At 64.1% G+C, this 55,387-nt stretch carries 57 protein-coding genes (2 of these 57 running past the window's edge); 32 read left to right on the plus strand and 25 right to left on the minus strand.

Translation table 11 applies throughout. The features are described from left to right. The 8 genes from HYH07_RS04635 to HYH07_RS04670 all read left to right on the plus strand — a co-directional run. Positions 1-667: the 3' portion of an ABC transporter ATP-binding protein gene (locus tag HYH07_RS04635; protein ID WP_220001360.1), read on the plus strand. It extends 149 nt beyond the left edge of the window; 667 of the gene's 816 nt are visible here — the last part of the coding sequence; its start codon lies off the left edge, out of view; its stop codon occupies positions 665-667. Continuing rightward, a complete protein-coding gene (locus HYH07_RS04640) occupies positions 664-1,482 on the plus strand; it encodes an ABC transporter permease (RefSeq protein ID WP_220001361.1) in 819 nt (272 codons plus the stop codon). Before HYH07_RS04635 ends, HYH07_RS04640 begins: the two co-directional genes overlap by 4 nt. Then, on the plus strand, positions 1,482-2,471 hold the full coding sequence (locus HYH07_RS04645) for a 2-hydroxyacid dehydrogenase (protein ID WP_220001362.1): 990 nt from the start codon (positions 1,482-1,484) through the stop codon (positions 2,469-2,471). Before HYH07_RS04640 ends, HYH07_RS04645 begins: the two co-directional genes overlap by 1 nt. Further along, positions 2,471-3,163: an AprI/Inh family metalloprotease inhibitor gene (locus HYH07_RS04650; RefSeq protein ID WP_220001363.1), complete on the plus strand. Its 693-nt coding sequence runs from the start codon at positions 2,471-2,473 to the stop codon at positions 3,161-3,163. Before HYH07_RS04645 ends, HYH07_RS04650 begins: the two co-directional genes overlap by 1 nt. Positions 3,164-3,299: 136 nt before the next feature. Beyond that, positions 3,300-3,701: a YciI family protein gene (locus HYH07_RS04655; RefSeq protein WP_057744429.1), complete on the plus strand. Its 402-nt coding sequence runs from the start codon at positions 3,300-3,302 to the stop codon at positions 3,699-3,701. Positions 3,702-3,732: 31 nt separating this feature from the next. Next, entirely contained in the window at positions 3,733-5,022 is a 1,290-nt protein-coding gene (locus HYH07_RS04660; RefSeq protein WP_220001364.1) for an RNA polymerase sigma factor, read from the plus strand. Between the two features lie 93 nt (positions 5,023-5,115). Further along, positions 5,116-5,490 (plus strand): hypothetical protein, encoded by a 375-nt coding sequence (locus HYH07_RS04665; RefSeq protein WP_220001365.1) that lies wholly within the window; start codon positions 5,116-5,118, stop codon positions 5,488-5,490. Positions 5,491-5,640: 150 nt separating this feature from the next. Continuing rightward, positions 5,641-5,946: a hypothetical protein gene (locus tag HYH07_RS04670; protein ID WP_220001366.1), complete on the plus strand. Its 306-nt coding sequence runs from the start codon at positions 5,641-5,643 to the stop codon at positions 5,944-5,946. A 24-nt stretch (positions 5,947-5,970) separates the two neighbouring features. On the opposite strand, the gene HYH07_RS04675 is transcribed toward HYH07_RS04670, so the two are convergent. Beyond that, on the minus strand, positions 5,971-6,759 hold the full coding sequence (locus HYH07_RS04675; protein ID WP_220001367.1) for a DUF4239 domain-containing protein: 789 nt from the start codon (positions 6,757-6,759) through the stop codon (positions 5,971-5,973). 168 nt (positions 6,760-6,927) lie between these two features. Between HYH07_RS04675 and HYH07_RS04680 the strand changes: the two genes are divergently transcribed. Then, on the plus strand, positions 6,928-8,439 hold the full coding sequence (locus HYH07_RS04680; RefSeq protein ID WP_228749234.1) for a serine hydrolase: 1,512 nt from the start codon (positions 6,928-6,930) through the stop codon (positions 8,437-8,439). Positions 8,440-8,462: 23 nt separating this feature from the next. Here HYH07_RS04680 and radC read toward each other — a convergent pair whose 3' ends face one another. Next, on the minus strand, positions 8,463-9,176 hold the full coding sequence (radC, locus tag HYH07_RS04685) for a RadC family protein (RefSeq protein WP_220001369.1): 714 nt from the start codon (positions 9,174-9,176) through the stop codon (positions 8,463-8,465). 289 nt (positions 9,177-9,465) lie between these two features. Here radC and HYH07_RS04690 point away from each other — a divergent pair, with 289 nt between their 5' ends. Both HYH07_RS04690 and HYH07_RS04695 read left to right on the plus strand, forming a co-directional pair. Next, positions 9,466-9,906 carry an antibiotic biosynthesis monooxygenase gene (locus HYH07_RS04690; RefSeq protein WP_220001370.1) on the plus strand — a complete coding sequence of 147 codons (441 nt, stop codon included), beginning with the start codon at positions 9,466-9,468 and terminating at the stop codon, positions 9,904-9,906. 143 nt (positions 9,907-10,049) lie between these two features. After that, positions 10,050-10,886, plus strand: coding sequence for a sigma-70 family RNA polymerase sigma factor (locus tag HYH07_RS04695; protein ID WP_220001507.1), 837 nt, complete (start codon positions 10,050-10,052; stop codon positions 10,884-10,886). Positions 10,887-10,906: 20 nt separating this feature from the next. Here the strand turns inward: HYH07_RS04695 and map are convergent, their stop codons facing one another. Together map and HYH07_RS04705 are read right to left on the minus strand one after the other, a co-directional pair. Further along, positions 10,907-11,725: a type I methionyl aminopeptidase gene (map, locus tag HYH07_RS04700; RefSeq protein ID WP_220001371.1), complete on the minus strand. Its 819-nt coding sequence runs from the start codon at positions 11,723-11,725 to the stop codon at positions 10,907-10,909. Between the two features lie 174 nt (positions 11,726-11,899). After that, the gene (locus tag HYH07_RS04705; RefSeq protein ID WP_220001372.1) at positions 11,900-13,216 is read right to left on the minus strand and encodes a mechanosensitive ion channel family protein; all 1,317 of its coding nucleotides are present in this window, start codon (positions 13,214-13,216) and stop codon (positions 11,900-11,902) included. A 198-nt stretch (positions 13,217-13,414) separates the two neighbouring features. Here HYH07_RS04705 and HYH07_RS04710 point away from each other — a divergent pair, with 198 nt between their 5' ends. Then, the gene (locus HYH07_RS04710; RefSeq protein ID WP_220001373.1) at positions 13,415-15,208 is read left to right on the plus strand and encodes a potassium/proton antiporter; all 1,794 of its coding nucleotides are present in this window, start codon (positions 13,415-13,417) and stop codon (positions 15,206-15,208) included. A gap of 347 nt (positions 15,209-15,555) precedes the next feature. Continuing rightward, complete coding sequence (locus HYH07_RS04715; protein WP_220001374.1) at positions 15,556-15,816, plus strand: PepSY domain-containing protein; 261 nt, start codon at positions 15,556-15,558, stop codon at positions 15,814-15,816. A gap of 143 nt (positions 15,817-15,959) precedes the next feature. Here HYH07_RS04715 and modC read toward each other — a convergent pair whose 3' ends face one another. The 4 genes from modC to mepA all read right to left on the minus strand — a co-directional run bounded on the left by modC (position 15,960) and on the right by mepA (position 19,322). Continuing rightward, a complete protein-coding gene (gene modC, locus HYH07_RS04720; RefSeq protein WP_220001375.1) occupies positions 15,960-16,622 on the minus strand; it encodes a molybdenum ABC transporter ATP-binding protein in 663 nt (220 codons plus the stop codon). A 2-nt stretch (positions 16,623-16,624) separates the two neighbouring features. Continuing rightward, on the minus strand, positions 16,625-17,320 hold the full coding sequence (gene modB / locus HYH07_RS04725; protein ID WP_220001376.1) for a molybdate ABC transporter permease subunit: 696 nt from the start codon (positions 17,318-17,320) through the stop codon (positions 16,625-16,627). A gap of 13 nt (positions 17,321-17,333) precedes the next feature. Next, on the minus strand, positions 17,334-18,113 hold the full coding sequence (gene modA / locus HYH07_RS04730; protein WP_220001377.1) for a molybdate ABC transporter substrate-binding protein: 780 nt from the start codon (positions 18,111-18,113) through the stop codon (positions 17,334-17,336). A 249-nt stretch (positions 18,114-18,362) separates the two neighbouring features. Next, the gene (gene mepA, locus HYH07_RS04735; RefSeq protein WP_220001378.1) at positions 18,363-19,322 is read right to left on the minus strand and encodes a penicillin-insensitive murein endopeptidase; all 960 of its coding nucleotides are present in this window, start codon (positions 19,320-19,322) and stop codon (positions 18,363-18,365) included. 529 nt (positions 19,323-19,851) lie between these two features. Here mepA and HYH07_RS04740 point away from each other — a divergent pair. Continuing rightward, complete coding sequence (locus HYH07_RS04740; RefSeq protein WP_312016641.1) at positions 19,852-21,933, plus strand: EAL domain-containing protein; 2,082 nt, start codon at positions 19,852-19,854, stop codon at positions 21,931-21,933. Positions 21,934-22,352: 419 nt separating this feature from the next. Here HYH07_RS04740 and HYH07_RS04745 read toward each other — a convergent pair whose 3' ends face one another. After that, a complete protein-coding gene (locus tag HYH07_RS04745) occupies positions 22,353-23,504 on the minus strand; it encodes an acyl-CoA dehydrogenase family protein (RefSeq protein WP_220001379.1) in 1,152 nt (383 codons plus the stop codon). A gap of 148 nt (positions 23,505-23,652) precedes the next feature. Here HYH07_RS04745 and plsY point away from each other — a divergent pair, with 148 nt between their 5' ends. The 5 genes from plsY (at position 23,653) to HYH07_RS04770 (ending at position 27,725) form a co-directional block, all read left to right on the plus strand. Further along, complete coding sequence (plsY, locus tag HYH07_RS04750) at positions 23,653-24,321, plus strand: glycerol-3-phosphate 1-O-acyltransferase PlsY (protein ID WP_220001380.1); 669 nt, start codon at positions 23,653-23,655, stop codon at positions 24,319-24,321. A gap of 198 nt (positions 24,322-24,519) precedes the next feature. Further along, positions 24,520-25,551 (plus strand): alpha/beta hydrolase, encoded by a 1,032-nt coding sequence (locus HYH07_RS04755; protein ID WP_312016637.1) that lies wholly within the window; start codon positions 24,520-24,522, stop codon positions 25,549-25,551. Positions 25,552-25,632: 81 nt separating this feature from the next. Next, positions 25,633-26,397, plus strand: a complete 765-nt coding sequence (locus HYH07_RS04760) for a tetratricopeptide repeat protein (RefSeq protein WP_228749237.1) — start codon at positions 25,633-25,635, stop codon at positions 26,395-26,397. A gap of 185 nt (positions 26,398-26,582) precedes the next feature. After that, a complete protein-coding gene (locus tag HYH07_RS04765) occupies positions 26,583-27,107 on the plus strand; it encodes a hypothetical protein (RefSeq protein ID WP_228749238.1) in 525 nt (174 codons plus the stop codon). 201 nt (positions 27,108-27,308) lie between these two features. After that, entirely contained in the window at positions 27,309-27,725 is a 417-nt protein-coding gene (locus tag HYH07_RS04770) for an SRPBCC family protein (protein ID WP_220001381.1), read from the plus strand. A gap of 442 nt (positions 27,726-28,167) precedes the next feature. Here the strand turns inward: HYH07_RS04770 and HYH07_RS04775 are convergent, their stop codons facing one another. Then, the gene (locus HYH07_RS04775; protein ID WP_220001382.1) at positions 28,168-28,362 is read right to left on the minus strand and encodes a hypothetical protein; all 195 of its coding nucleotides are present in this window, start codon (positions 28,360-28,362) and stop codon (positions 28,168-28,170) included. 25 nt (positions 28,363-28,387) lie between these two features. Between HYH07_RS04775 and HYH07_RS04780 the strand changes: the two genes are divergently transcribed. Continuing rightward, on the plus strand, positions 28,388-28,612 hold the full coding sequence (locus HYH07_RS04780) for a DUF3551 domain-containing protein (RefSeq protein ID WP_249781108.1): 225 nt from the start codon (positions 28,388-28,390) through the stop codon (positions 28,610-28,612). A 63-nt stretch (positions 28,613-28,675) separates the two neighbouring features. Further along, positions 28,676-28,933, plus strand: a complete 258-nt coding sequence (locus HYH07_RS04785; protein ID WP_220001511.1) for a DUF3551 domain-containing protein — start codon at positions 28,676-28,678, stop codon at positions 28,931-28,933. Positions 28,934-29,090: 157 nt separating this feature from the next. On the opposite strand, the gene HYH07_RS04790 is transcribed toward HYH07_RS04785, so the two are convergent. Further along, positions 29,091-29,381, minus strand: coding sequence for a hypothetical protein (locus HYH07_RS04790; protein WP_220001384.1), 291 nt, complete (start codon positions 29,379-29,381; stop codon positions 29,091-29,093). 245 nt (positions 29,382-29,626) lie between these two features. Here HYH07_RS04790 and HYH07_RS04795 point away from each other — a divergent pair, with 245 nt between their 5' ends. From HYH07_RS04795 to HYH07_RS04805, 3 genes are all read left to right on the plus strand, one after another. Further along, positions 29,627-29,881, plus strand: coding sequence for a DUF2933 domain-containing protein (locus HYH07_RS04795; RefSeq protein ID WP_220001385.1), 255 nt, complete (start codon positions 29,627-29,629; stop codon positions 29,879-29,881). Further along, positions 29,881-30,558 (plus strand): isoprenylcysteine carboxylmethyltransferase family protein, encoded by a 678-nt coding sequence (locus HYH07_RS04800; protein WP_220001386.1) that lies wholly within the window; start codon positions 29,881-29,883, stop codon positions 30,556-30,558. Before HYH07_RS04795 ends, HYH07_RS04800 begins: the two co-directional genes overlap by 1 nt. Before the next feature lie 373 nt (positions 30,559-30,931). Beyond that, entirely contained in the window at positions 30,932-32,338 is a 1,407-nt protein-coding gene (locus tag HYH07_RS04805; protein WP_220001387.1) for an NAD(P)/FAD-dependent oxidoreductase, read from the plus strand. Between the two features lie 19 nt (positions 32,339-32,357). On the opposite strand, the gene HYH07_RS04810 is transcribed toward HYH07_RS04805, so the two are convergent. Together HYH07_RS04810 and HYH07_RS04815 are read right to left on the minus strand one after the other, a co-directional pair. Beyond that, positions 32,358-32,816: a GNAT family N-acetyltransferase gene (locus HYH07_RS04810; RefSeq protein ID WP_312016638.1), complete on the minus strand. Its 459-nt coding sequence runs from the start codon at positions 32,814-32,816 to the stop codon at positions 32,358-32,360. Positions 32,817-32,866: 50 nt separating this feature from the next. Continuing rightward, positions 32,867-33,400 carry an ATP-binding protein gene (locus HYH07_RS04815; RefSeq protein ID WP_283842792.1) on the minus strand — a complete coding sequence of 178 codons (534 nt, stop codon included), beginning with the start codon at positions 33,398-33,400 and terminating at the stop codon, positions 32,867-32,869. A gap of 122 nt (positions 33,401-33,522) precedes the next feature. Between HYH07_RS04815 and HYH07_RS04820 the strand changes: the two genes are divergently transcribed. Continuing rightward, a complete protein-coding gene (locus HYH07_RS04820) occupies positions 33,523-33,942 on the plus strand; it encodes a RidA family protein (protein ID WP_220001389.1) in 420 nt (139 codons plus the stop codon). A gap of 91 nt (positions 33,943-34,033) precedes the next feature. On the opposite strand, the gene HYH07_RS04825 is transcribed toward HYH07_RS04820, so the two are convergent. Further along, positions 34,034-34,327 carry a hypothetical protein gene (locus HYH07_RS04825; protein ID WP_220001390.1) on the minus strand — a complete coding sequence of 98 codons (294 nt, stop codon included), beginning with the start codon at positions 34,325-34,327 and terminating at the stop codon, positions 34,034-34,036. 185 nt (positions 34,328-34,512) lie between these two features. Further along, positions 34,513-36,324 (minus strand): translation elongation factor 4, encoded by a 1,812-nt coding sequence (gene lepA / locus HYH07_RS04830; RefSeq protein WP_057744496.1) that lies wholly within the window; start codon positions 36,322-36,324, stop codon positions 34,513-34,515. A gap of 114 nt (positions 36,325-36,438) precedes the next feature. Here lepA and HYH07_RS04835 point away from each other — a divergent pair, with 114 nt between their 5' ends. Then, entirely contained in the window at positions 36,439-38,064 is a 1,626-nt protein-coding gene (locus HYH07_RS04835; protein WP_220001391.1) for a glycosyltransferase family 39 protein, read from the plus strand. A 105-nt stretch (positions 38,065-38,169) separates the two neighbouring features. Here the strand turns inward: HYH07_RS04835 and HYH07_RS04840 are convergent, their stop codons facing one another. The 5 genes from HYH07_RS04840 to HYH07_RS04860 form a co-directional block, all read right to left on the minus strand. Continuing rightward, positions 38,170-38,487 carry an HPr family phosphocarrier protein gene (locus tag HYH07_RS04840; RefSeq protein WP_220001392.1) on the minus strand — a complete coding sequence of 106 codons (318 nt, stop codon included), beginning with the start codon at positions 38,485-38,487 and terminating at the stop codon, positions 38,170-38,172. Next, the gene (locus tag HYH07_RS04845; protein WP_007597752.1) at positions 38,484-38,885 is read right to left on the minus strand and encodes a PTS sugar transporter subunit IIA; all 402 of its coding nucleotides are present in this window, start codon (positions 38,883-38,885) and stop codon (positions 38,484-38,486) included. The genes HYH07_RS04840 and HYH07_RS04845 overlap by 4 nt, the downstream gene beginning before the upstream one ends. Positions 38,886-39,092: 207 nt before the next feature. Beyond that, positions 39,093-39,572, minus strand: coding sequence for an HPr kinase/phosphatase C-terminal domain-containing protein (locus HYH07_RS04850; protein ID WP_312016639.1), 480 nt, complete (start codon positions 39,570-39,572; stop codon positions 39,093-39,095). Between the two features lie 11 nt (positions 39,573-39,583). Then, on the minus strand, positions 39,584-41,374 hold the full coding sequence (locus tag HYH07_RS04855) for a sensor histidine kinase (protein ID WP_220001393.1): 1,791 nt from the start codon (positions 41,372-41,374) through the stop codon (positions 39,584-39,586). Positions 41,375-41,569: 195 nt separating this feature from the next. Beyond that, on the minus strand, positions 41,570-42,271 hold the full coding sequence (locus HYH07_RS04860) for a response regulator transcription factor (RefSeq protein ID WP_027535781.1): 702 nt from the start codon (positions 42,269-42,271) through the stop codon (positions 41,570-41,572). Between the two features lie 239 nt (positions 42,272-42,510). Between HYH07_RS04860 and HYH07_RS04865 the strand changes: the two genes are divergently transcribed. The 3 genes from HYH07_RS04865 to HYH07_RS04875 all read left to right on the plus strand — a co-directional run bounded on the left by HYH07_RS04865 (position 42,511) and on the right by HYH07_RS04875 (position 47,828). Then, positions 42,511-43,257 (plus strand): HugZ family protein, encoded by a 747-nt coding sequence (locus HYH07_RS04865; protein ID WP_220001394.1) that lies wholly within the window; start codon positions 42,511-42,513, stop codon positions 43,255-43,257. Positions 43,258-43,335: 78 nt separating this feature from the next. After that, the gene (locus HYH07_RS04870; RefSeq protein WP_220001395.1) at positions 43,336-45,930 is read left to right on the plus strand and encodes a CHAT domain-containing tetratricopeptide repeat protein; all 2,595 of its coding nucleotides are present in this window, start codon (positions 43,336-43,338) and stop codon (positions 45,928-45,930) included. A gap of 281 nt (positions 45,931-46,211) precedes the next feature. After that, on the plus strand, positions 46,212-47,828 hold the full coding sequence (locus tag HYH07_RS04875; protein WP_220001396.1) for a phosphoenolpyruvate carboxykinase: 1,617 nt from the start codon (positions 46,212-46,214) through the stop codon (positions 47,826-47,828). Positions 47,829-47,996: 168 nt separating this feature from the next. On the opposite strand, the gene HYH07_RS04880 is transcribed toward HYH07_RS04875, so the two are convergent. Together HYH07_RS04880 and HYH07_RS04885 are read right to left on the minus strand one after the other, a co-directional pair. After that, on the minus strand, positions 47,997-48,812 hold the full coding sequence (locus HYH07_RS04880) for an acyl-CoA thioesterase II (RefSeq protein ID WP_220001397.1): 816 nt from the start codon (positions 48,810-48,812) through the stop codon (positions 47,997-47,999). Between the two features lie 230 nt (positions 48,813-49,042). Then, a complete protein-coding gene (locus HYH07_RS04885; protein WP_220001398.1) occupies positions 49,043-51,568 on the minus strand; it encodes a glycogen/starch/alpha-glucan phosphorylase in 2,526 nt (841 codons plus the stop codon). Positions 51,569-51,774: 206 nt separating this feature from the next. Between HYH07_RS04885 and HYH07_RS04890 the strand changes: the two genes are divergently transcribed. Continuing rightward, positions 51,775-52,020, plus strand: a complete 246-nt coding sequence (locus HYH07_RS04890) for a hypothetical protein (protein ID WP_220001399.1) — start codon at positions 51,775-51,777, stop codon at positions 52,018-52,020. 63 nt (positions 52,021-52,083) lie between these two features. On the opposite strand, the gene HYH07_RS04895 is transcribed toward HYH07_RS04890, so the two are convergent. Continuing rightward, entirely contained in the window at positions 52,084-52,377 is a 294-nt protein-coding gene (locus HYH07_RS04895) for a GIY-YIG nuclease family protein (protein ID WP_220001400.1), read from the minus strand. A 175-nt stretch (positions 52,378-52,552) separates the two neighbouring features. On the opposite strand from HYH07_RS04895, the gene HYH07_RS04900 reads away from it, so the two are divergent. Next, entirely contained in the window at positions 52,553-52,984 is a 432-nt protein-coding gene (locus HYH07_RS04900; RefSeq protein ID WP_057744520.1) for a hypothetical protein, read from the plus strand. 148 nt (positions 52,985-53,132) lie between these two features. On the opposite strand, the gene HYH07_RS04905 is transcribed toward HYH07_RS04900, so the two are convergent. Both HYH07_RS04905 and pyrE read right to left on the minus strand, forming a co-directional pair. Continuing rightward, on the minus strand, positions 53,133-53,903 hold the full coding sequence (locus tag HYH07_RS04905; protein WP_220001514.1) for a DUF2865 domain-containing protein: 771 nt from the start codon (positions 53,901-53,903) through the stop codon (positions 53,133-53,135). Between the two features lie 284 nt (positions 53,904-54,187). Then, the gene (pyrE, locus tag HYH07_RS04910) at positions 54,188-54,751 is read right to left on the minus strand and encodes an orotate phosphoribosyltransferase (protein ID WP_092292810.1); all 564 of its coding nucleotides are present in this window, start codon (positions 54,749-54,751) and stop codon (positions 54,188-54,190) included. Between the two features lie 199 nt (positions 54,752-54,950). On the opposite strand from pyrE, the gene HYH07_RS04915 reads away from it, so the two are divergent. Beyond that, positions 54,951-55,387 carry the 5' portion of a glutathione S-transferase family protein gene (locus HYH07_RS04915; protein ID WP_220001401.1) on the plus strand. 190 nt of this gene lie beyond the right edge of the window, so only the first 437 of its 627 coding nucleotides appear in the window; its start codon is at positions 54,951-54,953; its stop codon lies off the right edge, out of view.

Here is a 55,387-nt window from a genome sequence, read left to right on the forward strand (position 1 = left end):
GCTCGGCCCCTCCGGCTGCGGCAAGTCGACGGCGCTGCGACTGATTGCGGGGCTCAGTCCGGCATCATCGGGCGCGGTGCGGGTGTCGCGCCACGAGGGTGATGTCCAAATTGGACATGGCATCGGCTTCGTGTTCCAGGAGCCGACCCTGATGCCCTGGACCAGCGTGCGCGAGAACGTGCGGCTGCCGCTGAAGCTTGGCGGCATCGCCAAGGCCGAAGGGCGGGCACGCGCCGATGCAGCACTGGCGAGCGTTGGGCTTGCCGATTTCGCCGATGCGTTTCCGCGTGAATTGTCCGGCGGCATGAAGATGCGGGCGTCGCTCGCCCGCGCGCTCGTCACCGATCCTGACATCCTCCTGATGGATGAGCCGTTCGCCGCGCTCGACGAGATCACGCGCTTCCGCCTCAACAACGATCTGCTCGCGCTGTGGCGCAGCCTCGGCAAGACCGTCATCTTCGTCACCCATTCGGTGTTCGAATCCGTCTATCTGTCGCAGCGCGTCGTGGTCATGACGGCGCGGCCCGGCCGCATTCAGGCCGACATCCGCATCGAGACCGTCGAGCCGCGCGGCGAGGAGTTCCGGACGTCCACCGCGTACTCTGACTATTGCCGCCGCGTCTCGGCTGCGCTCGCGCCCTCTTATTCGGGGCAGTCGACACTATGAACTTGCAAGCTGCCGTCGCCGCAAAGCCGTCGGGCGCGCAAAGCGCGGTGCGCTTCGTGCTGCCCGTCATCGTGTTTGCGGCCGGCCTTGCCGCCTGGGAACTCGTGGTTCGCATCAAGGAGATTCCGCCTTATGTGCTACCGGCGCCGTCGGCGATAGTCCTGACGCTGATCAAGGACTGGGCGGTGTTGTCACAATCGCTCGCCACCACGCTGCTGACGACGCTTGAAGGGTTCGTCGCCGCGAGCATCGGCGGCATCGCGCTGGCGCTGTTGTTCAACCAGTCGAAATGGGTGGAATATTCGCTGTTCCCCTATGCCGTCGTGCTGCAGGTGACACCCGTCATCGCGGTCGCGCCATTGCTGCTGATCTATCTGGAGCAGCAGACCGCCGTCGTCGTCTGCGCCTTCATCGTCGCCTTCTTCCCGGTGCTGTCGAACACCACGCTCGGGCTCAATTCGGTCGACCGCAATCTCGCCGGCCTGTTCCAGCTCTATGGCGCCTCGAAGCCGCAGACCCTGCGCTTCCTGAAGCTGCCCGCGGCGCTGCCCTATATCCTCGGCGGCCTGCGCATCGCCGGCGGCCTGTCGCTGATCGGCGCCGTCGTCGCCGAGATCGCGGCGGGAACGGCGGGGGCCGGCTCGGGCCTTGCCTACAGGATCGCGGAATCCGGCTATCGCTTGAACATACCCCGCATGTTCGCGGCGCTGCTGTTGTTGTCGCTGGCCGGGATTGTCATCTATGGGGTGCTGGCGCTAATTTCCCACCTCGTTTTACGGCGCTGGCATGAGAGCGCGCTTGGAAAGGAAACCTGATGTCTACCGGTTCGATTTCGTCCGACAAAATCGACCTCTTGATCTATGGGCCGGCGCGGCCGATCCTCGAGAACGGGTTTTCCGATCATTTCGTCGTGCACAAGGCCGAGACGCGCGGCGACCTCGAGCGGCTGACGCCGGCGATCCGCGACAAGATCCGCGGCGTCGCGGTGACCTATCACACCGTCCGCGCCGACAAGGATTCGCTGTCGCAGCTGCCCAAGATCGAGATGGTGGCGAGCTTCGGCGTCGGCTACGACCATATCGACGCCAAATACGCCGCCGAGCACAACATCATCGTCACCAACACGCCTGACGTGCTGACCGAGGAGGTCGCCGACGTCGCGATGGGCCTTCTGATCGCCACGTTGCGCGAATTCATCAAGGCCGATCGTTACGTGCGCTCAGGCCTCTGGCACACGCAGAACTATCCGCTCAGCGTCGGCTCGCTGCGCGACCGCAAGGTCGGCATCGTCGGCATGGGCCGGATCGGCCAGGCCATCGCGCGCCGGCTCGATGCCTCGCTGGTGCCGGTGGTCTATCACTCGCGCAATCCGTCCAAGGACGTCTCCTACAAGCACTATCCTGATCTGATCGAGATGGCCAAGGCGGTGGACACGCTTGTCGTGATCGTGCCTGGCGGCGCCTCGACCGAAAAGATGATCAATGCCGAGGTGCTGAAGGCGCTCGGCCCGCGCGGCGTGCTGGTCAACGTCGCCCGCGGTTCTGTCGTCGACGAGCAGGCGCTGGTCCAGGCGCTGAAGTCAGGCACCATCCTCGCCGCCGGCCTCGACGTGTTCGCGGCCGAGCCGAACGTGCCTGATGAACTCAAGGCCATGCAGAATGTCGTGCTGCTGCCGCATATCGGCTCGGCCTCGGTGGTGACGCGCAACGCCATGGACCAGCTCGTGGTCGACAACCTCAAATCATGGTTCTCCGGCAAGCCACCGCTGACGCCGGTTGCCGAGACGCCGTTCAAGGGGCGCTGATGCAAGTTGTTCGGGCCGTTGCATTCGCCGTCGCGGCCCTGTTGGCCGCGATCGGCATCGCACATGCGCAGGATGCGACAACCCTGAAGAAGGAGATGGTCGGGCAGTGGGAGCTCTCCACCACCGAACGCAGCAAGACCTGCGTCGTCACGATGAAGGGCGATGCCGCCGCGCAAGGCTTCAAGCTCGAGCTGGAGCCGGCTTGCAAGGCCGCGCTGCCCTTCACCAAGGATATCGTCGCCTGGAGCATCAAGGGCCTCGATATCGTCCGCCTGCAGGATGCATCAGGTGAATCCGTGATCGATTTCACCGAGGTCGAGGCCGGCATCTTCGAGGGCCTGCGCCAGGGCGAGGGCGTCTACATTCTGCAAGATCTCGCTGCCGCCCGCTCGATGGCCAAGTCGATGGACCAGATGATCGGCGACTGGGCGATGGTCCGGGGCAATGGCCAGCCGATCTGCGGGATAACGCTGACCAACACGGAGGCCGATCAGGACAATTTCCAGGTCTTCCTCAAGCCGAAATGCGATGCGGCCATCGCCCAGTTCAACCCGACGAAATGGCGGCTCGAGCGCGGCCAGATCATCCTGATGTCCAAATCAGGCGAGGTCTGGCAGTTCGAGGCCGACGACAACGCGCAATGGCGGCGGGTTCCCGATACGGCCGACCCCCTGATCATGCTGCGCCAATAGGCCCCGGTCCTGCAATTTTTCAGTGGCCCAATTATTTCTGAGGCCATGTCGAACCGGCCCCGGCTGGATCGTCATCTGGGTAGCGAGCTGATCGCGCGGCCGAACCGGCCGCGTCTCGCTTTACCAGGAGTTTTGCATGCGTTTCATGTACATCGTCACCTCCAGCCAACCCATGAAAGGCCCCAGCCCCGCGCTGATGGAGGCCATGCAGAAAATATCCGAGCGGGAAATCAAGGCCGGCCGGATGCTCGACAATGGCGGCTTGATGCCGCTTGCATCAGGCGCACGTGTGCGCATCGTCGACGGCGAGCTCAGCGTGATCGACGGTCCCTTCATCGAAGCCAAGGAAGTGGTCGGCGGCTACGCCATTTTCGAGCTGCGCGACAAGGCGGAAGCCCTGGCCATGGCCAAGGAATTCATGCAGCTCCACCTCGATCACATGCCGGGCTGGGACGGGACCTGCGAATTGCGGGCGTTCGCCACGCCTGATGTCGACGGCGCCTGCGAGGTGAACGCGAAGGCAGCTGCCCACGCCTGATGAACAGCATCGCGCGTCATGGTCGGCGGCGATGACGGCCGCCGACATCGATCAAGCCGTCCGTGCCACGATTCTCGCAACCTGGCGCGTGGTGCAGCCGCGGCTGATCGCGACGCTGTCGCGGATGCTGCGCGACGTGCCGCTTGCGGAAGAGCTGACCCAGGACGCGCTGGTGGCGGCACTGGAGGCGTGGCCCGTCACGGGCGTCCCGGACAATGCCGGCGCCTGGCTGATGACATCGGCGAAGCGCCGTGCGCTCGATCATTTGCGTCGCGGCAGGATGCTGAGCGACAAGCATGCCATGCTGGCGCGGGATATGTTGCAGGAGCAGGACATCGTGCCCGATTTCGATGCCGCGCTCGACGACGACGTCGGCGACGAATTGCTGCGGCTGATCTTCACGGCCTGTCATCCGATCCTGTCGCGCGAGGCGCGCGCGGCGCTGGCGCTGCGCATGATCTGCGGCCTCACCACCTCCGAGATCGCGCGCGCCTATCTCGTGCCTGAGGCCACCATCTCCCAGCGCATCGTTCGCGCCAAGCGGACGCTGTCGAATTCCGGTCTCGCCTATGAGACGCCATCCGGCGATGCTCTGTCGGAGCGTCTCGCCTCGGTGCTCGAGGTCGTCTACCTGATCTTCAACGAGGGCTATCTCGCGGCGCGAGGCGAGGAATGGCTGCGTCCGCAGCTCTGCGGCGAGGCGCTGCGCATGGGGCGCGTGCTCGCGGGTCTTGAACCCGACGAGCCGGAAGTGCACGGCCTCGTCGCCTTGATGGATTTGAATGCCTCGAGAGCCCGTGCCCGCACCGACGCAAGCGGCGATCCCGTTCTGCTGATGGATCAGGATCGCGCGCTCTGGGACTGGTTGCAGATCCGCCGCGGCCTGCGTTCGCTCGAACGCGCCGGCGAGCTCGGCGGCAGCGGCGGATTCTACGCGCTTCAGGCCGCGATTGCGGCGTGCCACGCCAGGGCGGAGACGGCGGAAGCGACCAACTGGCAGCGCATCGCGCAGCTTTACGCCGAGCTGGCACGGCTGGTGCGCTCACCGATCATCGAGCTCAACCGTGCGGTCGCCGTCGGCATGGCGGAAGGGCCGCAAGCCGGCCTCGAGGTGCTGGATGCGGTCGCCGGCGAGCCGGCGCTGGCGACCTATCACCATCTGCCGGCGGTTCGCGGCGACCTGCTGCAAAAGCTTGGACGGCTCGCAGAAGCGCGGCAGGCTTTTGAAGCCGCCGCGCATCTTGCGAGCAACGGACGCGAGCGCGCGCTGATGCAGCGCCGCGCCGCGGCGCTCAGCGATCAGTCTCTCTCTAGAGCATGATCGGCGCAAGCGTGTGATCGCCAAGCGCACCCCGGGAACCCGTCGGTCGGCAGTCTGTTAGCAATGAAGACGGTCGGCTCAGGGAAACCAGCAATGGCCAAGCGCGTCCTTGCGATCGGCATCGAACCCGGCAGTGCGGATTACAGCACCTTTCCGCAGCTCACGCCGGCGCTCGTGCGCAACTATATCGAAGCGCAGCTCCTGCGCCTGCGCGGCCTCGGCTACGAGGTCACGAGCTGCCTGATCGATCTCGACGCGACCGCTGAAGCTGCCGTGACGGCGGCGCTGCGCGAGGAGCACTTCGACTGCGTCGTCATCGGCGCGGGCCTGCGCGAGCCGAAGGAGCGGCTGCTGCTGTTCGAGAAAGTGCTCAACCTCGTCCATCAGCTGGCGCCGCAGGCTGCCATCTGCTTCAACACGACGCCCGCCGACACTGTGGAGGCCGTGCAGCGCTGGGTCGATCCGTAGCCGCAATCGCCCCTTTCCGGTAGCGCACTGTTCATGTTGCATGATAGGATCCATGCAACTGGGCCTAGAGCGTAACTTGGCCGGGTCCTGCGATGCTCAGAGCCGTCGTCATCATCGTGGTGACTGGCCGCATCAGATGGAGGATTCGGGATGCTTCGACGCCTTGGAATTGCGGTGTGTTTCTCGGTTGCTTTCGCCATCCCGGCCCATGATGCGCTGGCGCAGGACGCCGTCGGCGGCGCCATCATCGGCGGCGTGGGCGGAGCGATCTTGGGCGGCGCGCTTGGCGGTGGCCGCGGCGCGGCGATCGGTGCCGTCGTCGGCGCCGGCACGGGCGCTGCGATCGCTGCCGAAGGCGAACGCCGCCGCTCCGGCTATTATGCCTATCAGCGCGGCTGCTACATGCAGCGCGCCGACGGCCGCTACGTCCCGGTCGATCCGCGATACTGCTACTGAACCGGCCGGCACTGGCGCTTTGCTCTAGGTCTTGCCCGGCGCTTCCGGCATGATCTGGCGCAGCGGCTCCGGCGAGATCGAGATCTGGCCGGTGAACGGGCGGTCGTGCGCTGCGATCAGCAGCACCGAGGTCGCGACGCCGGTCGCGAACAGGCCCATCGCGATCGCCGATCCCAGGCGGTTGTCGCAATGCACGAAGCCGATCACCAGCAATTCGCACAGAGCCTGGAGATAAAGGCACCACCATTTCACCGCGTTCACCGAGGCGAGACTGACGACGATGCGCTGCCGGCGCGCGTCCAGCGCCTGCTCCAGCGCAGCGAGGATCTCGCGCTGCGTGGTCTCCTGCGCGCGACCTTGCGGCTCCATCGTGACGACCATCTGCAGGGCCTCGGCGAGCGGCGCCGGCGTCGCCTTCAGCGAGGCTTCCTGATGCGCCATCATCGGCCATTCCTGCGCGACGGCCTGCTCGACATAGTCGTGCACCAGTCCGCGTAGTTTCGCGTCCTGCTGCGCCGGCAGGCCGGCCGCAAGCAGTATGGCGCTTCGAAGCGCGCTGGCCTCGCGGCTCACCGCGGCGCCGCCGCGATCGCTGTCACCCCAGACCTGCGCCGCGATGAAGGCGACGAACAGGCCGAAGATGATGCCGAGCACCGGCAGCATGCCGGGCGAGATCGCCTTCAGCGATGCCGCGCGCTCCTTCGTCGCAACCAGCGCGACCGCGACGAACGCCATTGCCGCCAGAAGATAGGTGAAGCCGAAGATCACCAGCGCCATCAAGGGCACCGGCAGATTGTGTAACCAATCGCTCATGCCGTTCCTGCTACGCGATTCGTGGGCGAAAATCAGCCGCAACCGCACGGCCTGCGCGGATGCGGCAATTGACAGTCAGGCCCTCGGTAGAAGAAGATCTATCCTGCAATCAGTCGGCGAGGCTCCATGCGAAAGCTACGATTTGCCGTTTCGGGAGCAGCGCTTGCTATGCTCGTGCTCGCGGCTTCGATCTCCAGCCATTCGGTCTATGCTCAGGGCGAAGCCGCAATCATCTGGCCGACACGGCAATGGCAAACGTCTACGCCGGAAGAGCAGGGCATGGATTCGGCGGCGCTTGCCAAATTGCTTGATTTCGGCGCAACCCGCAGCCTCGACAGCCTCCTGGTGGTCCGGCACGGACGAATCGTGCTGGATGCCTATTACGCCCCGTATGCCGCCGACATTCCGCACCGGATAAACTCCGCTACCAAGGCGGTGATCGGCACGCTGGTTGCGATCGCCCGCAAGGACGGCCTCTTGGACAGCTTCGACCATCCGATGCTGGATTTTTTTGGCGATCGCGCCATCGCGAATGTTGATGACAGAAAGAAAGCCATAACGATTCAGAACCTACTCGACATGACCTCCGGCCTCGACTGGAAGGAGCCGCTGGACGGGCGCCCCGATACGATGATCCAGATGAGCCGTGAGCAGGACTGGACCCAATTCGTCCTTGATCGCCCGATGTCGAGCACGCCAGGCGACATCTTCAATTATAACAGCGGGGGTACGCATGTACTGTCCGCCATCATTGCCAAGCTCGCGGGAATGAACACCGCAGACTATGCCAAGGCAAAGCTGTTCGGCCCACTCGGGATCAGCGTCTCGAACTGGTGGCGCGATCCCGAGGGCATTCCGATCGGTGGATTCGGCCTGGCATTACTGCCGCGCGACATGGCCAAGATTGGCTATCTTTATTTGCGCAGCGGCGAGTGGGAGAACAAGTCGCTGCTTCCGCTCGACTGGATCGACAAGGTCAACCATGCAACCGTGAACATGAATATGCCCCGGGCACCGGACTTGCGGTACTCCAACCTGTTCTGGGCGCTTCCCGAAAAGAATGTCTTCATCGCGGACGGATATCACTGCCAGCTCATCATGGTCTTGCCGCGGCTGGACATCGTTGCGGTCACGACCGCCAGAGACTTTTGTCCGTTGGGCAGGCTGGCAGATTTGATCGCCGGTGCGGTCAAATCCGAAACGGCATTACCTCCCGACGCCGCCGGCGCAAATCTGCTTGCGGAGAAGATTCGCGAGCTGTCGACCGAAAAGGCGACGGAGGTCGGGGCTACGCCCGAGATCGCATCGGCAATATCGGGAAAGGCCTACAAATTTCCGGCGAATGCGCTGGGTGTGAAATCGCTGTCGCTGACCCTCATCGATCCAAATCCGCACTATGATCTCCAGGCCTACGTGCGGGATCGAGGTCGACAGTTACTCCAGTTTAGCGATCCGATTGGACTTGATGGTCTGTATCGCAAGGGACAGCTGACCGCCTCCGGAATATTTGCGTCCAAGGGCAGGTGGTTGAACGACAAGACGTTTGAGATCGAGCGCCAGGCGGTCGGAATGGATGAACTACAGAAATGGACCTTGTCGTTCGACGGTGACAGGCTCAATCTGCACGGCAAGGATCGGGAAGGCCGCGACGTTTCGGTGGACAGTGAGCCCGGCGGATAAGGCATGATCCTGCAACGGGGCGCTTATATCAGCCGCATCCCCCGCAAGCTCGCATGCCCGTTCTTGCCGACGATGATGTGGTCATGCACCGCAATTCCGAGCGGCTTGGCGATGTCGATGATCGCCTTGGTCATCTGGATATCGGCCTGCGAGGGCGAGGGATCGCCCGAGGGATGGTTGTGCACGAGGATCAGCGCCGTCGCCGACAGCTCCAGCGCGCGCTTGATCACTTCGCGCGGATAGACCGGAGTGTGGTCGACGGTGCCGGTCTGCTGCACCTCGTCGGCGATCAGCTGGTTGCGCTTGTCGAGGAAGAGCAGGCGAAACTGCTCCTTGTCGGCGAAGGCCATGCTGGTGCGGCAATAGGCGATCACCTCGTTCCAGGACGACAGCGCGTTGCGGCTGTTGACCTCGCCCTTGGCGACGCGATGCGCGGCCGCCGCGATCAGCTTGAGCTGGTTGATCGCGGCTTCGCCGACGCCGTCGACCTCGCGCAGGCGCGCCACCGGCGCATGTACGACCTCGGCGAATGAGCCGAACAGCTTGATCAGCGTCTTCGCCAGCGGCTTGGTGTCGCGCCGCGGCAGTGCCGGAAACAGCGCCATCTCGAGCAGCTCATAGTCGCTGAGCGCGTCCGCGCCGGCGCTGTAGAAGCGCTCGCGCAGCCGCTCGCGATGGCCGAGATAATGCGGCGTGTCTTCTAGCTTGCTTTTGTCGGCGTCGGACTTGGCGGGCATCGTCCGCCAGCATTGCCGCGGATTATCGCTTTTGCAACCGCCAATTGCGGCGGTTTCAGCGGCTTGACGTCAACCCCGGCACCGGTGCTTTGCAAAAAAATCGACGCCACCGTTTCCAGCGGCCAGTCCCGTTCGTCTTGATGGCTGTGGGCTCGCCAGGCCCGCCATCCGGGGGCAGGGGCAGCTGAGCGAAAAAATTTGTCCTCGACCGTTTCCTTTTCACCTCCCGTTCGTCTCAGCGGTATGGGCCTCGCCGGGCGGCCAGCACAGTCTTCGAAGGAGAACATCGATGCCAGAGAACAAACCCGCGCCGTCGCGACGAGCCCTCGTTGCCACCGGCCTCGGTGCCGGCGCCCTGCTCGCCGCCAAAATCGTCCCGTCCCACAGCCAGACCAGGAGTCCGACCATGGAAGCCACCATCCGCACCGGCAGCGACATCGCTACCCTCGTCAACGTCTTCACGGTCGAGCCTGGTAACCAGCAGAAGCTGGTCGAGCTCCTGAAGGAGGGCACCGAGAACTTCTTCAGCAAGCAGCCCGGCTTCATCTCGTCCAGCGTCCACGCCGGCAAGGAGGGTGGCCGCGCCGTCAACTACTCGCAATGGCGGAACGCCCAGGACATCGAGAATTTCCGCAAGGACCCGGAATTCGCGCCTTACATCCAGCGCCTCGCCGCGATCGCCAAGGCCGAGACGATCCTGTGCGAAGTCGTCGAGGTCAATCATGCCTGACCCCTGTGTGGCGCTGCGATCTCGATTGACGTATCACGGATTCGGATGACGGGAGGTCCGGCTTGGCAGACGATGTGACCGGCAATGGCACGGGGGCGGTCCGGCAGACCGCCCTTCAGGCCCTCGAACGCCTTGCCGTGGAGATGCGGCCGCAGCTGCATCGCTACTGCGCGCGCATGACGGGCTCGGTCATCGACGGCGAGGACGTGCTTCAGGACGCGTTGCTCAAAGCCTTCGAGGCCGCGCCGCGGACCGAGCCGCTGGACAATCCGGAGGGCTGGCTGTTTCGCATCGCCCATAACGCGGCGCTGGATTTCCTGCGCTGGCGCGCCCGCTACAACGCTGCTCACGCCGATGACGATCTGGACATGATCCCCGCTTTGACCAGCCCCGTGACCGAACGCGAGAGCGTCACCGCGAGCCTCGGGGCCTTCATGCGGCTGCCGGTGACGCAGCGCAGCGCGGTGATCCTGCGCGACGTGCTCGGCTATTCCGTCGATGAGGTCTGCAACATCATGTGCGGCAGCGTCGCGGCGACCAAGGGCGCGCTGCAACGCGGCCGCGTTCGCCTGCGCGAACTGGCGGCGGAGCCTGACGACGTCGGGCCTCCTGAACTGGCGGCCGCCGATCGCGCCCGCCTGATGCACTATGTCGAGCGCTTCAACGCGCGCGATTTCGATTCTCTTCGCGACATGCTGGCCGACGACGTGCGGCTTGAGATGGTCAACCGGACGCGCCGGGCCGGCCGCCGCGATGTCAGCGAGTATTTCCACCGCTATGCCGAGACCAGCCCCTGGCATTGCGTCCCGGGCTTCGTCGACCGCCGCCCCGCGATCATCATGTTCGACCCGCAGGATCCGTCAGGCCCGCCGCGCTACTTCGTCCTGCTCGACTGGGAAAACGGCAGCATCGTCAACATCAGGGATTTTCTGTTCGCGACTTACGCGATCGAGGGCGCCGAGCTGATCACGCTGGACTGATGAGTTGAGGTGGAAGCAGATCAGCCGATCTGCTTCTCGCCGTGCCGTTCCGACAGCGTGAAGATCTCGACGCCGGTGGCGGTGACGCCGACCGAGTGCTCGAACTGCGCCGACAGCGAGCGATCGCGGGTCACGGCGGTCCAGCCGTCGGACAGGATTTTCACATGCGGCTTGCCGAGATTGATCATCGGCTCGATGGTGAAGAACATGCCGGGCTTGAGCTGCACGCCTTCGCCCGGGCGGCCGATATGGATGATGTTCGGCTCGTCGTGGAACATGCGGCCGAGACCGTGGCCGCAGAAATCGCGCACCACGCTCATGCCCTGCGGCTCGACGAAACTCTGGATGGCGTGGCCGATGTCGCCGGTGGTGGCGCCGGGCTTCACCGCGGCGATGCCGCGCATCATCGCCTCATAGGTCACCTCGATCAGCCGCTCGGCCTTGCGCGCGATCGGGCCGACCGCGTACATCCGGCTGGAATCGCCGTACCAGCCGTCGACGATGAAGGTGACGTCGATATTGACGATGTCGCCTTCCTTCAGCGGGCGGTCGCCGGGCATGCCGTGGCAGACCACGTGGTTGAGCGAGGTGCAGGTCGAGTAGCGATAGCCGCGATACATCAGCGTCGCCGGATAGGCGCCATGGCTGAAGGCGAACTCGCGGACGAATTCGTCGATGCGATCCGTCGGCACGCCCGGGCCGACGATGTCGGTGAGCTCGTCGAGGCACTTTGCGACCAAAGCCCCCGCCTTGCGCATGCCGGCAAAGGCGTTCGGCCCATGCAACTTGATCTGTCCGGTCTTGCGCAGCGAGGTATCGGTGGCTTCGACGTAGCTCATGCGGTCGCTATCTTCTGGAATACGGCGGAAGGGCTTGATTTGAGGCTCTAATTTAATGATTGCGGGATTTCGTGCAAGCTTGGCCAGAGCGTTTTCGAGCGAAGTGGGTACCGGTTCGCGTGAAGAAAACGCGCCAAAACGAGAATTCCGCCGGCCATGCGGCCGAAAGCGGTCTCAATTCGGGACTTCTACGCTGGTTTCCACCGGCAGCGCCCCGCCGCGGACGCGGATTTCCCGGACGGGGTAGGGAACCCGGATGCCCTCGCGCTTGAAAGCGTCCCACAGCGCCAGCATCACGTCGCTCTTGACGGCATCCATGCCGTCGGGATCCGCGAGCCAGAGCGTCAGCGAGAACTTCATGCCGGCCTCCGCGAACTCGGTCAGCAGGCAGTTCGGCGGCTTGCCCTTTTGTGCGCGCGGATGGGCCGAGGCGGTCTCGATCGCCAGCTTGCAGACCAGCTTCGGATCGGCGTCGTAATTGGTGCCGAAGGTGATCTTCACCAGCGTGTTCTTGTCGGTGTAGGTCCAGTTGACGACCTTCTGCGTCACCAGATCCTCGTTCGGCACCAGGAATTCGCGGCCGTCCCCGGCGGCCACGGAAATATAGCGCGTCTTCATCGCGCTGATGCGCCCGGTATTGTCGCCGATGGTGACGAGGTCGCCCGGCTTCACCGATTTGTCGGCGAGCAGGATGATGCCGGAGATGAAGTTGGCGACGATCTTTTGCAGGCCGATACCGATACCGACGCCGACCGCGCCGGAGAATACCGCAAGCGCCGAGAGGTCGATGCCGACGGTGCCGAGCGCGATCACGATCGCGACCGCAAGCAGCCCGATGCGGATGATCTTGATCAGCAGCACCTGGACCGACGGCGTCAAATCGGTCGTCGAGTTGATCTTGCTCTCGGCGAAATTGCTGGCGATGTTGGTGAGCCAGAGCGCGAGGATCAGCAGTGCGCCGGCCTTGAGCAGCAGCAGCGGTGTCAGCCTGAGACCGCCGAGCACGATGGCGTAGGAATCGAGCAGGTCGACCGTGGCCTCGAGCTGGCCGAGGATGGACAGCGCCGCGACGAACCAGGCCGCAACCGACACCAGCTTGACGAAGAAGGCATTGCGCAGCACCGAGGTCACGAGCCGGATCACGAGCCAGGCGAGCCCCAGCTTGGCGGCGACCATCAGGAGATAGCTGCGGCTCGGCCAGGTCGCGTGATACATCACCACGCGGAAGATGATCACCAGCAGGGTGAACACCGCCGTCGAGGCGCTCGCGACCATCACACGGGCGAAGTGCCGGAGCGGCAGCGGCCAGCGCATCGTCACCGAGCTCATGTCGACGCGGTTGTGAACGCCGGTATCCGCCGCATAGGCGATGCCGGCCGCCGCCAGGATCAGACCGAACTGCAGGTAGAACCAGGGCGAAGAGATCTCCGCTCCGACGCTGCGTGCAGTCGTCTGCACGAACTCCATGAGGTCTTTGAGGTCCATGTCCATCAGGCGGTCTCGTCGGGAAGCAGGCGGAAGGATTTGATTCGAAGGCGCCGCAGCGGCCGGACCATCGATACACCGGCATGTGAAGCGCGTTAAGGCCGCAAAATAAGGGCAGATTGCCGCGAGCGGGCGAAAATGGGTTGGCGCAGGAGTGTGGCGACGATAAGGATGCAATTCCAGCGATTTGTACCCGGAAGGTGGATGGCTTCCCTCGACTCTTTCAGCATCGCCATTCTGCTCGGCGCCGCCCTCGTCATGGCCGGCATCCTGTCGAGCCTGCTCGCGCTGCGCTTCGGCGCGCCGCTGCTGCTGGTCTTTCTCGCGATCGGCATGCTGGCGGGCGATGCAGGCCCCGGCCAGCTCCAGTTCAACGATGTCGGCACCACCTATCTGGTCGGCTCGGTGGCGCTGGCGCTGATCCTGTTCGACGGCGGCCTGAAAACGCGCTTTGCCAGCATCCGCACCGTGCTCGCGCCCTCCGTGGTGCTCGCCACCGTCGGCGTGCTGCTGACCGCGCTGATCACGGCGCCGTTCGCGAAATTCGCGCTCGACCTCAACTGGGCGGAGTCGCTGCTGGTCGGGGCGGTGGTGGCCTCCACCGACGCGGCCGCGGTGTTCCTCCTGGTGCACACCCAGGGCCTGCGCCTGCGCCCGCGCGTCGGTGCGACGCTGGAAGCGGAATCCGGCACCAACGATCCCTTCGCGATCTTCCTGACCCTCATGCTGGTCGAATACATCTCGCTGGGCTCGAGCACGCCAGGCCATGTGGTGATGGAGTTCGTCCAGGAGGCGTTGCTCGGCGCCGTCGTCGGCGTGATCGGCGGGCGCCTCGTCGTCATCGGGCTCAACAAGGTCGCGCTGCCGCAGGGCCTGCACGCGCCGTTCGTGACCACGGCCGCGCTCGTGATCTTCGGCGGCTCGCAGATCATGCACGCCTCGGGCTTCCTCGCCGTCTATCTCGCCGGCATCATCATCGGCAACCGGCCGACACGCGCGCACAATTCGGTGGTGGCGTTTCTGGATGCCGCGACCTGGCTGGCGCAGATCGTGATGTTCGTGCTGCTCGGCCTGTTGGTCTCGCCGAGCCGGCTGGGCTCCAGCGTGCTGCCGGCGATTGCCATCGCGCTGGTGCTGATGCTGGTGGCGCGGCCGATCGCGGTGTTCGTGTGCCTGGCGCCATTCCGCTTCAACTGGCGCGAAAAGATCTTCATCGCCTGGACCGGCCTGCGCGGCGCGGTCGCGATCTTCCTTGCATCGATCCCGATGCTGGTCGGCCTGTCAAAAGCCTATCTCTATTTCGACGTCGCCTTCGTCGTGGTGATCATTTCGCTGCTGCTGCAAGGCTGGACCTTGGCACCGGCCGCGCGAAAACTGCACGTGGCGCTGCCGCGCACCGAGCGCGGGCCGCGCCGCATCGAGCTGGATCTGCCCGGCCAGCTCGAGCAGCAGCTCGTCGGCTATCCGGTGCGGCCGAAGAGCCTGTATTTCCGCCGCGGCCTGATCCCGTCCTGGTCGAAGCCGACGCTGGTGATCCGCAACGAGCACATCCTGACTCCCGTGGAGGCCGAGCCGGTCGCGCCCGGCGACTACATCTACCTGCTGGCGCCGCCTGAAAGGGCCGAGGCGCTCGACCGCTTCTTCGTCGACATGCAGCCGAGCACGGCGCCCGATCCGCATCTGCTCGGCGACTTCATGGTGTCGGGCGAGCACACGCTGGCCGAGCTCGCCGAGATCTACGGCGTGAAGGTGACCGAGGACGAGGGTAAGCTCACGCTTGCCGATTATTTCGACGTCCATCTCGACCGCGCGCCGAAGGAGGGCGCCGAGCTCGCGCTCGATACCATCGTGCTCGTCGCACGCAGCATTTCCGGCGGCCGCGTCAATGTCGTCGGCCTGCGCCTGCCGGAAGACGACGAGACGCCGGCCCCACTGACGCGGCGTCAGGAGCTGCGGAAGAAGCTCGCGGAGATTTGGTCGTCGGTGGCGGGGGTTTAGGGCGCGCCTGTTTCCTCAATGTCGTCCTGGCGAAAGCCAGGACCCATTACACCGGTCGGCAGTTTGGTAGGCGAAACTAGCCAAGAACTCGTCATTGCGAGGAGCTCTTGCGACGAAGCAATCCAGACCATCTCCGCGGGTGCATTTCTGGATTGCTTCGCTGCGCTCGCAATGACGGTATCTTTGACGCACCTTGCCCCAATGGTGACGCCGATATGCGAGGAACCGCCACGAAATCGCCGCTTCCGCCGATGATTTGCGCGGCTTCGTGACTCCGGGTTCCGGAACGTCTCGTGGCGTTATCCGTTTAGCCGCGTAACGGTCAACGCATCTGACAGGAGCAACCCATGCGTAAACTCATCCTGACCGCCATCGTCGCGATCGGACTCGGCTCCGCGGCGCCGGCGCTGGCCTATGACACGGGCGATCAGATCTCGATGCAGGCCGCGCTCGATGTCGCCACCGACATCGGCGTCGTGACGATCTCGCACACGAACTTCCTCGGCGATGAATGGCAGATTGAGGGCCGCGATTCCCGCGGCCGCTGGATGGAGGTCGATGTCGACGCGCGAACGGGCGATGTGCGCAACGTCGATCGCGGCTGGTAGACAAACTCTCGCTGTCATTGCCCGCGAAAGCGGGCAATCCAGTATTCCAGAGGCCGTGCATGGATACGGAGAAGCCGCGGCGTACTGGATGCCCCGGTCAAGCCGGGGCATGACTGCGGTGATCGGGTCAGCCTACTCGCGCTCTACGTCAGCACCTTCACGCCGCCGAACGAGGTCACGCGGCCCTGTCTCAGCATGACGATCTGCGTCGCGAGCTGGCGCAGCTCGGCGACGTCATGGCTGACATAGACCATGGGGACATTGGCTTCGTCCCGCAGTCGCACCAGATAGGGCAGGATCTCGAGCTTGCGGGCCTCGTCGAGCGCGCCGAGCGGCTCGTCGAGCAGCAGCAAACGTGGCTTGGACAGCAGCGCGCGGCCGAGCGCGACGCGCTGGCGTTCGCCCCCCGACAGCTTTCCGGGACGGCGATCAAGCAGCGCGCCGATGTCGAGCAGTTCGACGACACGCCCACGCTGCGCCGGATCGGGCGCGAGCCGGTTCATCCGTCTCCCATAGTCGAGATTTTGCGCGACGTTGAGATGCGGAAACAGCCGCGCATCCTGGAAGACGTAGCCGATGCGGCGGCGCCAAGTCGGGACATGAATGCCTGATGCGGTGTCGTCGACGGTCTCGCCGTCGATGACGATGGTGCCGCGGTCGGGCCGCAGCAGGCCCGCGACCATGTTGATCAGCGAGGTCTTGCCGGCGCCGGACGCGCCGAACAGGCCGGTGACGCGGCCCTCGCTGGCGAAGGTCGCGTGCAGCGAAAATTCGCCCAGCTGTTTTTCGACGTCGACGCGCAGCATGGTCAATTTCCGTGCAGGCGCGCGGTAGCGCGGCGGGCGAACCATTCGGCGCCGATGAGCGCGCCGAGCGCGAGCACGATCGAGACGATCACCAGTCGGCCTGCAGCCGCGTCGCCATCGGGCGTCTGGATCAGCGAATAGATCGCCGACGAGATCGTCTGGGTTTCGCCGGGAATGTTGGAGACGAAGGTGATGGTGGCGCCGAACTCGCCGATCGCCTTGGCAAAGCCCAGCACCATGCCGGCGAGCAGGCCGGGCAGCGCCAAGGGCAGCGTCACCGTGAAGAACACCTTGAACGGCGCGGCGCCCAGCGTCTCGGCGGCCTGCTCGAGCTTGCGGTCGATCGCCTCGATCGACAGCCGCATCGGCCGCACCAGCAGCGGGAACGACATCACGCCGCAGGCGAGCGCAGCTCCGGTCCAGCGGAACGCGAAGACAATGCCGAGATGATCGGCGAGGAAGCTGCCGACGAGGCCGCGGCGGCCGAAGGTGAGCAGCAGCAAATAGCCGGTGACGACGGGCGGCAGCACCAGCGGCAGATGCACGATCGCATCGAGCACGGACTTGCCCCAGAAATCGCGGCGGGCAAGCAGCCACGCCAGCGCAATGCCGAATGGCGTTGCCACCAGCGTCGCGATGATGGCGACCCTGAGCGAGAGCAGGATCGCCGTCCATTCAGCGGGAGAGATGTCGAGCATCAAGTGCTTGAAATCAGGTCGTGGGGCTGATCAGGAATTTAAAGCCGTATTTTTCCAGAATGGACTTGGCCGCCGACGTACGCAGGAAAGCGAGATAGTCGTTGGTTTCGGGCTTTGCGGTGCTGGTCGCCGCGACAGGATAGATGATCGCCGGATGCGAATCCGCCGGGAAGGTGCCGACGATCTTGACGCCGGGCTCGACCTTGGCGTCGGTGGAATAGACGATGCCGAGATTGGCTTCACCGCGCGCCACCAGCGTCAGCGCGGCGCGCACGCTCTCGGCCATCGCGAATTTCGGTTCGGCAGCCTGCCAGGCGCCCAGCTTCTCCAGTGCGGCCTTGGCGTATTTGCCTGCTGGCACCGACTTGACGTCGCCGGTCGCGATCCTGCCGTCGCCGGCGAGTGTTGCGAGATCAAAACCTTGCGCGATCGTGACGTTGGCGATCCTGGCATCCTTTGGTGCGATCAGCACGATGCTGTTGCCGAGCAGGTTGACTCTGGAAGGCGCGTTGATGGTCTTCTTGGCGACGGCATAGTCCATCCAGTCGGTATCAGCCGAGACGAACACGTCGGCCGGCGCGCCCTGCTCGATCTGTTTTGCCAGCACCGAGCTCGCAGCGTAGCTGACGCTGAATTTGATGCCGGTCTTGGCGGTGTAGGCGGCATCGACCTCGTCGAGCGCGTTCTTCATCGAGGCGGCGGCGAAAACCGTGATGGTCTTGTCCTCGGCGCTGGCCGGCGCGAGGCCCGCGAGCATGACGAAGGCAATGAAAAGTCCGGCGATACGATACATCGATGGCGCTCCGTGCGAGCCCGCGCGCGCAAACGCACGCGCAAATCTGGCGGTGGGTGGTTGGATCGCGACGGGCGGAAGCGCTGTTCCACGTCCCCCCGCGACGGCTTACGGCCGGCGGGGATATCGCAGATGCGAGGATAGCAGGCTAAGGCCGGAGGTCAAAGGTGCGAAAGGGATTCGACCTTCCACGAGTCGTCCCGGCGAAGGCGGTGGGTGAGGCGGCCGCTTCCCAGACCTCACCTGCCCCTACGGCTTCGCGTCCGGCGCGTGCAGCACGGCTTTGCAGGCCGCCGGCATCTGCGCCAAGGTCATCGGCGGCTTTGGTTTCGGCGGCTCCGGCGGCGGCTTGGGATGCAGCACGCCCTCGCTGAACCAATAGGCGAGATCGGAGGGCTTGCAGCCCTCGTCTTCGGATTGCGACGGCTGGCCCTTGCAGTCGCTGGCGCCGGCCGGGCAGCGCATGCGGATGTGGAAGTGATAGTCGTGGCCCCACCACGGCCGGATCTTCGACAGCCAGGAGCGGTCGCCCTTGGCTTCACGACACAGCGCCTTCTTGATCGCTGGATTGACGAAGATGCGCTGCACCGCCGGCTCCTGCGCCGCATCGCGCAGCACCAGCACATGGCCTGATGTGAACACTTTCGGATCGATGTCGAGGCGATCCTCGCGCACCATCATCACCGCCGACATCTCCTCGCGCTCCTCGCGCGAGAGCCGGTGGTCCGGCATCGGCGTCAGCCAGATGTCGGCGTCCAGCCCGATCTGATGGCTGGCATGGCCTGAGAGCGCCGGCCCGCCGCGCGGCTGGCCGATATCGCCGACCAAGATGCCCGGCCAGCCCGCATCCTTGTGCGCCTTGGCCGCCAGGCGCTTGATCAGCGCGATCATGTCGGGGTGGCCGTAGTTGCGATTGCGCGACAGCCGCATCACCTGCCAGGTGTCGCCGTTGAGCGGCATCTGCTCAGCGCCGCCGATGCAGCCCTTCACGTAGGAGCCGATCACATGCGCCGGCCCTTTCGAGGGCAGCAGTTTTCGCGCGAACAGCTCCTTGGCGCCGATCTTGGGATCATTGGGATGGGCGAGCGGCGGCAGCGGCTTCGGGTTCACGCTGCCCTTGTCCTGGGCGAGCGCGCCGCCAGCGGCCAGGACTTTTATGACGAGGAGCGTCATCGCAAGCAGGAGGGGAATGATGCGGCGGGGACTCATCTTGACACTCTTATAGCCCATTGCGGAGCCGATGCCGCACGCGGCGATGCGCCCGACACGACATTTAATTTTCCGCCGATCATCCCCGTGCCGGCCGTTCTTTAACGGTGCGATAACTCTATCCTGCATTGACCAAAATTCGTGCGCGGAACGAGATGCGCGTGCCGCCTGCATGCAAGCGGCGTCTGTTCCGGAATTGATTCATGGAGACTGCGCTTTTTCGCGCCTCCTCTCTCGCCGATCGCGACGCGGAAGCAGGTTCGACGCGCCTGATGAGGCTTCTCGCGCCTCGCAAACGGGCAAAATGGTCCGACGCTCGGCCCGCTTGTCGGTGCCGCCGCTCGCCAGGATTACTTTTCTTTCAGATACTTGGAGCAAGAGTTGCGGCCGCTGGGCGCGGTTAAGGCGTGTGAAGTTGAGTTTGGGGTCCAAAAAAACAAAGAAGCGAAAGCAGGGCGTGGTCGCGGGACAGCCGCGCAAGCCGCGCTTTGCGCGCGCGAATCGTCCGCTGATCGAACGCGATCTGCTCATGCAGAGCCGCGCGGAAGCTGAAGCCGCCATCGCGGAAGCCCGCAGGTCGCACGATCGGCTGCGCCAGGCCGTCGATCTCCTGCCGCAAGGCATCGTCATCCTCGATCCCGAAGGCCGCTACGTTCTCTGGAACAAGCAGTACGCCGAGATCTACAGCAAGACCGCCGATCTGTTCCAGGAAGGCGCGCGTCTGGAGGACACGCTGCGCGTCGGCGTCGCCCGCGGCGACTATCCGGAAGCGGCCGGCCACGAGGAGGAGTGGATCGCCGCACGGCTGAAGAAGCTCTACGAGCCCGGCAAGCGTCATGAGCAGACGTTGTCCGACGGCCGCGTCATCCTGATCGAGGAACGCCGCACCGATGACGGCGGCGTGGTCGGCCTGCGCGTCGACATCACCGAATTGAAGCAGCGCGAGGCCTCGTTCCGCCTGCTGTTCGACGGCAATCCCGTCCCCATGATCGTCTGCGCGCTGGACGACGAGCGCATCCTCGGCGTCAATGACGCCGCGATCGCGCATTACGGCTACAGCCGCGCCGAGTTCGAGCGGCTGAAGATCCGCTCGCTGCAGGCCTTCGACAGCGAGCCGCCCTGGACCACCGACCGGTCCGGCGACGAGCAGGCCGCGCGCATCTGGAAGCACGTCAAGGCCGACGGTGCGCTGATCGACCTTGCGATCTATTCCCGCGAATTGACCTATGCCGACCGGCCCGCGGTGCTGCTGGCGCTGATGGACATCACCGAGCGCAAACGCGCCGAGGCGCGGCTTGCCTTCATGGCCCAGCATGATGCCCTGACCGGCCTGCCGAACCGCAATCTGCTGCGCCAGACCATGGACGAGATGCTGCTGCACACCCGCCGCAGCTCCGAGAAGGTCGCGGTGCTGATGCTCGGGCTCGACAATTTCAAGTCGGTCAACGACTCGCTGGGGCACGCGATCGGCGACAAGCTGTTGCGCGGCGTCGCCAAGCGGCTGCGCTCGACCTTGCGCGAGGAAGACGCGCTGGCACGGCTCAATTCCGACGAGTTCGCGATCGCGCAGAGCGGCTTGGCTCGGCCCGAGGACGCGGTGGGCCTCGCCAAGCGGCTGCTCGAGGCCATCGCCGATCCCTATTTGCTCGACGGCCATTCCGTGGTGATCGGCGCCTCCATCGGCATCGCGATGGCGCCCGGCGACGGCGACGAGTCCGAAAAGCTGCTCAAGAGCGCCGGCATGGCGCTGTCGCGCGCCAAGCAGGATTCGCGCGGCAGCTTCGCCTTCTTCGAGGCCGCGCTCGATGCCAGGGCGCAGAGTCGCCGCAAGATCGAGGTCGAGCTGCGCGATGCCATCCAGAACGACGTGCTGCGCCCCTATTATCAGCCGCTGATCGATCTCCAGAGCGGCCGCATCACCGGCTTCGAGGCTTTGGTGCGCTGGCCGCATGCCGAGCGCGGCATGGTCTCGCCGGCCGAGTTCATTCCGGTCGCTGAAGAGACCGGGCTGATCAATCCGCTCGGCGGCCTGATGCTGCGCCGCGCCTGCCTCGATGCCGCGACCTGGCCGGACGACGTCCGCGTCGCCGTCAATTTGTCGCCGTTGCAGTTTCGCAGCGGCAATCTGCTGTCGGTGGTGACGGACGCGCTGAAGCATTCCGGCCTGCCGCCGCGCCGGCTCGAGCTCGAGATCACCGAGACGTTGCTGCTGGAGAAGAGCGCGCAGGTGCTGGCGACGCTGCATGCGCTGCGTGCGCTCGGCGTGCGCATCTCGATGGACGATTTCGGTACCGGCTATTCCAGCCTCAGCTATTTGCGCAGCTTCCCGTTCGACAAGATCAAGATCGACCAGTCCTTCGTGCGCGATCTCGGTGCCAATCGCGAGGCACAGGCGATCATCCGCTCCATCGTCAGCCTCGGCAAAGGTCTTGGTGTCACCATCACCGCCGAAGGCGTCGAGACCGAAGCCGAGCTGAGCTGTCTCCGCGCCGAGGGGTGCGACGAGGGCCAGGGTTTTCTGTTCAGCAAGGCCCGGCCGAACGTCGAGATCATCAGCCTGCTCGCGGCGCAGCGCGGCATCGACGGCGGAGACGCTGCGCTGGTGGCGTGATCCAAAGCGCGATTCATCATGATTCTCCAATGTAAGGGACGCGCGGCTCTCTCGGCTAACCTCTCCCGCCTGCGGGAGAGGTCGCGCCGAAGGCGCGGGTGAGGGCTTTCTCCTCTTGGGGGTTCTCGCGAGGGAGACACCCTCTCCCCAACCCTCCCCCGCAAGCGGGGGAGGGAGCGCAGCGTCAGCGCGGGTTGGCGTCTGCATCTCACGTTCGCGAGCTTCGCGTCTAATACCCGGAGTAGGGGCCGGAGGGCAGGCAGGAATCGTCGACATAGCCGTAGCCGCCGCCATAGTAGCCGCCCCCGGCACATTCGCACCCGGCCGGGCTACGCCTCGTCGAGGGACGCAACTTTCTGCTGGCATCGCCGTTCGAAGGATGTGCTGCTGCGGGTCGTGGCGGACGAAGTGGCGGCTTCTCAGCCGCCGGCGAGAATCACCTTGCCCACATCCTCATAATGCGTATCGCGCGCCTGGATTTGCTGGGTGATGGCGTGCATGTCGCGAAACCGCCGCTCGAACGGATTGCTGCGGAACACGGCGGTGGCGCCGGCCATGCGATAGGCGGTGTCGACCACTTTTGCCGACTGATGAATGGTCCATGTCGCGGCGAGCCTGATAGCGCTGCGATGCGCTGCGCTGAAGACGCCTGAGACGGAGAGATCGCGCCACATCGCATGCGCTGTGGAGTAGAGATAGGCGCGTGCGGCGCGCAGGTCGCCTTCGGTGCGGCCGACCAGGCCCTGGACCGCCTGGTTGTCGCGCATCGCGTGTGCGGCCAGTGACGGGTGCTTGCCGCGCGCCAGCGCGATCGCCGCATCCAGCGTCGCGCGCGCGACGCCGAGCGAGACCGCTGCAAAGCCGAGGCTGAAGGTCGAGCCGGTCGGCAGCCGGTAGAGCGGGCCCGGCTCGCGCAAGGCTTCCCGCACATCGCGGAACACGGCGAAGCGATCGGGGATGAAGAGGTCTTTCACCTCGTAGCAATCGGTGCCGGTGCCGGCGAGGCCGATCGCCTGCCAGACATCGTGCAGCACCGCGCTCGCAAGCGGAAAGAGGACGGTGCGCTGCTCCGGCGACCCATCGGTATTTTTCCGCGGCGTGCCATCGGCATTGACGATGCGGACATGCGCGCCGAGCCAGCTCGCCTGCCGCGAGCCCGAGGCAAAATCCCACCGACCTGTGACGCGGTAGCCGCCTTCGACCGCGCGCGCCTCATGCGCCACCGCGCCCCAGGCGAGGATGCCTGATGCGGTGTTGAAGATCTCGTGCGCGCTATCGTGGTCGAGCGCGGCGGCGATCATCGCGCAGACGCAATTTTGGCCGAGACACCAGGCCGTGGAGGCGTCGGCCTTGGCGACCTCCTCGAGCATCTGCATGAAGATCTCGGGCGCTGCTTCCGATCCGCCCAGGCTCCGCGGCAGCAGCGCGCGATAGAGCCCGTTTTCGATCAGCGCCTTGACGACATTAGGCGTCAGCCGCCGTGTACGCTCGATCTCCTCTGCTTCGTCAGCAATCAGCGGCGCAATCGCCCGCGCCCGCGCGACGAGATCGGATCCGGCAGTTCCATCCATGTCTGCGTTTCCTCGCCCATTCTGCCGTGAGCGGTGAAACGCGATGGTGGTCTATTCGGCGGGAGGGATCAAGGTGGAGCGCGAGGGGATGATGGCGATCGGGCGAAGTCCGCGATAACATGCTGTCGCGGACATTGGACACGTATCGATGGCTTTCTGGATCGCAGGCGCAGCCGGATTGGTGATCGCCTATCTGCTCGGCTCGATACCCACGGGCTATCTCGCGGGCAAACTGCTCAGCGGCATCGATATCCGCGAGCACGGCTCCGGATCGACCGGCGCGACGAATGTGCTGCGGACGCTCGGCAAGTGGCCCGCCCTGGCGGTCCTGGTCATCGACGTGCTGAAGGGCGTGGCGGCGATCTTCGTGGCTCGCAGGTTCTGTCCCTGGCTGTATGGCGTGCTGTCTCCGACTCCGCCGATCGCGGCCGAACTGCAAGCCTGGGTGCCTTGGGCGGTGAGCCTTGCCGGCATTGCCGCGCTGCTCGGCCACGGCCGCTCGATCTGGCTGAATTTCACCGGCGGCAAATCGGCGGCGACCGGTCTTGGCGTGGCGCTGGCGATGTTGTGGCCGGTGGGCCTCGGCGCGGCGGCAGTCTTCGTCATCGCGCTGGTGCTGGCGCGGATCGTCTCCTTGAGCTCGATGCTGGCGGCGGTGACGGCCGTCATCCTCGTCTGCAGCCTGCCGCACCCACTGCCTTATCGCCTGCTGGTGATCGCGGGCAGCCTCTATGTGATCATCCGCCATCGCGCCAATATTCAGCGGCTGCTCGCGGGCACGGAGCCGCGGCTGGGGCAAAGCAGCCCGGTGTCGTGAGCGCCTGATTCACCGCCTGCAGCGTGCCAGTGAATTTGCCGGGATCGGCATCGGCAATTCGTCCGGCGCCCCGCAAGCTGCACCACCGGGTCGCTTATGCAAGCCGTGCATAATCATATTTCGACCTGACATTGGATTTTCGCCAGGTGGGCCGGCACCTTCGCGGAAAGAGCCGAATTCCGTCCGGGGGAACGCAACATGTTCGACAATGAGCAGGCAGACCATTTGTCCGATGCTGGGATGACCCGGCGCCGCCTGGTGTCGCTCGCGGCGACGACCACAGGCGCGATTGGTTCGACGATGCTAAATCTGCCCGCGTTCGCCGAGGAGAAGACGTCCGTGGCCACCGATCAGATCGAAAAACTGCTGCCCGGTTTTCGCCGCAGCCGCATCAAGACCAGTGGCGCGGAGATCAATACTTTCGTGAAGGGCGATGGCGCGCCACTGTTGCTGCTGCACGGCCATCCGCAAACGCTGGTGTGCTGGCACAAGGTCGCGCCAAAACTTGCCGAGCGCTTTACGGTCGTGCTCACTGATATCAGGGGCTACGGCGATTCCAGCAAGCCCGACGGCGGCAAGGACAGCATCGCCTATTCCAAGCGCGAGATGGCGCGCGACCAGGTCGAGGTGATGCGCGCGCTCGGCTTCGAGCGCTTCTTCGCGGCAGGTCACGACCGCGGCGGACGCGTCCTGCACCGCCTGCTGCTGGATCATCCCGCCGCCGTGACCAGGGCTGCGGTGCTCGACATCGCGCCGACCGCGACGATGTACGCCAAGGTGACCAAGGATTTTGCCATGCGCTACATGTGGTGGTTCTTCCTGAGCCAGCCGGCGCCGCTGCCGGAAACGCTGATCGGCAACAATCTCGACTTCTATCTGCAGGCGCACATCAACAAGCAGAACAAGACGCCGGGCGCGATCGATCCGCTCGCCCTCGCGGAATACCGCCGATGCTATACGGCTGAGACGCTTCACGCCGTCTGCGAGGATTACCGCGCCGCCGCCGGCATCGATCTGGTCCACGACGCGGCCGATGCGGACAAGCGGATCATGTGCCCCTTGCTCGCGCTGTGGGGCGAAAAGGGCGTCGTCGGATCGACCTACGACGTGCGCCAGACCTGGCGCGAAAAGGCCGTGGATATCAGCGGCGAAAGCCTGCCTTGCGGCCACTATCTGCCCGAGGAGGCGCCGGAGCTGGTGATCGAAAAGCTGCGCAACTTCTTCACTTGATCCCGCCCACATTGAACCTGGCCGGCCTCCAGGCGCACCAAAGCCACTGAAGTCCCTGACATCAGCGGCGAGGAACGCGCCATGAAGGTCCTGAAAGCATCGATCCGTGTTGCGGTGACCGCCCTCGCGCTGAGCTTGTCGCTGGGCGCGATCTCTCATGCCAGCGAGGATGAGGCCGGCACGCTCACCCGGCAGATGAAAGAGCTTTATCGGGCCGGCAAATACACCGAGGCGCTGCCGCTCGCCCAGAAGGCGCTGGCCCTGCGCGAGAAGGAATTCGGCGCCGACGATGCCCACGTCGCGATGCCGCTCAATGACCTCGGCACCATTCACTACAATCTCGGTCAATATCCGGTCGCCGAGCTGCTGTACAAGCGCTCGCTGGCGATCCGGGAGAAGACGCTCGGCCCTGACGATCCCGAGGTCGCGATGGTGCTGAACAATCTCGGCGAGCTCTACCGCGTGGAAGCGCGCTACGCCGATGCGGAGCCGCTGCTGAAGCGGTCGCTCGCGATCGGCGAGAAGGCGCGCGGTCCCAACGATCCCTCCATCGTGCTGGCGCTGAGCAACCTCGCCGCCGTCTACAGCAATCAGCACCGCTACGACCAGGCCGTGCCGCTGTTCAAGCGCGGGCTCGCCGTGCTCGAGAAGGCGCACGGTCCGGACGATCCCGAAGCCACGGTGCTGATGAGCAATCTCGCCGACGCCTATATCCACCGGCATCGCTATGCCGAGGCCGAGCGGCTGCTCAAGCGCGCGATGGCGGTAACGGAGAAAGCGTATGGGCCCGATCACCCCGATATCGCGCAGGCGCAGAACAATCTGGCCGCACTCTACGGGCGCTGACATTGCCGACGTGCTGGAGAATTTGGCCGATCTCTACAAGGATCAGGGCCGCTACGCCGACGCGCAGCAAGTCATCAAGCGATCGATGGCCATTCGGGGCAAGACAGGGGCGATCTGAACAGGTCCCGGCGATGCGCCTTTGCTGTGAGGACCATCGCGGCTCGCGTTGAGAGGTTAGCCTGACGATGATTGCAAGACTGCTCGGACTTGTCCTCGCCCTGTCGTGGCTCGGATCGTCTGCCGCAATGGCCGCCGGCGGCCCGTCGAAGGACAGCTTGCGCGGCGCATGGACGCTCGAGATGGACCGCTACGACCGGCCATGGCTCACCTTTAACGATACGCACCACAAGACGGTGTTTCGCTTCGGCTGCGGCACGCATTACGAGCTCGATGCGGTCTATCCGGGGCAGGCACCGAAGCAGGATCACACCGGGGCCACGATCACGATCGGCAACGGCAAGACCCAGATGGATTTTGCCGGCTTCACCTACGCCGCCCCCGACAACTTCCCGCCTGGCACCTCGTGGTTCAACCAGGCCGATCTCGGCCATCCCGACCTCAGCGAGGACGTCTGGGGCGAGCTGGAAACTCAATTCCTGGATCTCCTAAGCTCCGGCCAGCCGCTGACGGTTTCGGCGGAAGGCAAGAGCTACGTGCTGCCGCCAGTCAAGGCGTCGCGCTGGCGCGCGCGCTTCCAGAAGGTCTGCTGACACGCCGGCCGCAAGCAGGCCGGTCGTCCCCGGCGTCAGCTTTCCATTTTTTATCGCATTGACGGCGCGACCATGTCGGCATGGGCGGGTCTCGACCGTCCTTGGGTGGACACGCCGCGGAAGTGCTGTCAACCAATCACGCGCACGGGCCGCGATGTCGTCACCCTCGCGCCGTCACATATCGAACTGGAGCAATAACCCATGAGAATCACCGTCGAAACCAGCGTCGCCGCCCCCATCGATCAGGTCTGGCGTGCCTACACGACGCCTGCCGACATCGTGAAGTGGAACGCCGCGTCGGACGATTGGCATACGACCAGGGCGACGGTCGATTTGCGCGAAGGCGGCCTGTTCTCGTCCCGCATGGAAGCCAAGGACGGCAGCATGGGTTTCGACTTCGCCGGCACCTACACGAAGATCCTCGAGCACAAGCGGATCGAATATGCCTTCGGCGATCGCAAGGCCGAGGTCGATTTCGTGCCGGGCCCCAGAGGCGTTGTCGTCCGCGTCGCCTTCGATGGCGAAACCACCCATTCGGTCGAGCAGCAGCAAGCCGGCTGGCAGGCGATTCTCGACAACTTTGCACGATATGTCGAGGCGAAGCAGAAGGCGTCGTAAGGCGCCGAGTTAACAAAACAGAGGCTGCCGAGCGGGGCTCAGCAGCCTCTTTCCGTATCAGGTGACAGGGCGATAGCGTCAGCGACGGGTCGGATCTTTGGCTCTGCCTGGACGAAGGGCCTGGGGACCTCCTCCCTGACCGCCATTGCTGCCGCCTGCCGATGCGGCCCCGCCAGTGCTTCCGGTGCCAGCGCTGCCGCCCATGCCGGTTGTGCCGCCGCTCGATCCGGTACCCGCCGAGGAGCCGGCTGCTCCGGTCCCCACACCGGCACCGCCTGTTCCAGCACCAGCGCCAGCACCTGCTCCGCCACCCGCTCCGCCAGCGCCGCTGCCGCCTGCCTGCGCGTGGGCGAAACCGATCGACGCTCCGGCAAGCAGCGCGCACATGGTCAGCGAGAAAATTGTCTTTCGCATCGTTCAACTCCGTTTGAGGTTGTGCCGGTCAACCGAAGCCGCGTGAGGACGTTCCTAAACCGATGGTGATCCCTCGTGACAGATAAGGCACGATGTCGTGCGCTGCAGGATTGGTGCTTGCCCTTTCGGGGAACAATTCGTAAGCCATGTTCAGCCGACCGGCGACGTTGCCAGGGTCCAGCATTTTGCGGCGCGGTTCGGCTGACAAGATGGAGGATCTCATGCGAATCGCCATTCTGGTTGTTGTCATGGTGGCGGGGCTTTCTTCCGCAGCGCGCGCTGACCGTGATTATCCCTGGTGCGTCATGGGCGGAGAACTCGGCTATTCCGGCGACTGCATGTATGAGACGCGAGAGCAGTGCCTGGCCTCGGCATCCGGACGATGGAACCTCTATTGCGATATCAACCCGCGTGTGAGGTTCAGGCAGCCGGCGCCGCCTCCGCCTCCGCGTCGGATGCAGAGATCACAGTAAGCCCGGCAAGCGCTCGGCAGTCCGCTGCTGCAAGCCGGATTCGAAAATCCCCGGAGTCACATGATGCGCGCGGTTCTCCTTCTTCTCCTGGCCTGGGTCGCAATGTCTGCGCCCACGCCGGCCTCAGCTCAACGGTTCAACGGCAATTATCCGGTCTGCCTGCAGACATGGGAGTGGGGCGGCGGCACCTATATTTCATGCCAATATAGTTCGTGGGAGCAGTGCAAGGCGGCGGCTTCAGGCCTTTCCGCCATGTGCTTGACGAACCCCTATGTGCAGGAACGGGCGCCCGAGCCGGTCCGCCTTCCGCGTCCCCGCTAGCTGCGGTTGCGGTGGCAGCAGCGCGTAGTATGAAGGATGGGTTGAGCTTTTCGCGAAACTCATCGAGCTTCAGCCCCGGCAAGGGTCTGGATGCGGCGTTCTCTCGCCAGGTTGACGGGTTTCGCAAGCGCTCACCCGATCTCGTGAGCTCTCGACCTCACAGCCAATTGTCTTCGGCAAAGCACCAGACCAATCCGCAGGCGAGTGCCAGGCCTGCCAGAAGCTTGTGCGGACTGATGATCAGGATGCCGGGCAGTGGCACCGCTCCATAGGACAAGAGCAGCCAGATCGCGATCGTCGCCAGGGGGACCACCACGATCCCCTCGACTCTCCGAAATCCCAGCAGGCGATCGGGGAGCCAGAACACGGCAATGATCGCGAGCCCTATCGCTCCGATCACGATGACGAGGTAGAGCCCGTATGCAACGGCCATGGCGAGCGTATGCATGCTCGATCCCGATGAAAATCGCAGGATCCGATCGTGATGGCGCACCGGTTAACGATGCGTGCATACGGCCCCGGCTTTGGGGCTTGCCCTGGCCTGTCTCGAGCTTGCCCGGATGCGGAAGCGGGCCTGTTGACCGTCGTGTGAAATTCCTCGGCGGGGCAAGGGGGCCTTTGCCGAAGGCTTGACGTGCATCAACAATGAAGACAACCGCGCCGCTAAGCTCCGGCAATCACAGGAGCATAGCTATGTCGGTGCAGGACCATTCCGACAACCGAGAGCGCCACCAAGAAGGCATGTCGACCAAAGCCAAGGCCGGCATCGTGCTGATAGGCTTCCTGATCATCGCCGGCGTGCTCCTGTTCACCGAGCACAGGGCACACGTGCTCGGGCTGTTCGTCTGGCTGCCGCTCCTCGCCTGTCCTCTGATGCACTTCTTCATGCACGGCGGACACGGCCATCATCACGGCGGTAGCAGGCAAAACGATTCGAGGGGCGTGTGATGCACGATGCCGCACCCGCCTACGGCCTCTGGAGCCTCGTCATCGTCAATTCGGCGGTCTTCATCCTGTTCGCCTACAGTTTCTTCAAGCCGCAGACCTCGCGCGACTGGCGCTCCTTTGGCGCCTTCAGCGCGTTCCTGGTGGCGCTGTTCGTGGAAATGTACGGCTTTCCGCTCACCATCTACTTCCTGTCGGGCTGGCTGCAGTCGCGCTTTCCCGATGTGGACTGGTTCTCGCATGACGCCGGCCACCTGCTCGAGATGATGTTCGGCTGGAAGACCAATCCGCACGCTGGGCCGTTTCACGTTCTCAGCTACGTCTTCATCGCTGCCGGTTTCATCCTGATCTCGGCCGCCTGGAGCGTGCTGTACGAGGCGCAGCAGACCCGCAGCCTCGCCACGTCAGGCCCTTACAGCTACATCAGGCATCCGCAATATGTCGGCTTCGTACTGGTGATGTTCGGCTTCCTGCTGCAATGGCCGACGATTCTGACCCTGGCGATGTTTCCGGTGCTGACCATCATGTATGTGAAGCTCGCGAGAGGCGAGGAGCGCGAGGCAAGGACCGAGTTCGGCGAGGCCTATGCGCGCTACGCTGCCGAAGTTCCGGGCTTCATACCGCGCCTGAGCCGGATCCCTGGTCCGGGCTCCTCAGGCAGCAGCCTTCACCACGGCTGAGCCAGGGCGGCGACGATGCGCAAGGCGTTGGGCCCGGATACGGCGTTCTCTCGCAAGGGCGATGGGTTTCGCAAGAGCTCAACCCATCATACGGGCTGCCGTCGTCCCGGATCTGCGCTGACGCTTGTCCGCGACGACGAAGGAGATACGGCTGGCGAGGCCCGACGTCGCGAATGAGCCATCGCCGGCCCATAGAATGTCACCTCTGACATTTGGCTCACAAGGCAAGGTCCGGGGGCTTTGAACCTCCGCTTCGCCACATCGACCTATGTCTTGAGCGAGCCGTGTCCGCGTGAACTTGTGTCGTTGCTGTTCGTCTTGGACGATCGCGATTTCTCGACTCCGTCGTCCGACGAACCCCAGGGAGGAACGGATGAGCAAAGTCGTCATTTGCGGCGGGGGCGTGATCGGCTTATGCGCAGCCGCGATGCTTGGTCGCGACGGCCACCGTGTCACAGTCCTGGAGGCTGATCCGGCAGATCGACCCATGGCGTCCGCCATTGGGTGGGATTCGTGGGAACGCCCGGGAGTTGCCCAATTCAGGCAACCTCACAATCTCAGCGCGCGGTTTCGGATGATCAGCGATCAGGAACTGCCTGATTTGACGGCTGATTTGCTTGGCGCCGGCTGCGTTTGGGTGGATTATCTCGACAGTCGCTCGCTTCCCCCGACCCTGACAGACAAGGCACCGCGTCCCGGTGATGAGACCTTGCGTTTCGTCACGGGGCGGAGGCCCATCGTTGAATGGGCCGTCGCCGCCATGGCGCAAGCCGCACCCAACGTGACTGTCCGCCGCGGCATCAAGGTTCGCGAATTGATCACGGGCGCAGCGGCTGTCCCTGCTGTGCCGCACGTGACCGGGGTCCGCACGACATCGGGCGAAGAGATTCGCGCTGATCTCGTCATAGACGCCATGGGGCGGCGAAGCCCGGCCTGCGAATGGATTCTCGGCGCGGGAGGCCGCGCTCCGATCGAGGAAGCCGAAGACAGCAACTTCGCCTATTTTACCCGATATTTTTCCGGGCCTCAGCGCCCGCGCAGGATGGGACGCGCGCTCACGCCGATGGGCTTGTTCTCGATCCTGACCCTGGACGGGGACAACGACACCTGGTCGGTCACTTTGTATACCTCGTCGAAGAACAAGGCGATGCGGGCCTTGCGCGAGACGGCCACGTTCCATCGTGTGGTTTCGGCATGCTCGCGGCAAGCCCATTGGCTCGACGGACAGCCGATCACACCAGTCCTTCTGATGGCAGGAGTCATCGACCGTTACCGGCGCTTTGTCGTCGATGAAAAGCCGGTGATCACGGGATACGCCGCGGTCGGCGATGCCTGGGCGTGTACCAACCCGTCCGCCGGACGCGGCCTGAGCGTCGGTCTTCTGCACGCACAGGTGCTCCGCGACGTCGCTCGTCGTCACGTCAACGATCCCTTGGCGTTCTGTCTGGAATACGATGCCGAGACCGAGCGCCGGGTCGGTCCGTTTTATCGAAACCAGATCGCTGCGGACCGTGCGCGGATCGCTGAGATGAACGCGCTGGAGGCGGGCCTGCCGATGCCGGCACCCAACCCGATCATGGCAAAGCTTCTCGTGGCCTCATCCGAGGACGCCGACGTGCTCCGTGGCATGATCGAAATCGCGCTGTGTGTTGCGCTGCCTCAGGAGGTCATGGCCAGACCGCCCATCGCCGCAAAACTGGCTGCAATGGAGGGCTATTCGTTGCCGCCGGACCCGAACATCATCGACCGTGATCGGATGGCGGCGCTGCTGGACGGCTGATCCCTGCGACGAAAGGGCGTCATGTTCGCCGAGCGTTTGTTGGGTCCGGCATTGTTCTCTCGTGAGACCAAGCCAGACCGGCAACGCGGCGAAATCCAATCGCTTCCCAGAACCGCGCCGCGGTCTGATTGCCAGCATGGACGGTCACGGTCGAAACGCTGCCAGAGGCGTTTTGCAACAGCGCAGTGGCAATGGCTTGGGCAATAGTGCGCCGCCTGAACTCACGATGGACGTAGAACCGTCGCATTCGCCACGTCGGTTGTCGCGCCAGGGCTGGTTCGTCAGTCGTTGCGCCGATCCCGGCGAGTCTGCCGTCGAAATAGCAGGCGTAGATTGCATGAAAAATGGCAGGGGTGTCTGTCAACTCCCTGGCCAGCCGGGTCATGTGCCGATGGCCATCCGCGATTGCGTCCGCCTCCAGGTCGGCGAAGCCGGTCGGCAATTTATCAGCCATTCGTTCAAGTGAAATGTCCGCCACTTCTGGAGTCCCATCAGACGCCGTTAGAGCCGCATCCGGCTCATCGCGCCTTAGAGTTCAACTTCAATTCGCTCCTCATCGTCTCCGAGCGGTTCAAACCGGCTCTTGAGAGCGTCGAAGGTGTGTCGGACGATATGCAGGCTTCCGTCGAGATACAAGTTGCGCCGCTCGACACGTCGCCAGGCTTCGTCGTCCGGACACTCTAAACGATAGAGCCGCGCGCTGGCCCCCAAGGCCACAGCGGTCGCTCTGGTCTGACTCCGCTGGGTTCGCGACCAGAAGCCGAGATCGAGCACCACGTCGAGCCCAAGCTCCACGCATCTTGTCCAGTGCGTCTCAATCAACTTCGATACACGGTCGTGGAAGTCCTGAAACTGATCAACGGGAGGATCGTCGCCATAGAGACGCGCCATCCATTCGCCGTGACTGAAGCGGATGGCGGGCAACTTTCGCTCCAGCCTCCGAGCGAAGGTTGTTTTCCCGGCACCGATGTATCCGTGGATCAGGTGAGCGGTTGGCATATTGCTGTTCCGACAGGTCGGCCTATTCGGATGGGGGCGGATGACATTATGGTAGAAGGGCAATATATCTACTTAAGGTAGCAAAAAAGAAGCGAGCACGCTAGGTAGGTCAATTTTTCCCACTTGCCGGCTTTCTACTCACAGGCGTTATGTCGCTGACAGGCGCTTTGGCCAGGGAATCCCTCATGAGCCGAACAATGCATATACCCACGGGAATCTTCGATAGCTCGCGCTATGGATTCGCGCAGGTTGCCACTGTCTCCACACCATTCGGCGTGGTCGTGCATGTGTCCGGCCAGGTTGCTTGGGACGCAGATCAGAACGTCATTGGTGCTGGCGATATCGGCCGCCAACTCAGCAAAAGTCTCGAAAACCTTGGCGTTGCACTGGCGTCGGTCGGTGCCACCCTCGATCAGGTCGGTGCGTTACGGCTCTACATCAAACAAAGCCACCTTCACGAGGGGCAGGCCATCAGCGCGGCTCTCAAAGCGGCGTTCGGTGGTAACCCGCCGTGCACAACCTGGATTGGAGTGCCAGGCCTCGCCAAGGATGAATTCCTCATTGAGGTGGAGCCTTCCGCGGTTTTCCTCGCGCGAAGCAGCTGATGGTAGCCGTGGGTCACCCTCGCAGCGCCTCGAGCGAAGCGAACTTCATCAAACTTCGTTCCTACGCGCTATGTGCTTGGCGTTGGGTCCGTCAGACGTCCGCCATTCGAAGTACCTCCAGCCTGGCGGACGATTTGTCCAGCAAGCAGGCTTGAGCGGTCCGTCGTGGGTCACTCCGATAGTTCTGGAAATCCACTTCCGATACGAAGCGAACGATGTGAATTTCGATCCTGCCGTCGGAGCTCCGAAGTCGCCGCTCCAGGCGCCCGTTGAACTCAGGCAAGAGCGGCAGCACCGCATCCTCATAGGCTCTGAAATCGGTAATGCCCTCTGCGGGTATTCGGGCGATGAGCGCAAGGGTGACAGGAATGGTTTGATGGGACATCGTCGTCTGCCAGTTGCACCACTGCCATGATGCCACCATACCACTGTTTTGCCCGACGGAGCAAGCCAGTTTCGTATAAATCGAAATGTCGCAACGCCGCCAACGCGTCGGCTACTGTGCATGGGGTTGTTTTCGAGATCTGCGTCGTCCGGCCCCGAGACTCAGGGCCGGCCCCACCGCTCGCCTCAGCTGTCGACCTTCAGCGCGGCAATAAAGGCTTCCTGCGGGATGTCGACCTTGCCGAACTGCCGCATCTTCTTCTTGCCTTCCTTCTGCTTCTCCAGAAGCTTGCGCTTGCGCGTGATGTCGCCGCCGTAGCACTTTGCGGTGACGTCCTTGCGCAGCGCGCGCACGGTCTCGCGCGCGATCACCTTGCCGCCGATCGCCGCCTGGATCGGGATCTGGAACATGTGCGGCGGGATCAGCTCCTTCATCTTCTCGACCATGGCGCGGCCGCGCCCCTCCGCGCGGGTGCGGTGGACCAGCATCGAGAGCGCGTCGACCGGCTCGGCGTTGACCAGGATCTGCATCTTGACGAGATCGGCCGGCTTGTAATCAGTGAGATGATAGTCGAACGAGGCGTAGCCCTTCGACACCGACTTGAGGCGGTCGTAGAAGTCGAACACGACCTCGTTGAGCGGCAAATCGTATTTCACCATGGCGCGGGAGCCGACATAGGTCAGCTCCTTCTGCGCGCCGCGGCGGTCCTGGCACAGCTTCAGCACGCTGCCGAGATATTCGTCGGGGGTCATGATCGTCGCTTCGATCCAGGGCTCCTGGATCTCCTCGATCTTGACGACGTCGGGCATGTCGACGGGATTGTGGATCTCGAGCTCGGTGCCGTCGGTCAGCTTCATCTTGTAGATGACGCTCGGCGCGGTCGCGATCAGATTGAGGTCGAACTCGCGCGACAGCCGCTCCTGGATGATCTCGAGGTGGAGCAAGCCGAGGAAGCCGCAGCGGAAGCCGAAGCCGAGCGCGGCCGAAGTCTCCATCTCGAAGGAGAAGCTGGCGTCGTTCAGCCGCAGCTTGCCCATCGCGGCGCGCAGCGTCTCGAAGTCGTCGGCGTCGACAGGGAACAGGCCGCAGAACACGACGGGGATCGCCGGCTTGAAGCCCGGCAGCATCTCGGTGACAGGCTTGCGGTCGTCCGTAATGGTGTCGCCGACGCGGGTGTCTGCGACTTCCTTGATCGCGGCGGTGATGAAACCGATCTCGCCGGGGCCGAGCTCGTCGACCTGCTGCATCTTCGGCGTGAAGAAGCCGACGCGCTCGACGTCGTAGGCCGCGCCCGTGCCCATCATGCGGACGCGCTGGCCCTTCTTCATCGTGCCGTCGACGATGCGCACCAGAACGACGACACCGAGATAGACGTCGTACCAGCTGTCGACCAGCAGCGCCTTCAACGTCGCATCGCGATCGCCCTTCGGCGGCGGCAGGCGCGTGACGATGGCCTCGAGCACATCAGGGATGCCGAGGCCGGTCTTGGCCGAGATCATCACCGCGTCCGACGCATCGATGCCGATGACGTCCTCGATCTGCTGCTTGACCTTCTCGGGCTCGGCCGCGGGAAGGTCGACCTTGTTCAGGACCGGAACGATCTCGTGATTGTTGTCGAGCGCCTGGTAGACGTTGGCGAGGGTCTGCGCTTCGACGCCCTGGCTGGCGTCCACCACCAGCAGGGAACCTTCGCACGCGGCCAGCGACCGCGACACCTCGTAGGCGAAGTCGACATGGCCGGGCGTGTCCATCAGGTTGAAGATGTAATCCTTGCCGTCCTTGGCCCGGTAGGCGAGGCGCACCGTCTGCGCCTTGATGGTGATGCCGCGCTCGCGCTCGATGTCCATGGAATCAAGCACCTGCTCCTTGCCCGCCATTTCGCGGTCGGAGAGGCCGCCGGTCATCTGGATCAGGCGGTCAGCCAGCGTCGATTTGCCATGGTCGATATGGGCGACGATGGAGAAATTGCGGATGTTGGAAATGGGGACGGTCGTCATGGGCGCGGGATACCACTCACATCCCCGTGCGGCAACCATATTGCTGTATTTTCAGGGCGTTTCTTCACGCCAAGCTGATTCCACCATGGTCCAAAACGCGCTACGCAAGCGCCCATGTCCACCACCTCGATCCCCTCCGCCCGACCGCGCGTAAAAGCCCGGGTCAGCTTTGACCGCTTCCGGGCCTGGCTGGTTGCCTACGCGATCGCCCCCTCCGCCCGGCTCTGGCTGGTGATCCAGCTGGCCATCCTCCATGCGGTGATCTGGACCTTCATCCTGATCAATCTCAAGGCAGCCCAGGACGTTCACATGGACGTCGCAGAAGCCTGGGGCTGGGGCCAGAAATTCCTGTGGGGCTATGGCAAGCATCCGCCGCTGTCGGGCTGGATCGCCGGGCTCTGGTTCAAGGTCTTTCCCGCGACGGACTGGGCGACCTATGCGCTGGCGATGGCGACCGTCAGCGTCGGCATGGTGATCTGCTGGCTGGTGAGCTTGCGTGTGGTCGATCCGCGCCGCGCCTTCCTGGTCGTGGTGATGGTCGCGCTCTACCCGATCTTCAATTTCAAGGGTTTCAAGTACAACCCCGATCTTTTGCAGCTGGTGACGCTGCCGCTCGTCGTGCTCGCTTATCTCAACGCGTTCGAGAAGCGGAGCTGGCAGTCCGGAGTCTGGCTCGGGCTGGCCGGCGCGCTGGCGCTGATGACCAAATACTGGGTGCTGACCATGATCGGCGCCATCGGCCTTGCCGCGCTGATCCATCCGGAACGGATGCGGTTCCTGCTGTCGCCGGCGCCCTGGGTCGCGATCGCGACGATGGCGGTTGCGATGATCCCGCACATCATCTGGCTGGCGGATTCGCATTTCGTGCCGCTGACCTATGCCGGCGATACCTACAGCATCGAGGACGCCGGTCTCGTGCATCAGCTCGTGCTCGGTTACGTCCTGCACAATGCCGGGCTGCTGGCTCTCCCCGCCGCGCTTGCCGCACTTGCGATGGCGCTGGTACCACCATGGTGGACCCTGCTGTTGCGCGCACCCTTGCGCATCGTCACGCGGGCCTGGGCGCGCGGCGTCAATCCCGGCGTCGATGTTTCCCAAGCGCGCAATGTCTGGATCATCCAGATCATCGTCGCGGCCGGCCCGCCGCTCGGCGCGCTCGCCTTCAGCATCTATATGAAAACCGACTGGGGCATCTCGCTGTTCTTCCTGGTGCCCTTGGCGCTGGTCGCGATTCCTGCGCTGCGGGTGCAGAGCGCCGTGCTGTTCAACATCGTAGCGATCTGGCTCGTGCTCAGCGTCGCGACGCTCGTCGCCTCGCCCTGGATCGCTGCGCGCGAGATGGCGGCGAACAAGGACAACACGGCGACCTACGGCGCGCGCTCCGAGCTCGCGCGCGAGCTGACGCAAGCCTGGCATTCCCGTTTCGCCTCGCGCTGGGCGGTCGTCGCCGGCACGATGGAGTCGATCCAGCCGATGGTGTTCTACAGCCCCGACCATCCGGTCGCGTTCATCCCGAACGAGGCCTGGAGCTCCGGACTGTCGTCACTCGACGACGTCAAGACATACGGCTTTATCGGCGTGTTCGACCCGACCGACGGCCGCCTGCCCGCGTTCGAGAAATGGGTGTCGGAGATCGCGCCGAACGCCGAGCGGATCGTGATGACCACGCGCCGCTTCACCCACGGCAAGGCGGGCCCGGCGATGACGTGGAACATCTACATTGCCCCGCCGGCGAAATGACTGTTGTCGTTCCGGGCACGCGAAGCGTGAACCCGGAACCTCGAGATTCTCATTGCGCACCATAGTTCGCTGCTGCGCATCGCCCCGGAATGACAAAGGGAGCCGCTAGACGCCTTCCTCGTTGAACTTGCTCTCAACGAGTTCGGTGATTGCCGCAAGCGCAGCTTCCGCATCAGTGCCGGCTGCAGCGACCGTGATCGTGGTCCCCGGTCCTGCGGCAAGCATCATCAGGCCCATGATCGAGGTGCCGCCGACGGTCTCGCCCCCGCGCGTCACCCACACCTGCGCGTTGAAGCGCTCCACCGCCTGGACGAATTTCGCCGAGGCGCGGGCGTGCAGGCCGCGCTTGTTGATGATCAGGAGCTCTTTGGAGATCGCGCCGGCGGGCACGCCCGCCCCGGCTTGTGGCGCGTCGTCGCTCATTTGCCGGCGAGCACGCGGCTGGCGATGGTGACGTATTTACGGCCGGCTTCCTGAGCCATCGCGATCGCGTCCGGCAGCGGGCGCTCCTCACGTACCTTGGCGAGCTTCACCAGCATGGGCAGGTTGATACCCGCGAGCACTTCGACCTTGGGCCGGCTCATGCAGGAAATCGCAAGGTTCGACGGCGTGCCGCCGAACATGTCGGTGAGGATCGCAACACCGTCGCCTGAATCGACGCGGTTAACCGCCTCGATGATGTCGCTTCGGCAGAGATCGGAATCGTCTTCAGCGCCGATCGTAATCGCTTCGATTTGCTTTTGTGGACCCATCACATGCTCAAGCGCCGCCTTGAATTCGTCGGCAAGGCGCCCGTGGGTCACAAGTACTAGACCAATCATCGGAAAACTCCCGCGGGCGCTTTTGGTGCGCCGCACGAACGCGCCACTTTGACCATCCAGAGCCCCCGCGCAAGAGGGGATGTTGCGTATCTCCCTGAATCTAGACGGATGGATGATGGGAGCTGCGCCGGTCTACTCGGTCGCGAGTGTGAACTTCATATGGTTACCATTTCCCTTCAAACAATCGGCTGAAGCGTTAGTCGAAGGTTAACTCTTGGTAGTGGTCAAGGCCGCAACAACCAAGGGAAGGGGCGAAAAGCCGCGGCCGACAGGGATTCGCGGTATTTCGACACCGAAAATCATGGTTTTCAGCAATTCCGGCGGCGGCAGTCGCTCGGCGTCTTCGGCGTCCAGATCGACCACAAGGCCGACCGTCGCATGCTCCACGAAGTCGCAGCGGCGGATTCCGAGCCCGCGAATCTCGATCAGGCCAGCCAGGACAGGGACGGGGCGCACTTCAATTTCCTGGCCAACTGTCGCCAGATGGACACGGTCGTCGCCGACCAGGACGGAGCTTTCGACCATCCCCGCGCGGCCCGCCATGATCAAATCGAAGGCAAGGCGCGATTTGCCGGCGCCCGACGGCCCGCGGATCAGCACCGCCCACGCCCCGACCTTGACCGCGGAGGCGTGAACGCTCGGCCCGCCGTTGTTCAACCTGCCTTCGTTCGAACTGCCTTCGTTCACACTGCCTTGGCTCATAGCGCCGGCAGCCTCACCACGAAGCGCGCGCCCGCAACAGTCGGTGCGCCGTCTTCGTCGGCGGGGCCGGCGCGGTTCTCGGCCCAGATCCGCCCGCCATGAGCGTCGACGATCTGCTTGGAGATCGAGAGGCCGAGGCCGGAATTCTGGCCGAAGCCCTGGTGCGGCCGGTCGGTGTAGAAGCGCTCGAAGATGCGCTCCAGCGCGTCGTCGCGGATGCCGGGGCCGTCGTCGTCGACCACGATCTCGATTTCGCCGCGGACCCGGCGGCAGGTCAGGCGCACCTTGCTGCCGGCTTCCGAAAAGGATTGCGCATTGGAGAGCAGGTTGGAGATCACCTGACCGAGCCGCGAATCATGGCCGCTGACAGCGAACGTATCGGTCGGGCTGCGGCCCTCGAAACGTGCCTCGACGGCGACGTCGTGGCCGAGTTTTGTTTCATTGGCGACCGCCACCAGCGTGCCGAGCAGCCGCTTGAGATCGACCGGGATCGCATCCTGGCGCTGCAATTCGGCATCGAGCCGGCTTGCATCGGAGATGTCAGAGATCAGCCGGTCGAGCCGCTTGACGTCGTGCTCGATCACTTGGAGCAGGCGGGCGCGGCTGTTCTCGTTGCGCGCCAGCGGCATGGTCTCGACCGCGGAGCGCAGCGAGGTCAGCGGGTTCTTCAGTTCATGAGCGACGTCAGCGGCGAACATCTCGATCGCCTCGATCCGCTTGTAGAGCGCGTTGGTCATGTCGCGCAGCGCGCCGGAGAGGTGGCCGATCTCGTCGCGGCGACGCGTGAAATCGGGAATCTCGACGCGGGTCTTGATGCGGCGGCGGACGCGTTCGGCGCTGTCGGCGAGCCGGCGCACCGGGCCCGCGATCGTGCTCGCCAGCAGCAGCGACAGCATGATCATCACCGCTGCGGCGACACCGCCGACCTTGAGGATCGCGAGGCGCTCGGCCGTGACCATCTGATCGATTTCATCGCCCTGAGTCGACAGCATCAGCGCGCCGCGAATGGCGCGCGAGCGCTGCACCGGGACGGCAACCGAGACGATCACCTCGCCGCGCGAATTGACCCGCACCATCGAGCGCTTCTGGCCCTGGAGCGCACCGGCGACTTCGACATAGCCATTGCCGTTTTCGCGCCCGAGCTCGCGATAGAGCGGCAAGTCGCCGCGGTTCAGCCAGGTGCGCACCGCGGCCTTGACGCGCTCGATCACGCCTGGTTTTTCCGACAGGGGTGGCAGCGGAAAGCCCCGAACGACATCGAGATCACGGCTGTCGAGCAGCATGCTTCCGTTGGGATCGAAGATCCGCGCGCGGGTCTTGGTTGGCGAGATCAGCGTGCTCAACACCGGCGCCACGCGCTCGGGGTTGATCGGAAAATCCAGCGAATCATCCACTCCGCCGTAGCTCTCGCCCAGCTTCAGGTCGAGCAGCCGCTCGGGATCGACGGTGATCGCGTTGGTCTGCACCGTTGCGGATGCCCCGATGGCGCCGGCGATGATCTCGGCCTGCACCAAGAGGCTCTGCGCGCGGGCGTCGATCAGGCCGGCGCGGAACTGCGACAGATACAGGATGCTTGCGACCAGCGCGACAAGGCCGGCAAGGTTGAGCGAGACGATGCGGCGGGTCAGGCTCGAGAACGAGAGTGCGAAGAAGAACTGTCCGGCGCGCTTGAGCCAGTTCAGCGGCCCCCAGCCTCTTGCACCCGGCTTGTCCTCATGGTCCGAGGCGCCGTGGGATGCAATGTCCTCGGCGTTCGAACTCTGATCAGGCTGCGTTCGGTCAAGCAATGCTTACGCCCGCGTTAGGACGGCTCGTTGCAACGGTTTTCGCATCCTAGAGCATGATCCGGAAAAGTGTGCAGCGGTTTTACGAAAGATCATGCTCAAACAAGAACCTGAAGCGCGAATGCGCTTCAGAGCATGCCCGGTTCTGATGGAATCAGAACCGGTGCAGCCCTCATCTGTCGTGAAGGCGCGAACGCCTCAGGCTTCCTTGAAGCGGTAGCCGACGCCATAGAGCGTCTCGATCATCTCGAAATCGTTGTCGACCACCTTGAACTTCTTGCGTAGCCGCTTGATGTGGCTGTCGATGGTACGGTCGTCGACATAGACCTGGTCGTCATAGGCGGCGTCCATCAGCGCGTTGCGGCTCTTGACCACGCCGGGCCGGGTCGCCAACGCCTGCAGGATCAGGAATTCGGTGACGGTCAGCGTGACCGGCTCGTTCTTCCAGGTGCAGGTATGCCGTTCCGGATCCATGCGCAGCAGGCCGCGGTCGAGCGCCTTGGCGTCGTTCTCCTTCGGCGCGACGGTCGGATCCTTCGGCGCCGAGCGGCGCAGCACCGCCTTGACGCGCTCGACCAGCAGGCGCTGCGAGAAGGGTTTGCGGATGAAATCGTCCGCGCCCATCTTGAGGCCGAACAGCTCGTCGATCTCCTCGTCCTTGGAGGTCAGGAAGATCACCGGCAGGTCGGACTTTTGCCTGAGGCGGCGCAGCGTCTCCATGCCGTCCATGCGCGGCATCTTGATGTCGAGGATGGCGAGATCAGGCTGGGTGGTGCGGAAGCCGTCCAGCGCCGAGGCGCCGTCGGTGTAGGTCATGATGCGATAGCCTTCGGCTTCCAGCGCGATCGAGACGGATGTGAGAATGTTGCGGTCGTCGTCGACCAAAGCGATTGTGGGCATGAGCCTCTGCTTTCTGCTTTCCGTTTGGGTCGTGGCTTGAACGGCGAGCAATCCAGTGATGCGCCGCATACATGGGTGCCGAATTGGCATTCGAACCTAGTCACCGAGCAATGCAAGCTGGGCTGAAGTGTGACCAAGTTCCACGAAACACGGCGGATTCGCCGCATATCGACCCATAACCGGCCTCGGGTTTACCCGAAAAAAGGCCCGCCTTGCAACCACCTGAGCCGAGAAAGACCATGCAACCGATCCCCGATTTTGTTCCCCAACAGCTCGCCAAATCGCTGCTCAGGCGCTCGCGGCAGGGCGCGCTCGCAACCCTCATGCCTGGCAGCGGCGATCCCTATTGTTCCCTGGTCAATCTGGCGAGCCACCCCGACGGCTCGCCGATCCTGCTGATCTCCCGATTGGCGGTCCACACCAGGAATATCCTCGCCGACAACAGGGTCTCCCTGATGCTGGACGAGCGCGCTTCCGGCGATCCGCTGGAAGGCGCCCGGATCATGCTGTCGGGCCGCGCCGAGCAGGCTGAGAGCGAGAAGGATTTGCTCCAGCGGCGGTATCTCAATGCCCATCCGTCGGCAGAAGCCTTTGTCTCATTTAAGGATTTTTCGTTCTTCCGGATCATCCCTTCGGGAACCCATCTGGTCGCCGGGTTTGGCCGGATCGTCGATCTCAAGCCCGAGCAGTTCCTCACGGACCTCGCCGGCGCTGAGGACCTGCTGGCGGCGGAGTCGGGCGCTGTCGAGCATATGAATGCCGACCACCGCGAGGCCCTGGGCCTTTATGCAACGAAGCTGCTGGGCGCGGCCGAGGGTGATTGGCGCTGCACCGGCTGCGACCCTGAGGGACTCGACATGCAGGACGGCCAGACCGCGTTGCGGCTCAATTTTCCAGAGCGGGTCACTGATGGCACGGAGCTGCGCAAGATGCTGGTCCGGCTGGCGGGCGAAGCGCGCGCCAAGGTGGGCCAAAAAGCGGACTAGCTGCGACACATTTTGAACGTCGCCTCCCAACGCTGCGACCCAAGATCGTGATCGGTCCGAGGTTGGCAGCGAGGGGTCATGGCAAGTCGTCGTTTGGCATTGGTCGCGGGCCTCGCGCTTGCGATCGCCGCATCCCATGCCACGCCCGGCCTCGCCCAGACGGGCGGCCTGGCCGCGCAGAGTGCGCGCATCAATGCACTGAGAACCGCCGGCAAATATTCCGAAGCCTTGCCGCTGGCGCAGGCCATGGTGGCTGCGCTCGAGAAGACCAGCAATAACCGTGATCTCGCCGCCGCACTCAACAACCTCGCGCAGATCTATGGCGACCAAGGGCACGACGATCAGGCTGAGCCGATCTACAAGCGTGCCATCGCGCTGATGGAGAAGGGGACCGGCCTCGACAGCGTCGAGATTGCGCCGGTGCTGAACAATCTCGCCGCGCTCGATCAGCGGCAGGGCCGCTTTGCGGATGCCGAGCCGCTGTTCAAGCGCGCACTGGCCATCCGGGAGAAGGCGCTGTCGCGCGAGCATCCCGATGTTGGCCAGTCCCTCAACAATCTCGCCACGCTCTATGTGAAGCAGGAGCACTTTGCGGAGGCCGAGCCGCTGTTCCAGCGCGCGCTCGCGATCTATCAGAAAGTCGGCGGTCCCGAGCATCCCGCGGTCGCGACGCTGCTGAACAATCTTGGCCAGCTTGATCGCGATCTCGGCCGTGATGCAGAGGCCGAGGCCCCGATCAAGCGCTCGCTCGCGATCCGCGAGAAGGTGCTGGGAGCTGATCATCCCGACGTCGCGCGGTCCCTGAACAATCTCGCCGGACTCTACGAACACCAGCAGCGCTATGCCGATGCCGAGCCGCTGTATCGCCGCGCCCTCGCCATCCGCGAGCATGCGCTCGGGCCCGATCATCCCGACGTCGCGACATCGACCAGCAATCTCGCTTATTTCCTCTACGCATCAGGGCGAATTGCGGACGCCTTGCCGCTCGCGGAAAAAACCCTCGCGGGCGATCGCGCGCAGCTGCGCGTGGTGCTGCCGATCCTGTTTGCCGCGCGCCAGCAAGCCCTGCTGGCTGATGACAAGGTGCTGGACAAGGCGCTGGCCACGATCCAGCGTGGCACGCAATCGTCCGCCGCCTCGGCCGTGAACAAACTTGCAGTCAGGCTTGCCGCAGGCACCGACCGGCTCGCCGAGCTGGTGCGCAAGGACCAGGATCTCGCGGCAGAATCCGAGGCGCTCGACAAGGCGATCATCGCGGCCGTGTCGAAGTCATCGGCCCAACGCGACGTCGCCGCCGAGCAGCGCAGTCGTGCGCGGATCGCGGCGATCGCGAGCGAGCGCGCGGCGTTGCAGAAGACGCTTGCCGTCGAGTTTCCCGACTACGCCTCGCTCGCCAACCCGCTGCCCCTGACGGTCAAGGACGTGCAGCCGCTGCTGTCGGCCGATGAGGCGATGGTGCTCTATTCCGTCGTCGACAAGCGCGGCTATGTCATCGCCATCACGCGCGAGAGCGCGGAGTGGAAAGAGATTCCGCTTGGCGCAGACGCGCTGGCGCAGAAGGTGACTGCGTTCCGCAGAGGTCTCGATGTCGGCAAGGCCCGCGATGGCTCCGCCAAATCAGGCTTGTTCGACCTTGCGCTCGCCAACGAGCTCTATGTCACGCTGCTCGGTCCCGTTGAGGCCTTGATCAAGGGCAAACGCAGTCTGCTCACGGTGCCATCGGGCGCCCTGACCGCGCTGCCTTTTCATCTGCTCGTCACAGAGCCGCCGCAAGCTGCGACCCCGGATACGCTTGAAGGCTATCGCAGCGCGGCCTGGCTGCTCCGGCGTCAGGCCGTCTCGGTGCTGCCATCGGTCGTCAGCCTGAAGTCGCTGCGGGCCTTCGCCCGCAAGGACGAGGGTGTCAAGCCGATGACCGGCTTTGGCGATCCCGTGTTCAATCCCGCCGAGGGCGCTCCTTCCGATCGGCGCGCAGCAAGCGGAAAAGTTGCCGCGCGCAATATCGCGACATCAACCTATACCGACTTCTGGCGCGGTGCAGGCGTCGATCGCGCGCGGCTCGCCCAGGCGCTGCCGCAGCTTCCCGACACCGCAGACGAATTGAACGCGGTCGCGAAAGACGTCGGTGCGACCGACGCCGACATCCATCTCGGCCGCGATGCCAGCGAGACGACGCTCAAGCGTGCAGCGCTTGCTCAATACGGCATCATTTACTTTGCGACCCACGGCCTCGTCGCCGGCGATATCAAGGGTGTAGGCGAGCCATCGCTTGCGCTCTCGATTCCCGATCAGCCCTCCGAGCTCGATGACGGTCTGCTCACGGCGAGCGAGGTTGCGCAGCTCAAGCTCAATGCAAATTGGGTCGTGCTGTCGGCCTGCAACACGATCGCGGGCGACAAGCCCGGTGCCGAGGCGCTGTCCGGATTGGCGCGCGCCTTCTTCTACGCCGGCGCACGCGCGCTGCTCGTTTCGCATTGGGCCGTGGATTCAGAGGCTGCCACGCGCTTGACCACTTCGACTTTCGATCTGCTCAAAAACGAACCAGGAATCGGTAGAGCCGAAGCCCTTCGGCGCGCGATGTTAACCTATGCTGATGATACTTCGTCGCCGCGCAACGCGTATCCCGCGATGTGGGGGCCATTCGCGCTGATTGGCGAAGGCGCGGTACGATAGAGCAGCGCGGCATTGTGCGTCGCAAAACATTCGATAACGCCGAAAGCGGCATTTGGTTGCGCGATCATTGGTGATTTCTGGATGCGCGCGTTCAGACCTGACATGCGCGACGTTTGGCGCGGTCCTTGAATAAACCAAATCCTGCGGGATCAGCTTGGCAACGCCAGCGTTCATCAGTATTAGGTCATCCAACCAAGGCTGATCGGCCTATAATTCATGGTGACCGCGATGGCGCCAAAGCTTGGTCGCGCAGTGTGTCGCGGCTTCTAGGAGGATTTTTCGTGCAAGAGACGGGCGTGCGCAACGGTGCCTTCGGCGCCGACAAATTCGGCTTAAAGAATCTCAAGCAGGTTCACTGGAACCTGGGCGCGCCGCAACTCTATCAATACGCGCTCTCCGCGGGCGAGGCCGTGCTGTCCGCCGACGGTTCGCTCTGCGCTGATACCGGCGAGTTCACCGGCCGCAGCCCGAAGGACAAGTTCACGGTGCGTGACGCCACCACCGACAAGAAGATGTGGTGGGCCGGCAATCAGTCGATCACCGCGGAGCAGTTCGAGACGCTGTATCAGGACTTCCTCAAGCATGCCGAAGGCAAGCGCCTGTTCGCGCAGGACCTCTATGGCGGCGCCGATCCTGCCTATCGCATCAAGACGCGCGTCTTCACCGAGCTCGCCTGGCACTCGCTGTTCATCCGCACGCTGCTGATCCGCCCCGAGGCGATCGAGCTGCCGACCTTCGTGCCGGAGCTCACCATCATCGATATGCCGAGCTTCCGCGCCGACCCTAAACGTCACGGCTGCCGCTCGGAGAACGTCGTCGCCATCGACTTCGCCCGCAAGATCGTCCTGATCGGCGGGTCTTATTATGCCGGCGAGATGAAGAAGTCCGTCTTCACCACGCTGAACTATTATCTACCCGAGCGCGGCGTGATGCCGATGCACTGTTCGGCCAATGTCGGCCCGAAGGGCGACACCGCGATCTTCTTCGGTCTGTCAGGCACCGGCAAGACCACGCTCTCGGCCGATCCGAACCGCACGCTGATCGGTGACGACGAGCACGGCTGGGGCCCGAACGGCGTCTTCAATTTCGAAGGCGGCTGCTATGCCAAGTGCATCAAGCTCTCGAAGGAAGCCGAGCCGCAGATCTACGCGGCGTCGACCCGCTTCGGCGCTGTGCTCGAGAACTGCGTGCTCGACGAAGACACCCGCGTGGTCGATTTCGACGACGGCTCCAAGACCGAGAACACGCGTTCGGCCTATCCGCTCGACTTCATCCCGAATGCGTCGCGCACCGGCCGCGCGCCGCAGCCCAAGAACGTGGTGATGCTCGCCGCCGACGCTTTCGGCGTATTGCCGCCGATCGCAAAACTCTCGCCGGCGCAGGCGATGTATCACTTCCTCTCCGGCTATACCGCCAAGGTCGCCGGCACCGAGCGCGGCCTCGGCAACGAGCCGCAGCCGGAATTCTCCACCTGCTTCGGCTCGCCCTTCCTGCCGCTCGACCCGTCCGTCTACGGCAACATGCTGCGTGATCTCATCGCCCAGCACAATGTCGACTGCTGGCTGGTCAACACCGGCTGGACCGGCGGCAAGTACGGCACCGGTTCGCGCATGCCGATCAAGGTGACGCGCGCACTGCTGACTGCCGCGCTCGACGGCTCGCTTCGCAACGTCGAATTCCGCACCGACAAATATTTCGGCTTCGCGGTCCCGACCGCGCTGCCGGGCGTGCCCAGCGAGATCCTCAACCCGGTCAACACCTGGAAGGACAAGGACGAGTTCGACAAGACCGCCCGTGCGCTGGTCGGCATGTTCCAGAAGAACTTTGCCAAGTTCGAGGCCCAGGTGGATGCAGAGGTGCGTGCAGCTGCTCCGGATGTGAAGCTGGCGGCGGAGTGAGCTCGCAGCGTTTGAAGTGCAAAAGGGCGGCCGCAAGGCCGCCCTTTTGTCTTGTGTACGCTCTCTCCATTCGTCATTGCGAGCGCAGCGAAGCAATCCAGAATCCCTCCCCGGAGAGTCTGGATTGCTTCGTCGCAAGAGCTCCTCGCAATGACGGAGTCTTAACAGCTACGCCTTGAAATACGCTATCTGCGTGCTGGTCGCGAGCAGCCGTCCGTTCGGCGACCACAGCTCGGCGTTCTGGTCGGCGTAGCTCTTGTGCATGATCTTCGAATCGGCCGTCGCCAGCACGCGCGTGATGTCCTCAGCCGCGAGCTGCTCGCTGTCGGTGTGGAAATAGGTCGTCAGCGACACCGTGCCGAACGGCACCAGCTCGCGCCTGGCGTGGAAGATGCGGCCGAAGAAGGCGTCCGACATCGACATCAGCGACAGCATGTCGAGCTTGCGCGGTTCGCGATCGCTGATCCAGATTTTCGAATAGGTGCTGGCGAGTTCGGCCTGCGGCGGTCCGAGCCGCATCTCGCCCTCGACGAAGCGAAATTCGTACTGGTTGGCCCAGGATGCCTGGATCTTCGGGAAGGGCAGCGTCTGCTCGAACGGCTTTGCATCAGGGTATTGCGCCACCCTGTGCTCCCAGGACGGCCGGCGCTCGGCGAATACGGCAGTGGCGAGCGTTGCGACCTCGCCGCCGCCCTGCGACAGCTCGACGCTCCAGTGCTGGCTGGAGCGGTTGGCCTTCACCAGGCGGATGTCGAGATCGAACGGGCCCTTGGCGATCGGCGCGCAGTAATTGACGGTCAGCGCCAGCGGATCGCCTGCGGCTTGCGGATGCTCGATCAGGGCGCGCAGGATGGTTGCGGCGGTGGCGCCGCCGAACGGACCGACAAAAGCCCAATAGTCGTCGCTGGTGTGCCCTTGCCAGCGCGAGTCCCCCGCGGTGATGCGGGTGGCGCCGTCGAAGGGGTGTGGAAGCTTGGCATGCATTGGCGGTCCTCGATGCCGACCCCGTCGTCATTGCGAGCCAACGGGTCCGCGCAAAGCGCGGCCCGATGCCAGGCTCCGCGAAGCAATCCAGAATCTTTGAATTGAGGCAGTCTGGATTGCTTCGCTGCGCTCGCAATGACGGGTGGTCGAGATGATGAAGATCATATCATCATCCTTCCCGCGAGATGCAATGACCTCGCAGGTAACGCCGCTTCCACGCCGCGGAAATATCACCCCGTGGCGTCGCGCCGTTCCTCGGCAGTCTGGAACGGCGGGGTGATCGGATTGACCGGCACGTTCCAGATCTCCTCGGCATATTCGCGGATGGTGCGGTCGGAGGAGAACCACGCCATGCGCGCGACGTTGAGGATGGAGGCGCGCGTCCAGGCCGGCGAGACCAGCCAGCGCGCATCGACCGCGCGCTGCGCCTCGTAATAGGAATCGAAATCGGCGCTGACCATGTAATGGTCGAGATAGCGCAGCGCATGCGCGATCGATTCGAAGCGGCCGGGATCGCCGGGCGAGAACTCGCCGGCGCCGATCGCGTTGATGGCGCGCTGCAGTTTCGGTGAATTGCGGATGACGTCGGAGGCATCGAGGCCCTGCTTGCGCCGGATCATCACGTCGCCGGCTTCCATGCCGAAGATCGCGATGTTCTCCGCCCCGACATGGTCGCGGATCTCGATATTGGCGCCGTCGAGCGTGCCGATGGTGATGGCGCCGTTCAGCGCCAGCTTCATGTTGCCGGTACCGGACGCCTCCATGCCGGCGGTCGAGATCTGCTCGGAGAGGTCGGCCGCGGGAATGATCACCTCCGCGAGACTGACATTGTAGTCCGGCAGGAAGACGACCTTCAGCTTGCCGCCGATGGCGGGATCGTTGTTGACGACTTCCGCGACGTCGTTGATCAGCTTGATGATCAGCTTTGCGTAGCGGTAGCTCGCCGCCGCCTTGCCGGCAAAGATCTTCACCCGCGGCACCCAATTGCCGTTGGGATCGTCCTTGATCGACTGGTACAGCGCGACCGTCTCGATGATATTGAGGAGCTGGCGCTTGTATTCGTGGATGCGCTTGATCTGCACGTCGAACAGCGCGGTCGGGTCCACCTTGATGCCGAGCCGTTCGCCGATCAGGCGCGCCAGGGCGGTCTTGTTGTGGAGCTTGACGCTACGGAATTTCTTCTGGAATTCGGCGTCGCTGGCGCGGGCCTCGATCAGCGAGAGCTGCGTCGGATCATCCAGCACGGCCTCGCCGCAGGTCTCGCGCAAGAGCTCGGTGAGCTTCGGGTTCGCCAGCATCAGCCAGCGGCGGAAGGTGATGCCGTTGGTCTTGTTGGTGATACGGCCGGGATAGAGATGGTTGAGATCGTGGAATACGGTCTCTCGCATCAGGTCCGAATGCATCGCCGAGACGCCGTTGATGCGGTGCGAGCCGACGAAGGCGAGCTGGCCCATGCGCACGCGGCGGCCGCTCTTCTCGTCGATCAGCGAAACCGAGGCGCGGAAGTCGATGTCGCCGGGGGCGCGGGCTTCGGCGAGCGCCAGATGCTGCACGTTGATGCGGTAGATGATCTCGAGATGCCGCGGCAAGAGACGCTCGAACAGCTCGACCGGCCAGGTCTCCAGCGCTTCGGGCAGCAACGTGTGGTTGGTGTAGGACAGCGTCGCGACGGTGATCTTCCAGGCCTCGTCCCAGCGGAAATTATGGAGGTCGACGAGGATGCGCATCAGCTCGGTGACGGCAAGGCTCGGATGGGTGTCGTTGAGCTGCACCGCGACCTTGTTCGACAGGCTGCGCAGCTGGCCGTCGGAGGCGAGATGCCGCTTGATCAGGTCCTGCAGCGAGGCCGAGACGAAGAAATATTCCTGGCGCAGCCGCAGCTCGCGGCCCGCGGGACTCTCGTCGTTCGGATAGAGGAATTTGCAGATCGCTTCCGCGCGCGATTGCTCGGCGCTGGCGCTGACATAGTCGCCCATGTTGAAGGCGTCGAGCTTGAGCGGATCGGGCGAACGCGCCGACCACAGCCGCAGCGCATTGACGTGCTGGCCGCGCCAGCCGACGATCGGCGTGTCATAGGCGATCGCTTGCACGGTCTCACCCGGATGCCAGATCGCGCGGTCGCGGCCCTTGTCGTCGACATGCTCGACGCCGCCGCCGAAATTGACGTCGTAGATCACTTCCGGCCGCTGCAATTCCCAGGGATTGCCGAAGCCGAGCCATTCGTCCGGATATTCCTGCTGCCAGCCCTGATTGATGATCTGGCGGAACAGGCCGTAATCGTAGCGGATGCCGTAACCGATCGCGGGGATCGACAGCGTCGCCATGCTCTCCATGAAGCAGGCGGCGAGACGGCCGAGGCCGCCATTGCCGAGCGCCGCATCCGGCTCGCATTTGCGCAGCTCGGGCAGCGACACGCCGAGATCGCCGAGCGCGACCTCGAAGATCTTCAAGAGCCCCATATTGTTGAGCGCGTCGGTGAAGAGACGGCCGATCAGGAATTCGAGCGACAGATAATAGACGCGCTTGCGGCCCGCGTCGTAGCTGCGCTTCTCGGCCGAGAGCCAGCGGTGCACGATGCGGTCGCGCAGCGCCAGTGCCGCGGCCTGGTACCAGTCGTGCTTGGTCGCCATGCCCGCGTCCTTGCCGATGGCAAGACGCAGCTTCGCCAGGATCGCACCCTTGATCTCCGCCAGCGCGAGCTCGTCGATGGGCTGATCGGGGGCGGGGAAATTTGACTGGAACGATTGATCTTGCAAGGCCGTCACTTCCTGGTCGACAGAAACACCACTAAACCCTACGCAACCTGCCCTTTGCCGGAACCATGAGTGGCGCGGCAATGCACTGCGCTGGCGCAAAATTATGCAAGGAACGGGCCGCTTTGGGAACCCGGACCAGCACGGAGAAACGCCGATTTGGTGCTAGACTGGCCGCAAATTCAGCCATCACTGTGGAGGAAGCGCCCATGAAGCCACTGATGCGACTGCTGATCGAAATCGCCGCCGCTGCTGTCCTCGTCGTCTGCATCACCGCCTCCAGCGCAGCCTTCGCGGCCGACAGGCCCGGCCGCAGCGCCGATGGCCTCAGCTGCGCCGTCTCGCTCCCACAAAACGCAACGCCTGCGCAGCGCTGCGCCGCCATCAAGCGCCAATGCGGCGGCAAGTTTTACGCGAGCGCGTGCGGGGACAAGTTGATGTCGGCGGCGAATTGAGGGGAGCTGGTGCGACCTGAAGGGCGTCGTCCCGGCGAAGGCCGGGACCCATAAACACCACTGTCAGAGAAGATGGGACAGATCACGCCAATCCGGGTTTTCCTGCTCAATCAAGCGAATCTTCCACTCACGGCGCCATTCCTTCAGCGCTTTTTCGCGAGCAATCGCTTCGGACGGCGATGCGTACGTCTCGACATAGACCAGCCGTGTTACGCCATACTTCTTGACGAACTTCGAACCGCGTCCCGAGCGGTGCAAACCAAGTCGATTGCTGAGGTTGTTGCAGACGCCGATGTATAGCGTGCCGTAGCGTCGGCTCGCGAGGATGTAGACGTAGTAGGCGGCTGGAACATTCATGGGCCCGATTTCCGAAAACGTCTGGCAGCGGTGGTTATGGGTCCCGGCCTTCGCCGGGACGACCTGGATCCATCAGAACGAATTAAGAACACTTTAGCAAGTCTCTGATATATCATTATGATTCGGCGCATTGCCGACACAATATCTAGGGCCTGACGTCAGTCGCGAGGACTACATGTCCACCATTGCCTTCGATCAATTTGCCCTCACCCGGATCGCCGATTTCGCGCGGTCGCTGTCGCGGCTGCATCAGGCGGCGCGGCGCCAGAGGATCGACGACGACCAGTTCGACCGCGAGTTCAACGCGGTGTGCCAGTCGATCTGGGGCTACACCATCGATGATATCAGCGACGATCTGTTCTCGGTCGAGGATCATCATTTTCTCGACACGCTGGACGAAGCGCATGCGCGCATCTTCGCAGCCGAGCAGGGCTATGACCTCGTCAGCGAGACCGGCATGCTGACCGACTGGTGGGGCTTCTGCTGGATGATCCTGGCCGAGAAGCGCGGCCTGCTCACGGCCGAAAACCGTGCCGCCGCGCGCGCGGCGATCGAGGAGAAATATCTGGCGGCGCCGAATGTGATCGGGGTGATTATCGGGAGATAGCACCGCAACTTCCGTCATTGCGAGCCAACGGGTCCGCGCAAAGCGCGGCCCGATGACAGGCTCCGCGAAGCAATCCAGAATCCCTCTCGCGGAAAGACGCTGGATTGCTGCGCTGCGCTCGCAATGACGGTGTGGATGCAGCCGGATCCTAATCCAATCCCGCCCGCCTCGCCGATTTCGCCTGCGTCTTCGGCGCGGCCGTCACGTCAGGCAGCGTCTCGCGCACGATCTGGGCGGCCGGGGCATCGGCCGCCACAGTCTCCGCGCGCACCGGGGCCACCTTCATCTCGCCGAGCAGGGTGCGGACCTGGGCGGTGAGGCCGGGATAGGATGCAACCGGGGTGAACTCCGCGGTCTGCTCCTGGCCGAGGCGGATGCCGGTATAGGCGACCAGCCCATCGGTGGTGGCGATGACATCGCCGGCCTTCAGCGAAGCGTCGAGGGTCAGATCGACGGGGGCTAGTCCGGCCGGCTCGCGGCCATTGCAGGTGCAGTCGGCGCGCAGCGCCTTGCGATAGGCGAAGGCATTCTCGCTGTCGGCATAGCGCTCGCCGGTCTGGCTATAGGCGCCGTCGATCGAGGAGCCGAAATACACCTTTGTCGCGCTGGCAGGACAGAAGGCCTGACACATCTGCGCCGGCGAAGCGAGGCCGCGCATCAGCGGAAAATATTTGCCATCGCAGCTGCGGACGCAGAAGGCCGGGCCGGAGCCACCAGCAGCAGCCGTGCGCGTCGGCGGCACATATTGCGGCTGGCCGCTTTGACTGGCGAAGGGATCGACGAAGGGGCTTGCCTGTTGCGGTACATCGCGCTGAGGCCGCTGCTGCATTCCGCCTAAGAAGAAGTCGAACAGGCCCTCGGCTGAAACCGGGGCGGGGGTCGCCAGCAGCGGGCTTGCGAGAATGGCGGCCACAAGCATCGCGCGACGCCGCCGGCGCGCATGGGACACGATCGTACGCAACGCTTACTCCACCGACGCTACTGAACCGGCCGTGACCATCAGGTCTCAGCACATGATTCACCATAAAGCGGGATGGTAAATGAGCGGTTGAGGGCGGCGGTCTCCGTGCCCCGGACGCGGCGCAGCGCGCACTTGCGCGGTGCGCTGCAGAGGCGGGGCCCATGCCGATGGGGAGCGAGACTGAAGTCCCGGTTCTGCGTCGCACCGTTACGCGCTGCGCCGCGCCCGGGACGCGTGAGCCCTTACGCCTTCAGGAATTCCGACGCCTTGTACAGTGAGCGGAACGGCAGGCCGGCCGCGCCGAACGTATCGGTGGCGCCTTCCTCGCGGTCGACCATGGTCAGCACCAGCACCACTTCGGCGCCGGTCTCGCGTACGGATTCAACGGCCTTCATCGCCGAGCCGCCTGTCGTGGTGACGTCCTCGACGATCACGACGCGCTTGCCGGCAAGCGTCTCGCCTTTCGGCAGGCCTTCGATCGCGAGCCTCGCGCCATGCTCCTTCGGCTTCTTGCGCACGAAGAAGGCCGCGATCGGATGGCCCTTGATCCAGGAGATCTGCGCCAGTGCCCCGGCCAGCGGCACCGCGCCCATCTCGAGCCCGCCGATGAAATCGAGATTATCGTCCTTCAGCGCCTCATAGGTCAGCTCGGCCAGCAGCGTCGCGCCCTCGGGGTCGAGCATGGTCGGCTTGAGGTTGAAATAGAAATCGCTCTTGCGGCCCGACGCGAGCGTCACCTCGCCGCGGCCGAAAGAGCGGCGGCGGATGATTTCGAACAGGCGGGCGCGGGAGGCAGATTTCGACACGGCGGTCCCTCGAACAGCATTTTGAGAGGAGGCGGAATTTATCCGCGACCGCCGCGACATTCCAGTGGGGGTGTCCACCGTCAACAGGGATCGGCCATCCCGCCCCGTCGGTTGTGGGGGTGCAGCCTCCTGGAGTAGGTGGATGCCGGACATGCGGGGCAAGAGAACGGGCAAGAAAATTGGGCAAGGAAATAGGCAAATGACCATCGAGCTGCACACCTGGAACACCCCGAACGGCCGCAAGATCTCGGTTGCGCTGGAGGAAATGGGGCTTCCCTACAAGGTGGTTCCGGTGAACATCACCAAGGGCGAGCAGATGGCGCCCGGGTTCCTCAAACTGTCCCCGAACAACAAGATCCCGGCGATCCTCGACCCCGACGGGCCGGATGGCAGGCCGGTCAGCGTCTTTGAATCAGGTGCGATCCTGCTCTATCTGGGCGAGAAGACCGGCAAATTCCTGCCGAAATCGCTGGGCGAGCGCATTCCGGTCTATGAATGGCTGATGTGGCAGATGGGCGGATTCGGCCCGATGCCCGGCCAGGTGCATCATTTCATTGCACTGGAGAACGAGCAGGACCGCGCCTACGGCCTGAAGCGCTACATGGCGGAAACGCGACGGCTCTACGGCGTGCTCGA

Origin of the sequence: Bradyrhizobium sp. BR 10261, from assembly GCF_019455395.1 — a bacterium.
Taxonomy (GTDB): domain Bacteria; phylum Pseudomonadota; class Alphaproteobacteria; order Rhizobiales; family Xanthobacteraceae; genus Bradyrhizobium; species Bradyrhizobium manausense.

Coding starts and splice junctions, on each gene's coding strand:
- HYH07_RS04640 (WP_220001361.1), top strand. CDS start 664: ATGAACTTGCAAGCTGCCGTCGCCGCAAAGCCGTCGGGCGCGCAAAGC.
- HYH07_RS04645 (WP_220001362.1), top strand. CDS start 1,482: ATGTCTACCGGTTCGATTTCGTCCGACAAAATCGACCTCTTGATCTAT.
- HYH07_RS04650 (WP_220001363.1), top strand. CDS start 2,471: ATGCAAGTTGTTCGGGCCGTTGCATTCGCCGTCGCGGCCCTGTTGGCC.
- HYH07_RS04655 (WP_057744429.1), top strand. CDS start 3,300: ATGCGTTTCATGTACATCGTCACCTCCAGCCAACCCATGAAAGGCCCC.
- HYH07_RS04660 (WP_220001364.1), top strand. CDS start 3,733: ATGACGGCCGCCGACATCGATCAAGCCGTCCGTGCCACGATTCTCGCA.
- HYH07_RS04665 (WP_220001365.1), top strand. CDS start 5,116: ATGGCCAAGCGCGTCCTTGCGATCGGCATCGAACCCGGCAGTGCGGAT.
- HYH07_RS04670 (WP_220001366.1), top strand. CDS start 5,641: ATGCTTCGACGCCTTGGAATTGCGGTGTGTTTCTCGGTTGCTTTCGCC.
- HYH07_RS04675 (WP_220001367.1), bottom strand. CDS start 6,759: ATGAGCGATTGGTTACACAATCTGCCGGTGCCCTTGATGGCGCTGGTG.
- HYH07_RS04680 (WP_228749234.1), top strand. CDS start 6,928: ATGCTCGTGCTCGCGGCTTCGATCTCCAGCCATTCGGTCTATGCTCAG.
- radC (WP_220001369.1), bottom strand. CDS start 9,176: ATGCCCGCCAAGTCCGACGCCGACAAAAGCAAGCTAGAAGACACGCCG.
- HYH07_RS04690 (WP_220001370.1), top strand. CDS start 9,466: ATGCCAGAGAACAAACCCGCGCCGTCGCGACGAGCCCTCGTTGCCACC.
- HYH07_RS04695 (WP_220001507.1), top strand. CDS start 10,050: ATGCGGCCGCAGCTGCATCGCTACTGCGCGCGCATGACGGGCTCGGTC.
- map (WP_220001371.1), bottom strand. CDS start 11,725: ATGAGCTACGTCGAAGCCACCGATACCTCGCTGCGCAAGACCGGACAG.
- HYH07_RS04705 (WP_220001372.1), bottom strand. CDS start 13,216: ATGGACATGGACCTCAAAGACCTCATGGAGTTCGTGCAGACGACTGCA.
- HYH07_RS04710 (WP_220001373.1), top strand. CDS start 13,415: ATGGCTTCCCTCGACTCTTTCAGCATCGCCATTCTGCTCGGCGCCGCC.
- HYH07_RS04715 (WP_220001374.1), top strand. CDS start 15,556: ATGCGTAAACTCATCCTGACCGCCATCGTCGCGATCGGACTCGGCTCC.
- modC (WP_220001375.1), bottom strand. CDS start 16,622: ATGCTGCGCGTCGACGTCGAAAAACAGCTGGGCGAATTTTCGCTGCAC.
- modB (WP_220001376.1), bottom strand. CDS start 17,320: ATGCTCGACATCTCTCCCGCTGAATGGACGGCGATCCTGCTCTCGCTC.
- modA (WP_220001377.1), bottom strand. CDS start 18,113: ATGTATCGTATCGCCGGACTTTTCATTGCCTTCGTCATGCTCGCGGGC.
- mepA (WP_220001378.1), bottom strand. CDS start 19,322: ATGAGTCCCCGCCGCATCATTCCCCTCCTGCTTGCGATGACGCTCCTC.
- HYH07_RS04740 (WP_312016641.1), top strand. CDS start 19,852: ATGCAGAGCCGCGCGGAAGCTGAAGCCGCCATCGCGGAAGCCCGCAGG.
- HYH07_RS04745 (WP_220001379.1), bottom strand. CDS start 23,504: ATGGATGGAACTGCCGGATCCGATCTCGTCGCGCGGGCGCGGGCGATT.
- plsY (WP_220001380.1), top strand. CDS start 23,653: ATGGCTTTCTGGATCGCAGGCGCAGCCGGATTGGTGATCGCCTATCTG.
- HYH07_RS04755 (WP_312016637.1), top strand. CDS start 24,520: ATGTTCGACAATGAGCAGGCAGACCATTTGTCCGATGCTGGGATGACC.
- HYH07_RS04760 (WP_228749237.1), top strand. CDS start 25,633: ATGAAGGTCCTGAAAGCATCGATCCGTGTTGCGGTGACCGCCCTCGCG.
- HYH07_RS04765 (WP_228749238.1), top strand. CDS start 26,583: ATGATTGCAAGACTGCTCGGACTTGTCCTCGCCCTGTCGTGGCTCGGA.
- HYH07_RS04770 (WP_220001381.1), top strand. CDS start 27,309: ATGAGAATCACCGTCGAAACCAGCGTCGCCGCCCCCATCGATCAGGTC.
- HYH07_RS04775 (WP_220001382.1), bottom strand. CDS start 28,362: ATGAGATCCTCCATCTTGTCAGCCGAACCGCGCCGCAAAATGCTGGAC.
- HYH07_RS04780 (WP_249781108.1), top strand. CDS start 28,388: ATGGTGGCGGGGCTTTCTTCCGCAGCGCGCGCTGACCGTGATTATCCC.
- HYH07_RS04785 (WP_220001511.1), top strand. CDS start 28,676: ATGCGCGCGGTTCTCCTTCTTCTCCTGGCCTGGGTCGCAATGTCTGCG.
- HYH07_RS04790 (WP_220001384.1), bottom strand. CDS start 29,381: ATGCATACGCTCGCCATGGCCGTTGCATACGGGCTCTACCTCGTCATC.
- HYH07_RS04795 (WP_220001385.1), top strand. CDS start 29,627: ATGTCGGTGCAGGACCATTCCGACAACCGAGAGCGCCACCAAGAAGGC.
- HYH07_RS04800 (WP_220001386.1), top strand. CDS start 29,881: ATGCACGATGCCGCACCCGCCTACGGCCTCTGGAGCCTCGTCATCGTC.
- HYH07_RS04805 (WP_220001387.1), top strand. CDS start 30,932: ATGAGCAAAGTCGTCATTTGCGGCGGGGGCGTGATCGGCTTATGCGCA.
- HYH07_RS04820 (WP_220001389.1), top strand. CDS start 33,523: ATGAGCCGAACAATGCATATACCCACGGGAATCTTCGATAGCTCGCGC.
- HYH07_RS04825 (WP_220001390.1), bottom strand. CDS start 34,327: ATGTCCCATCAAACCATTCCTGTCACCCTTGCGCTCATCGCCCGAATA.
- lepA (WP_057744496.1), bottom strand. CDS start 36,324: ATGACGACCGTCCCCATTTCCAACATCCGCAATTTCTCCATCGTCGCC.
- HYH07_RS04835 (WP_220001391.1), top strand. CDS start 36,439: ATGTCCACCACCTCGATCCCCTCCGCCCGACCGCGCGTAAAAGCCCGG.
- HYH07_RS04840 (WP_220001392.1), bottom strand. CDS start 38,487: ATGAGCGACGACGCGCCACAAGCCGGGGCGGGCGTGCCCGCCGGCGCG.
- HYH07_RS04845 (WP_007597752.1), bottom strand. CDS start 38,885: ATGATTGGTCTAGTACTTGTGACCCACGGGCGCCTTGCCGACGAATTC.
- HYH07_RS04860 (WP_027535781.1), bottom strand. CDS start 42,271: ATGCCCACAATCGCTTTGGTCGACGACGACCGCAACATTCTCACATCC.
- HYH07_RS04865 (WP_220001394.1), top strand. CDS start 42,511: ATGCAACCGATCCCCGATTTTGTTCCCCAACAGCTCGCCAAATCGCTG.
- HYH07_RS04870 (WP_220001395.1), top strand. CDS start 43,336: ATGGCAAGTCGTCGTTTGGCATTGGTCGCGGGCCTCGCGCTTGCGATC.
- HYH07_RS04880 (WP_220001397.1), bottom strand. CDS start 48,812: ATGCATGCCAAGCTTCCACACCCCTTCGACGGCGCCACCCGCATCACC.
- HYH07_RS04890 (WP_220001399.1), top strand. CDS start 51,775: ATGAAGCCACTGATGCGACTGCTGATCGAAATCGCCGCCGCTGCTGTC.
- HYH07_RS04895 (WP_220001400.1), bottom strand. CDS start 52,377: ATGAATGTTCCAGCCGCCTACTACGTCTACATCCTCGCGAGCCGACGC.
- HYH07_RS04900 (WP_057744520.1), top strand. CDS start 52,553: ATGTCCACCATTGCCTTCGATCAATTTGCCCTCACCCGGATCGCCGAT.
- HYH07_RS04905 (WP_220001514.1), bottom strand. CDS start 53,903: ATGCTTGTGGCCGCCATTCTCGCAAGCCCGCTGCTGGCGACCCCCGCC.